At 74.6% G+C, this 55,409-nt stretch carries 50 protein-coding genes (2 of these 50 running past the window's edge); 21 read left to right on the top strand and 29 right to left on the bottom strand.

The genetic code is table 11. The features are described from left to right. Positions 1 to 567: the final stretch of an alpha/beta hydrolase family protein gene (locus ACFYU9_RS02690; protein ID WP_389341690.1), read on the top strand. It extends 636 nt beyond the left edge of the window; 567 of the gene's 1,203 nt are visible here — the last part of the coding sequence; the start codon falls outside the window, past its left edge; the stop codon is at positions 565 to 567. Positions 568 to 598: 31 nt separating this feature from the next. On the opposite strand, the gene ACFYU9_RS02685 is transcribed toward ACFYU9_RS02690, so the two are convergent. The 4 genes from ACFYU9_RS02685 to ACFYU9_RS02670 all read right to left on the bottom strand — a co-directional run bounded on the left by ACFYU9_RS02685 (position 599) and on the right by ACFYU9_RS02670 (position 5,416). After that, complete coding sequence (locus tag ACFYU9_RS02685; protein ID WP_389210227.1) at positions 599 to 1,894, bottom strand: sugar ABC transporter permease; 1,296 nt, start codon at positions 1,892 to 1,894, stop codon at positions 599 to 601. Beyond that, positions 1,891 to 2,691 (bottom strand): ATP-binding cassette domain-containing protein, encoded by an 801-nt coding sequence (locus tag ACFYU9_RS02680; RefSeq protein WP_389210225.1) that lies wholly within the window; start codon positions 2,689 to 2,691, stop codon positions 1,891 to 1,893. The genes ACFYU9_RS02685 and ACFYU9_RS02680 overlap by 4 nt, the downstream gene beginning before the upstream one ends. 42 nt (positions 2,692 to 2,733) lie before the next feature. Beyond that, positions 2,734 to 3,825 (bottom strand): substrate-binding domain-containing protein, encoded by a 1,092-nt coding sequence (locus ACFYU9_RS02675; protein ID WP_389210223.1) that lies wholly within the window; start codon positions 3,823 to 3,825, stop codon positions 2,734 to 2,736. 178 nt (positions 3,826 to 4,003) lie between these two features. Then, positions 4,004 to 5,416, bottom strand: coding sequence for an aminopeptidase P family protein (locus ACFYU9_RS02670; RefSeq protein WP_389210221.1), 1,413 nt, complete (start codon positions 5,414 to 5,416; stop codon positions 4,004 to 4,006). A 149-nt stretch (positions 5,417 to 5,565) separates the two neighbouring features. On the opposite strand from ACFYU9_RS02670, the gene ACFYU9_RS02665 reads away from it, so the two are divergent. From ACFYU9_RS02665 to ACFYU9_RS02645, 5 genes are all read left to right on the top strand, one after another. Beyond that, the gene (locus tag ACFYU9_RS02665; RefSeq protein ID WP_389341687.1) at positions 5,566 to 6,549 is read left to right on the top strand and encodes a LuxR family transcriptional regulator; all 984 of its coding nucleotides are present in this window, start codon (positions 5,566 to 5,568) and stop codon (positions 6,547 to 6,549) included. A 384-nt stretch (positions 6,550 to 6,933) separates the two neighbouring features. Further along, entirely contained in the window at positions 6,934 to 7,179 is a 246-nt protein-coding gene (locus ACFYU9_RS02660; RefSeq protein WP_389210217.1) for a hypothetical protein, read from the top strand. A gap of 297 nt (positions 7,180 to 7,476) precedes the next feature. Beyond that, positions 7,477 to 8,283, top strand: a complete 807-nt coding sequence (locus tag ACFYU9_RS02655; protein ID WP_389341684.1) for an HlyD family efflux transporter periplasmic adaptor subunit — start codon at positions 7,477 to 7,479, stop codon at positions 8,281 to 8,283. Next, positions 8,280 to 10,538, top strand: coding sequence for an NHLP family bacteriocin export ABC transporter peptidase/permease/ATPase subunit (locus ACFYU9_RS02650; protein WP_389210213.1), 2,259 nt, complete (start codon positions 8,280 to 8,282; stop codon positions 10,536 to 10,538). The genes ACFYU9_RS02655 and ACFYU9_RS02650 overlap by 4 nt, the downstream gene beginning before the upstream one ends. A gap of 1 nt (position 10,539) precedes the next feature. Further along, the gene (locus tag ACFYU9_RS02645) at positions 10,540 to 13,404 is read left to right on the top strand and encodes an NHLP bacteriocin export ABC transporter permease/ATPase subunit (RefSeq protein ID WP_389341681.1); all 2,865 of its coding nucleotides are present in this window, start codon (positions 10,540 to 10,542) and stop codon (positions 13,402 to 13,404) included. A gap of 60 nt (positions 13,405 to 13,464) precedes the next feature. Here the strand turns inward: ACFYU9_RS02645 and ACFYU9_RS02640 are convergent, their stop codons facing one another. The 3 genes from ACFYU9_RS02640 to ACFYU9_RS02630 form a co-directional block, all read right to left on the bottom strand. After that, a complete protein-coding gene (locus ACFYU9_RS02640) occupies positions 13,465 to 13,590 on the bottom strand; it encodes an ALQxL family class IV lanthipeptide (protein ID WP_388847272.1) in 126 nt (41 codons plus the stop codon). Between the two features lie 93 nt (positions 13,591 to 13,683). Further along, positions 13,684 to 16,611, bottom strand: coding sequence for a class IV lanthionine synthetase LanL (lanL, locus tag ACFYU9_RS02635; protein WP_389341678.1), 2,928 nt, complete (start codon positions 16,609 to 16,611; stop codon positions 13,684 to 13,686). A gap of 4 nt (positions 16,612 to 16,615) precedes the next feature. Next, positions 16,616 to 16,798, bottom strand: coding sequence for a hypothetical protein (locus tag ACFYU9_RS02630; protein ID WP_389210207.1), 183 nt, complete (start codon positions 16,796 to 16,798; stop codon positions 16,616 to 16,618). 249 nt (positions 16,799 to 17,047) lie between these two features. On the opposite strand from ACFYU9_RS02630, the gene ACFYU9_RS02625 reads away from it, so the two are divergent. Then, positions 17,048 to 18,130 (top strand): hypothetical protein, encoded by a 1,083-nt coding sequence (locus ACFYU9_RS02625; protein WP_389341671.1) that lies wholly within the window; start codon positions 17,048 to 17,050, stop codon positions 18,128 to 18,130. Between the two features lie 171 nt (positions 18,131 to 18,301). Here ACFYU9_RS02625 and ACFYU9_RS02620 read toward each other — a convergent pair whose 3' ends face one another. The 5 genes from ACFYU9_RS02620 to ACFYU9_RS02600 form a co-directional block, all read right to left on the bottom strand. Further along, a complete protein-coding gene (locus ACFYU9_RS02620) occupies positions 18,302 to 18,949 on the bottom strand; it encodes an alpha-ketoglutarate-dependent dioxygenase AlkB (RefSeq protein WP_389210203.1) in 648 nt (215 codons plus the stop codon). A gap of 49 nt (positions 18,950 to 18,998) precedes the next feature. Then, on the bottom strand, positions 18,999 to 19,868 hold the full coding sequence (locus tag ACFYU9_RS02615) for an SDR family oxidoreductase (protein ID WP_389341669.1): 870 nt from the start codon (positions 19,866 to 19,868) through the stop codon (positions 18,999 to 19,001). 77 nt (positions 19,869 to 19,945) lie between these two features. After that, on the bottom strand, positions 19,946 to 21,316 hold the full coding sequence (locus ACFYU9_RS02610; protein ID WP_389341666.1) for an aldehyde dehydrogenase family protein: 1,371 nt from the start codon (positions 21,314 to 21,316) through the stop codon (positions 19,946 to 19,948). Between the two features lie 107 nt (positions 21,317 to 21,423). Beyond that, positions 21,424 to 22,560 carry an LCP family protein gene (locus ACFYU9_RS02605; protein ID WP_389341663.1) on the bottom strand — a complete coding sequence of 379 codons (1,137 nt, stop codon included), beginning with the start codon at positions 22,558 to 22,560 and terminating at the stop codon, positions 21,424 to 21,426. A 138-nt stretch (positions 22,561 to 22,698) separates the two neighbouring features. Next, on the bottom strand, positions 22,699 to 23,361 hold the full coding sequence (locus tag ACFYU9_RS02600; protein ID WP_389341660.1) for a hypothetical protein: 663 nt from the start codon (positions 23,359 to 23,361) through the stop codon (positions 22,699 to 22,701). 621 nt (positions 23,362 to 23,982) lie between these two features. Between ACFYU9_RS02600 and ACFYU9_RS02595 the strand changes: the two genes are divergently transcribed. Then, positions 23,983 to 26,997, top strand: coding sequence for a BTAD domain-containing putative transcriptional regulator (locus tag ACFYU9_RS02595; RefSeq protein ID WP_389341657.1), 3,015 nt, complete (start codon positions 23,983 to 23,985; stop codon positions 26,995 to 26,997). Positions 26,998 to 27,211: 214 nt separating this feature from the next. Here the strand turns inward: ACFYU9_RS02595 and ACFYU9_RS02590 are convergent, their stop codons facing one another. Continuing rightward, on the bottom strand, positions 27,212 to 28,165 hold the full coding sequence (locus tag ACFYU9_RS02590) for a MerR family transcriptional regulator (protein ID WP_389341655.1): 954 nt from the start codon (positions 28,163 to 28,165) through the stop codon (positions 27,212 to 27,214). A 112-nt stretch (positions 28,166 to 28,277) separates the two neighbouring features. On the opposite strand from ACFYU9_RS02590, the gene ACFYU9_RS02585 reads away from it, so the two are divergent. Further along, positions 28,278 to 29,759: an alpha/beta hydrolase gene (locus ACFYU9_RS02585; protein ID WP_389341651.1), complete on the top strand. Its 1,482-nt coding sequence runs from the start codon at positions 28,278 to 28,280 to the stop codon at positions 29,757 to 29,759. 28 nt (positions 29,760 to 29,787) lie between these two features. Here the strand turns inward: ACFYU9_RS02585 and ACFYU9_RS02580 are convergent, their stop codons facing one another. The 3 genes from ACFYU9_RS02580 to ACFYU9_RS02570 are packed head-to-tail and all read right to left on the bottom strand — an operon-like array spanning position 29,788 to position 32,137. Then, on the bottom strand, positions 29,788 to 30,564 hold the full coding sequence (locus ACFYU9_RS02580; protein WP_389341648.1) for an SGNH/GDSL hydrolase family protein: 777 nt from the start codon (positions 30,562 to 30,564) through the stop codon (positions 29,788 to 29,790). Between the two features lie 2 nt (positions 30,565 to 30,566). Next, positions 30,567 to 31,310 carry a hypothetical protein gene (locus ACFYU9_RS02575; protein WP_389210185.1) on the bottom strand — a complete coding sequence of 248 codons (744 nt, stop codon included), beginning with the start codon at positions 31,308 to 31,310 and terminating at the stop codon, positions 30,567 to 30,569. Beyond that, the gene (locus ACFYU9_RS02570; RefSeq protein ID WP_389341645.1) at positions 31,307 to 32,137 is read right to left on the bottom strand and encodes an SDR family NAD(P)-dependent oxidoreductase; all 831 of its coding nucleotides are present in this window, start codon (positions 32,135 to 32,137) and stop codon (positions 31,307 to 31,309) included. Before ACFYU9_RS02570 ends, ACFYU9_RS02575 begins: the two co-directional genes overlap by 4 nt. A 69-nt stretch (positions 32,138 to 32,206) precedes the next feature. Between ACFYU9_RS02570 and ACFYU9_RS02565 the strand changes: the two genes are divergently transcribed. Then, positions 32,207 to 32,734, top strand: a complete 528-nt coding sequence (locus ACFYU9_RS02565) for a MarR family winged helix-turn-helix transcriptional regulator (protein ID WP_389341642.1) — start codon at positions 32,207 to 32,209, stop codon at positions 32,732 to 32,734. A 100-nt stretch (positions 32,735 to 32,834) separates the two neighbouring features. Here ACFYU9_RS02565 and ACFYU9_RS02560 read toward each other — a convergent pair whose 3' ends face one another. Next, complete coding sequence (locus tag ACFYU9_RS02560; RefSeq protein WP_389341639.1) at positions 32,835 to 33,503, bottom strand: Tat pathway signal sequence domain protein; 669 nt, start codon at positions 33,501 to 33,503, stop codon at positions 32,835 to 32,837. A gap of 460 nt (positions 33,504 to 33,963) precedes the next feature. Here ACFYU9_RS02560 and ACFYU9_RS02555 point away from each other — a divergent pair, with 460 nt between their 5' ends. From ACFYU9_RS02555 to ACFYU9_RS02545, 3 genes are all read left to right on the top strand, one after another. After that, positions 33,964 to 34,665: a TetR/AcrR family transcriptional regulator gene (locus ACFYU9_RS02555; protein WP_389341636.1), complete on the top strand. Its 702-nt coding sequence runs from the start codon at positions 33,964 to 33,966 to the stop codon at positions 34,663 to 34,665. A 204-nt stretch (positions 34,666 to 34,869) separates the two neighbouring features. Further along, positions 34,870 to 35,505: a DUF6230 family protein gene (locus ACFYU9_RS02550; protein ID WP_389210175.1), complete on the top strand. Its 636-nt coding sequence runs from the start codon at positions 34,870 to 34,872 to the stop codon at positions 35,503 to 35,505. 2 nt (positions 35,506 to 35,507) lie between these two features. Then, entirely contained in the window at positions 35,508 to 35,990 is a 483-nt protein-coding gene (locus ACFYU9_RS02545; RefSeq protein ID WP_389341633.1) for a DUF6114 domain-containing protein, read from the top strand. Positions 35,991 to 36,145: 155 nt separating this feature from the next. On the opposite strand, the gene ACFYU9_RS02540 is transcribed toward ACFYU9_RS02545, so the two are convergent. Next, positions 36,146 to 36,496, bottom strand: coding sequence for a winged helix-turn-helix transcriptional regulator (locus ACFYU9_RS02540; RefSeq protein WP_389210171.1), 351 nt, complete (start codon positions 36,494 to 36,496; stop codon positions 36,146 to 36,148). Between the two features lie 82 nt (positions 36,497 to 36,578). On the opposite strand from ACFYU9_RS02540, the gene ACFYU9_RS02535 reads away from it, so the two are divergent. After that, positions 36,579 to 37,490: an NAD(P)-dependent oxidoreductase gene (locus tag ACFYU9_RS02535; protein ID WP_389341629.1), complete on the top strand. Its 912-nt coding sequence runs from the start codon at positions 36,579 to 36,581 to the stop codon at positions 37,488 to 37,490. Positions 37,491 to 37,560: 70 nt separating this feature from the next. Here the strand turns inward: ACFYU9_RS02535 and ACFYU9_RS02530 are convergent, their stop codons facing one another. Beyond that, positions 37,561 to 38,730, bottom strand: a complete 1,170-nt coding sequence (locus ACFYU9_RS02530; protein WP_389210167.1) for an alpha-hydroxy-acid oxidizing protein — start codon at positions 38,728 to 38,730, stop codon at positions 37,561 to 37,563. A 109-nt stretch (positions 38,731 to 38,839) separates the two neighbouring features. Beyond that, a complete protein-coding gene (locus ACFYU9_RS02525) occupies positions 38,840 to 39,421 on the bottom strand; it encodes a Type-2Aa cytolytic delta-endotoxin (RefSeq protein WP_389210165.1) in 582 nt (193 codons plus the stop codon). Between the two features lie 459 nt (positions 39,422 to 39,880). Between ACFYU9_RS02525 and ACFYU9_RS02520 the strand changes: the two genes are divergently transcribed. The 7 genes from ACFYU9_RS02520 to ACFYU9_RS02490 all read left to right on the top strand — a co-directional run bounded on the left by ACFYU9_RS02520 (position 39,881) and on the right by ACFYU9_RS02490 (position 46,403). Next, positions 39,881 to 40,975: a molybdopterin-dependent oxidoreductase gene (locus ACFYU9_RS02520; RefSeq protein ID WP_389210163.1), complete on the top strand. Its 1,095-nt coding sequence runs from the start codon at positions 39,881 to 39,883 to the stop codon at positions 40,973 to 40,975. A gap of 42 nt (positions 40,976 to 41,017) precedes the next feature. Then, positions 41,018 to 42,388: a rhodanese-like domain-containing protein gene (locus tag ACFYU9_RS02515; protein WP_389210161.1), complete on the top strand. Its 1,371-nt coding sequence runs from the start codon at positions 41,018 to 41,020 to the stop codon at positions 42,386 to 42,388. Positions 42,389 to 42,508: 120 nt separating this feature from the next. Further along, positions 42,509 to 43,639, top strand: a complete 1,131-nt coding sequence (locus tag ACFYU9_RS02510) for a hypothetical protein (protein ID WP_389210159.1) — start codon at positions 42,509 to 42,511, stop codon at positions 43,637 to 43,639. A gap of 85 nt (positions 43,640 to 43,724) precedes the next feature. After that, positions 43,725 to 44,195: an NUDIX hydrolase gene (locus tag ACFYU9_RS02505; protein ID WP_389210157.1), complete on the top strand. Its 471-nt coding sequence runs from the start codon at positions 43,725 to 43,727 to the stop codon at positions 44,193 to 44,195. 122 nt (positions 44,196 to 44,317) lie between these two features. Continuing rightward, the gene (locus ACFYU9_RS02500) at positions 44,318 to 44,446 is read left to right on the top strand and encodes a hypothetical protein (protein ID WP_389210155.1); all 129 of its coding nucleotides are present in this window, start codon (positions 44,318 to 44,320) and stop codon (positions 44,444 to 44,446) included. Positions 44,447 to 44,616: 170 nt separating this feature from the next. Continuing rightward, positions 44,617 to 45,486, top strand: coding sequence for a DUF6585 family protein (locus tag ACFYU9_RS02495; RefSeq protein ID WP_389341626.1), 870 nt, complete (start codon positions 44,617 to 44,619; stop codon positions 45,484 to 45,486). 125 nt (positions 45,487 to 45,611) lie between these two features. After that, entirely contained in the window at positions 45,612 to 46,403 is a 792-nt protein-coding gene (locus ACFYU9_RS02490) for a VOC family protein (protein ID WP_389341624.1), read from the top strand. A 72-nt stretch (positions 46,404 to 46,475) separates the two neighbouring features. Here ACFYU9_RS02490 and ACFYU9_RS02485 read toward each other — a convergent pair whose 3' ends face one another. From ACFYU9_RS02485 to ACFYU9_RS02445, 9 genes are all read right to left on the bottom strand, one after another. Beyond that, the gene (locus ACFYU9_RS02485) at positions 46,476 to 48,020 is read right to left on the bottom strand and encodes a hypothetical protein (protein ID WP_389342951.1); all 1,545 of its coding nucleotides are present in this window, start codon (positions 48,018 to 48,020) and stop codon (positions 46,476 to 46,478) included. A gap of 209 nt (positions 48,021 to 48,229) precedes the next feature. Then, positions 48,230 to 48,424 (bottom strand): hypothetical protein, encoded by a 195-nt coding sequence (locus ACFYU9_RS02480; RefSeq protein ID WP_389210149.1) that lies wholly within the window; start codon positions 48,422 to 48,424, stop codon positions 48,230 to 48,232. Positions 48,425 to 48,549: 125 nt separating this feature from the next. Beyond that, the gene (locus ACFYU9_RS02475; RefSeq protein WP_389210147.1) at positions 48,550 to 49,200 is read right to left on the bottom strand and encodes a hypothetical protein; all 651 of its coding nucleotides are present in this window, start codon (positions 49,198 to 49,200) and stop codon (positions 48,550 to 48,552) included. Continuing rightward, complete coding sequence (locus tag ACFYU9_RS02470; protein ID WP_389210145.1) at positions 49,197 to 49,880, bottom strand: ABC transporter ATP-binding protein; 684 nt, start codon at positions 49,878 to 49,880, stop codon at positions 49,197 to 49,199. Before ACFYU9_RS02470 ends, ACFYU9_RS02475 begins: the two co-directional genes overlap by 4 nt. Continuing rightward, the gene (locus ACFYU9_RS02465) at positions 49,873 to 50,916 is read right to left on the bottom strand and encodes an ABC transporter ATP-binding protein (protein WP_389210143.1); all 1,044 of its coding nucleotides are present in this window, start codon (positions 50,914 to 50,916) and stop codon (positions 49,873 to 49,875) included. The genes ACFYU9_RS02470 and ACFYU9_RS02465 overlap by 8 nt, the downstream gene beginning before the upstream one ends. Beyond that, positions 50,913 to 51,812: an ABC transporter permease gene (locus ACFYU9_RS02460; RefSeq protein WP_389210141.1), complete on the bottom strand. Its 900-nt coding sequence runs from the start codon at positions 51,810 to 51,812 to the stop codon at positions 50,913 to 50,915. The genes ACFYU9_RS02465 and ACFYU9_RS02460 overlap by 4 nt, the downstream gene beginning before the upstream one ends. Further along, a complete protein-coding gene (locus ACFYU9_RS02455) occupies positions 51,805 to 52,770 on the bottom strand; it encodes an ABC transporter permease (protein WP_389210399.1) in 966 nt (321 codons plus the stop codon). The genes ACFYU9_RS02460 and ACFYU9_RS02455 overlap by 8 nt, the downstream gene beginning before the upstream one ends. A 23-nt stretch (positions 52,771 to 52,793) precedes the next feature. After that, the gene (locus ACFYU9_RS02450) at positions 52,794 to 54,416 is read right to left on the bottom strand and encodes an ABC transporter substrate-binding protein (protein WP_389341621.1); all 1,623 of its coding nucleotides are present in this window, start codon (positions 54,414 to 54,416) and stop codon (positions 52,794 to 52,796) included. Positions 54,417 to 54,498: 82 nt separating this feature from the next. Then, on the bottom strand, positions 54,499 to 55,409 hold the 3' portion of the coding sequence (locus ACFYU9_RS02445; protein ID WP_389341618.1) for an acyl-CoA dehydrogenase family protein. It continues 166 nt past the right edge of the window; 911 of the gene's 1,077 nt are visible here — the last part of the coding sequence; its start codon lies off the right edge, out of view — the gene reads right to left on this strand; the stop codon is at positions 54,499 to 54,501.

The raw sequence follows: 55,409 nt of genomic DNA, 5'->3' as shown, positions 1-55,409 counted from the left end.
ATCACGGCCGCCCGGACGGCGGACGTGCGCTTCCTGCTCGACCGGCTGACCGGGCCGCGGGCCGTCGCCACCTGGCCGTACGCGCGGACCATCGACCCGACCCGGATCGGCATGGCCGGCCACTCGGTCGGCGGCGCGGCCGCCGCGACCGCCATGGTCGCGGACCGGCGGATCGACGCCGGGGTGAACATGGACGGCTCGTTCTGGGACACCCTGCCGGCCGGCGGGCTGGGCGGGCGGCCGTTCATGTTCCTGGGCACCGACGACGAGATGCACCGGCCGGGCGGCATCGACACCAGCTGGGACGCCACCTGGAAGGCGCTCGGCGGCTGGAAGCGCTGGCTGACGGTGTCCGGTTCCAACCACTTCACCTTCACCGACGCCCCGGTGCTGCTGCGCGGGCTCGACGTGCCGGACAGGGGCGCGACCATCCCGGCCGACCGGGCGCTCGCGGTGACCCGCGCCTATCTCGCCGCGTTCTTCGACGAGCAGCTGCGCGGCCGGCCGCAGCCGCTGCTCACCGGTCCGAGCCCGCTCCACCCGGAGGTCCGCTTCAACAACCCGTGACCGACCGCGGTCGGACGCGCCCGAGTGCCGCTCAGGCGCGTCCGGCGGCCTTCTGGCTGCGCCGCGACAGGGAGTCGACGACGACCGCGGCGAGCAGCACCGAACCCGTGATCATGAACTGGACGGCGTTGCTCACGCCCATGATGTTCATGCCGGACTGGATGGAGCCGATCACCAGGGCGCCGAGCAGCGCGGACCACACCGAGCCCCGGCCGCCGAACAGGCTGGTGCCGCCGATGACGGCCGCGGCGATGACGTTCATCAGGAGGTTGCCGCCGCCGGAGGTCTGGCTGGCGGACTGGATCTGGCCGGCGAGGAACAGGCCGCCGACCGCGGCCATGGTGCCGGAGACGGCGAAGACGCTCATCCGGACGAACGCCACGCTGATGCCGGCCCTGCGGGCGCCCTCGATGTTGCCGCCGACCGCGAAGACCTGCCGGCCGTAACCGGTGCGGCGCAGCACGAAGTCGAGCACCACCAGCAGGATCAGGAAGATCAGCAGCGCCAGCGGCAGGCCCTGGTACTGGTTGAGGATGTACGCGGCGACGAAGGCGATGGCCCCGATGACGACCGTACGCAGCACGATCTCTCCGATCGGCCGGAACGGCACCCGGGCCGCCTGCCGCCGCCGGGCGTCGAGCAGCGAGGCGAGCAGGAAGAGCCCGACGCCCACACCGGCGGTGACGTAGGCGGCGGCCGGGCTGTGGAAGATGGTCGAGTAGAGCTTGGCGACGATGCTCCCGCTGGGGATGTTGACGGTGCCCGTGCTGCCGAGCACCTGGAGCATGAGTCCGTTCCAGAACAGGTTGCCGGCGAGGGTGACGACGAAGGCGGGCACGCCGATCTTCGCGAAGAAGAAGCCGTGGATGAGGCCGACGGCCGCGCCGCCCGCGACGGCGACGAGCAGCGCCAGCCACTGGTTCATGCCGTTGATCACGTCGAGGACGGCGAAGACGGCGGCGCACAGGCCGCTGACGGAGCCGACCGAGAGGTCGATCTCGCCGAGCAGCAGCACGAAGACGATGCCGACGGCGATCATTCCGGTGCCGACGATCTGCTGGCTGAGGTCGGAGAGGTTCTGCGCGGACAGGAAGGTGCTGTTGAGGCTGCCGAACACCGTCCAGATGATGATCAGGGCGACGACGACGGGCAGCGAGCCCAGTTCGCCGCTGCGCATCTTGCGCCGGAACTCGTTGAGATAGCCGCGGACGCCCTCCTCCCGGACGATCAGCCGGCTGTCGACCGCTGGTACGGCCTCGGGCGCGGGAACCTGGTTCATGGCGTCGCGCGGGCGGTCGGCGCCGCCCGTGTTCCGGTCGCGGCTCATGGCAGCTCCTCCCCGCGCGCCTCCCGCTCCTCGCGTATGCGGGCCTGGCGACGGGTCACGGCGCTCTCGGTGGCCCCGGTGATGGCGGAAATGATCTCCTCGGTGCTGGTGGAGCGTTTGTCGAAGAAGCCGTTGTTGCGGCCGAGCCGCAGGACCGCGATCCGGTCCGCGACGGCCATCACGTCCACCATGTTGTGGCTGATGAGAATGGTGCCCAGGCCGTGCTCACGGAGCCGTTCGACGAGGTCGAGCACCTCGGCGGTCTGCTCGACGCCGAGGGCGGCGGTGGGCTCGTCGAGGAGCACGACCTTGGGTTCGCCGATGAGGGAGCGGGCGATCGCCACCGTCTGCCGCTGGCCGCCGGACAGCGACGCCACGGGGATGCGGACGCTGGGGATGCGGATGGACAGGGTGTGCAGGAGTTCGCGGGAGCGCTGCTCCATGCGGACCTCGTCGAGCACGCCGAAGCGGCTCAGTTCCCGCCCGAGGAAGAGGTTGCCGACGACGTCCAGGTTGTCGCACAGCGCGAGGTCCTGGTAGACGGTGGCGATGCCGAGGTGCTGGGCGTCGTGCGGCCGGTTGATGGAGACGGGCCGGCCCTGCCATTCGATGACGCCCTCGTCGGGCGGGTTCACCCCGGCGATCGCCTTGATCGCGGTCGACTTGCCGGCGCCGTTGTCACCGACGAGCGCGACGACCTCTCCGGCGCTGACGTCCAGGTCGAAGCCCGACAGGGCCTGGACCGCGCCGAACCGCTTGGAGATCCCCCGCAGTGACAGCACAGGTGCTTCCGGCACAGCGACCGCCTCCGACCCCTGCCAGGCCCGTTTCCCGGGCTGTTACGTCAGACCGGCCTGCTTGCAGGCGGCGGCGTACGTCGGCGTGCAGATCTCGTCGACGGTGTACAGCCCGCCCTTGACGACGGTGTCCTTGATGTTGGTCTTGTCGACCACGATCGGCGTCAGCAGGTTGGCCGGGACCTTGTGGCCGCTGCCGTTGGTGACGGTGATCGGGACGAGGTCCTTGGGGAGGGGCTTGCCCTGGGCGAAGTTGACCGCCATGGTGGCGGCGATGTCGGCCTCGGGCTTGTACGGCTTCATGATCGTGATGGTCTGCGTGCCGATCAGGATCCGCTGGATGGCGTCGAGTTGGGCGTCCTGCCCGGTCAGCGGCACCTTCAGGCCCGCCGCCTGCAGAGCGGTGGAGATGCCCGCGGCCAGGCCGTCGTTGGCGGAGTAGACACCGACGATCTTGTCCTTGCCGAGCGCCGCGATGGCACCGGACATCTGCTGGTTGGCGTTGTTCGGGTCCCAGTTGGGAGTGTCGTACTCCTTGCCGATGGTCACCTTGCCGTCGAGGACGGAGTGCGCGCCGGCCTTGAACTCGGCCGCGTTCGGGTCGGTGGGCGACCCGTTGTGCATCACGATCACGCCGGACTTGGCCTTGTCACCGAGGGCTGCCAGGAGCGCCTTGCCCTGCAGCTCACCGACCTTGTGGTTGTCGTAGGAGACATAGGAGTTGACCGGGCCCTGGGCGAGGCGGTCGTAGGCGACGACCTTCACGCCGGCGGCGCTCGCCTTCTCCACGGACGACTGGATCGACTTGGAGTCGACGGCGTCCAGGATCAGCACCTGGTCGCCCTTGGCGAGCGCGGTGTTGACCTGCTGCTGCTGGGTGGTCGGGCTCTCCGCGGCGTTGTAGTAGTCGACCCTGGCGCCGGGTGCCAGCTGCTGGATCTTCTGCTCGATGTAGGGCCGGTCGAACTTCTCGTACCGGGTGGTCTTGCTCTCCGGGAGCAGCAGCCCGATCTTCACCTGCTCGGCCTTCGCCCGGCTCGCCGCCGGCTGGGCCGCGGCGATTCCGGACACCGTGCCGAGCGAGAGGACGGCCGTTCCCGCGAGGGCGATCGCGGCTCGCAATGTACGGGTCATGGCAGGCTCCTTCCGCGCGCCCTCGATTCCTCCACCGCGGGGCTGCGAAAACCGCCCGGCCGCGGGAGCGTCGGCGCACTCATGGCCTCTGTATCGACATTAGCCCCAACCCGTGGCGCCTTCCATTCGCGGCGCCGCGCCCGGCGGGAGCGCGACGCCGCGAGCACGGAGGCGGGGATCAGCCCGCGAAGCGGGCCATCCACGCCTCGACCTCGTCGGAGGTGCGGGGCAGGGCGGCCGACAGGTTCTCGTGGCCGTCCTCGGTGACGAGCAGGTCGTCCTCGATGCGGACGCCGATACCCCGCCACTCCTCGGGCACGGTCAGGTCGTCGGCCTGGAAGTACAGGCCGGGCTCGACGGTGAGCACCATGCCGGGCACGAGCGGCCCGTCCACGTACTCCTCGTTGCGCGCCTCGGCGCAGTCGTGGACGTCGAGGCCGAGCATGTGGCCGGTGCCGGCCATGGTGAAGCGGCGCTGCAGGCCGAGCTCGTAGGCGCGCTCGACGGGGCCCTCGATGAAGCCCCACTCGACGAGCTTCTCGGTGAGCACCCGCTGGGCGGCCTCGTGGAAGTCCCGGTAGGCGGCGCCCGGCTTCACGGCGGCCAGGCCGGCCTCCTGGGCCTCGTACACGGCGTCGTACGCCTGGCGCTGCACGGGCGTGAAGGTGCCGCTGATGGGGAGGGTGCGGGTGACGTCGGCGGTGTAGAGGGTGCGGGCCTCGACGCCGGCGTCGAGCAGGAGCAGCTCGCCGGGGCGGACCGGGCCGTCGTTGTCGGTCCAGTGCATGATCGTGGCGTGGTCGCCGGCGGCGCAGATCGTGCTGTAGCCGACGTGGTTGCCCTCCACGCGGGCGCGGCGGTTGAAGGTGCCCTCGATCCAGCGCTCGGAGGTGGCGACGGCGCGGGACAGCTCGGCGACGGCGTCGGTGAAGCCGCGCACGGTGGCGTCGACGGCCTTGCGCATCTCGCCGATCTCCCAGGCGTCCTTGACGAGCCTGAGCTCGCTCAGCGCCTCCTCGAGCTCGTCGTCGCGGTCCTCGTCGGTGGTGAGGGCGGCCTCCAGGGCCGGGTCGACGCCGCGGACGACGCGGGTGGGGACGCCGGTGACGGCGGCCAGGTCGGCGGCGGCGGTGCGGACGTCGCGGCAGGGCAGGCCGAGGACCCGCTCGGACTCGGCGAGGGAGCGGCGGCGGCCCATCCACAGCTCGGCGGTGTAGCCGAGCCAGAACTCGTCGGTGTCCCGGCCGTCGCGCGGCAGCTGGTAGCAGTACGCGTCGTGGCCGCCGTCCGCGCGGGGCTCCAGGACGAGCGCGCCGTCGCGGGCGAGGTCACCGGTCATGTGCACGTAGGCCGAGTGCGGGCGGAACGGGTAGGGGTCGTCGTTGGAGCGGGTCTTGAGGTTGCCCGAGGGGATGACCAGGCGCTCGCCCGGGAAGCGGGCGGAGAGCGCCTCGCGGCGGGCGGCCGCGTAGGGGGCCTGCTCGTCGGCGGTGAGGTCGTGCCGCTCGGTGTCCGCCCAGCCGGTCCGCATCAGCGCGGACAGCTCGGGGGAGATCGAGGTGTACAGACCGTTCTTCCGGCCCTTGGCCACGTCGTGCTCCTTCGTCCTCGTGGGAGGCGTGCTCGGGAATGGGTGTGCGGTGGTGTGACCGTAGACCGCGGCGCGCACGGGCGGGGCCAAGAAGTGCCAGTGGCACTGATCGGCCATCCGAGGATCCGGAATGCCGGGATAATGCGGGCATGATGCATACGAAACTCCGGGAGGCACTGCGGCTCCTGGGTGTCGGGGAGACCGCGGGCCGGGTCTATCTGACGCTGCTCGACCTGGCCCCCGCCCCGCTCGCCGCGGTCGGTTCCGCCGCCGGTCTGCACGGGGCGGAGCTGACCGCCGCGTACGCGGAGCTGGTCGACGCCGGGCTCGCCAGCGGCGCGGGCGGGGACGGCGAACTGGTGGCGCCGGTGCCGCCGGCGGCGGGCCTGGAGGTGCTCGCCCGGCACCGGGCGGCGGAGCTGGAGGAATCGCGGATCGCGGTCGGCGGCGCCTTCGAGTCGTTCCGCCGGCACCGGCTCGCCGCGTACAACGACGACCTGGTGGAGGTCGTCACCGGCGAGGCGATAGGGCCCCGGATGCGGCGCGCCTGGGCGAGCGCGCGGGAGCAGATCCGGCAGTTCGAGTCGCCGCCGTACGTCCCCGTGCCCGGGGCCACGGACGACGCGCTGGCCACGCTGGCGCGCGGGGTGCGGCAGCGGGTCGTGTACGCGCGGGAGGCCCTCGAACACCCCGGGCATCTGAAGGACGTCATCGAACCGTGCCTGGAGGCGGGCGAGCAGGTCCGGGTGCTGCCGTCGGTGCCGGTGAAGCTGCTGATCATCGACGAGGCGTTCGCGCTGGTGTCGCTGTCGATCCGGGAGGCGGACGTCGTCAACACGATGCTGGTGGTGCAGCCGTGCGGGCTGCTCTCCGCGCTCGTGGCGCTCTTCGAGCAGTCGTGGAGTGCCGCGCTGCCCCTGCACGGCCGGGCCGCGCGTCCGGGCGGTCTGGAGCCCACCGACCGGCGGCTGCTCCGGCTGCTCGCGGGCGGCGCGGCCGACGACGTCATCGCCCGCGAACTCGGCGTCAGCAGGCGGACGTTGTTCCGGCGGCTGCAGATCCTGATGGCCCGGCTCGGCGCGGCCAACCGCTTCCAGCTGGCGCTGCAGGCACAGCGGGCCGGCTGGCTGTGAACGGGAGTCCGGAGCGATGCGCGGCCGCAGCACCGGGCCGGGGCGCACGGGGGGGGTCCGGGACCTGTCGGGAACCTGCACATTGTGTACGTGACTTGAACCGCGCCTCCGCCACCGTCCCCCGGTCCGGCACACGGCCGGGCGCGGGTTGTCGGATTTCACCCCGGTTCGTCCGGCGGGCGAGCGGACCGGTGGAAATCTGTTACCCCTTTCTGCGGAGAAGCTGTCGCCGTTCCGTGAAACATGCCGCACCGCCGGTCGCCCGAGGTACACGAAGAACGCTGAATACGCGTCAAGGGAATTGGCTCGGGCAGCCGTTCGCATGCTTTGATCTGCGGCGCCGCGGTAATTCGGATTCCCCCCACTGATTGAAAGGTGCGCCTCATGCGTAACGACCTCGAGACCCGTGTGATCGACGACGCCGAGCTGGACGCCGTCTCCGGCGGTGTCATCAGCGTCAACGGCGGTCTCGTCGGCGCCGTGACCGGCGACGTCAACACCGTCCTCGGTGCCGTCGGCTCGCTGCAGACCGTCGCCAACGCCGAGGGCCTCGTGAACGGCGTCCCGGGCCTGGTCCAGGGCGTCACCGGTGTGCAGGTGCACGCCGGTCTCGGCATCGCCGGTCTCTGACCGGAAAGCGGCCGTGGGGGGCGGGGGGGGGGGGGCCCCCGGGGGGCCCCCCCCCCCCCCCCCCCCCCGGCGGCGGCGGGCGAACTACCTACCAAAGAGCCCCAAAGCGCAGCGANNACGGACGTGGGGGGGGGGGGGGGGGGGGGGGGGGGGGGGGGGGGGGGGGGGGGGGGGGGGGCCGGGGGGGGGGGGGCGGCGGGGGGGGGGCCGGGGCGGGGGGGGGGGGGCGGGGGGGGGGGGGGCCCGGGGCCCCCACGCCCCACGGACCGGCCGAGAATGCAGTCGAAGGAATAGTCCATGCAATTTCGCCAAAAGGCGCTTTCCAAGCTGCAGTCTCCCGAAGAACTCGATCTCCCGGTGCGTTTCGCCCGCCCGCAGGGCCGGCTCGTCCTGGCCGTCACCGTCCTCGTCATGGCGGCCGCCGCGTACTGGACGTTCACCGGCACGGTGACGTCGAAGCTGACCGCGCCCGGGATCCTCACCCACACCGAGGGCCGCTACCTCCTGCAGAGTCCCGTCGCCGGACAGGTGACCGAGGTCCTGGTCGCCGAGGGCGCCACGGTCCAGGAGGGCCAGCCCCTCGTCGTCGTCCGCACCGGACAGGGCGACGAGAAGGTGCGCGCGCTCGCCGCGGGACGGCTGACCGCGCTCTACGCCCGGACCGGCGCCGTGCTGCCCACCGGCGCCGACGTGGCGACCGTCGAGCGCACCGGCGGCCCGCACGATCCGCTCGTCGCCGTCCTCTACGTCCCCGGCGGCAGCGCCTCCGCGCTCCGCAAGGGCGCCCGCGTCGACCTCACCGTCACCTCCGTCGCCCGCGACACCTACGGCGTGCTGCGCGGCCGGGTCACCGAGGTGGGCCGCGCGCCGCAGACGAAGGCGCAGATCGGCGGCTTCCTCGGCGACGACGGGCTCGCCGCCGCGTTCACCCGCCAGGGCAACCCGGTCGCCGTGCTCGTCGCCCTGGACCGCTCCGCCGCCACGGCGTCCGGCTACGCCTGGTCCTCGGCCGAGGGCCCCCCGTACACCGTCGAGTCCGGCACGCCCGTCAGCGGCTCGGTCCACCTCTCCTCGCAACGCCCCGTCGACTGGCTGCTCCCGTGAACCCGCCTTCCCCTCCCTCCCGTTCCGCCGCTTCGCGCACAAGAGCCGCGAACCCCCGGCGCCGCCCCGCGCCCCGCCGCCGTCCGGTGGCCCGCGGCCGGCGGCCGCGCACGGTCCGCACGCCCACCGTGCTCCAGATGGAGGCGGTGGAGTGCGGCGCGGCGGCCCTCGCGATGGTCCTCGGGCACTACGGCAAATACGTGCCGCTGGAGGAGCTGCGGATCGCGTGCGGTGTCTCCCGGGACGGCTCGCGCGCGAGCAACCTGCTGAAGGCGGCGCGCAGTCACGGCCTGACGGCCAAGGGCATGCAGATGGACCTGGCGGCGCTCGCCGAGGTCGCCGCCCCGGCCGTGCTGTTCTGGGAGTTCAACCACTACGTCGTCTACGACGGGATGGGCCGGCGCCTCGGCCGCACCGGCGTGTACGTCAACGACCCGGCGAAGGGCCGCCGGTTCGTGCCCATGGAGGAGTTCGACGCCGCCTTCACCGGCATCGTCCTCGTCTTCGAACCCGGCCCCGGCTTCCGGCGCGGCGGCCGCAGACCCGGCGTGCTCGGCGCGCTGCCGGCCCGGCTGCGCGGCACCTCGGGCACCATGGCGGCGGCGGTGCTCTCCAGCGTGCTGCTCGTGGCCGTCGGCGCGTGGGTGCCGGCCCTGAGCCGCACGTACATCGACACCTTCCTCATCGGCGGCCAGTCGTCGCTGCTCGGCGTGCTGTTCGCGGCGATGACCACCGCGCTCGTCCTCAGCGCCGCGCTCACCGCACTGCAGCAGGCCAATCTGCTGCGCGGCCGGATCGTCTCCTCCACCCTGGGCAGCGCCCGCTTCCTGCGGCATCTGCTGCGGCTGCCCGTCGCCTTCTACGCCCAGCGCGGCCCGGCGGACCTGGTGCAACGGCTGCGCTCCAACGACGCGGTCGCCGAGACGCTGGCCCGTGACCTGTCGGCGGCGGGCGTGGACGCGGTCGTCGTGCTGCTGTACGCGGTGCTGCTGTGGACGTACGATCCGCAGCTCACCGTCGTCGGCGTCGGCGTCGCGCTGCTCAACGTCGTCGCGCTGCGGATCGCGGTGCGCGTCCGGGCCACCGGCACCCGCAAGCTGCGCGCCGAGAGCGCCCGGCTGACGAACACCTCGTACGGCGGGCTGCAGCTCATCGAGACCATCAAGGCGACCGGCGGCGAGGACGGCTTCTTCCGCCGCTGGTCGGGGCAGCACGCGGTCACCCTGGACGTGCAGCAGCGGCTGGGCGTGCCGAGCGCGTGGCTGGCGATCGTCGCGCCCACGCTCGCCGCCCTCAACAGCGCGCTGATCCTGATGATCGGCGGACTGCGGGCGGTCGAGGGCCATCTGACGGTGGGTCTGCTCGTCGCCTTCCAGGCGCTGGTGACCGGCTTCACCGCGCCGATCGCCCGGCTCGGCGGCGTCGCCGGCCGGATCCAGGACTTCGCCGCCGACGTGGCCCGGCTCAAGGACGTGGAGAACTTCCCCGTCGACCCGGTTCACGCCCGGCCCGAGCCGGCCGGCGGCACCCGCCGCCTCGCCGGCCACGTCGAGCTCGACCGGGTCACCTTCGGCTACAGCCCGCTGGACGCGCCGCTGCTCACCGACTTCTCGCTCACCGTGGGCCCCGGGCAGCAGGTCGCGCTCGTCGGCGGCTCCGGCAGCGGCAAGTCGACCGTGTCGCGGCTGATCGCGGGCCTGTACGCCCCCTGGGAGGGCACGGTCCGGGTCGACGGACGGCGCCTGGAGGACATTGCGCGCGCCGCGCTCGCCGCCTCCGTGGCCTTCGTCGACCAGGACGTCTTCCTCTTCGAGGGCAGCGTCCGCGACAACGTGGCGCTGTGGGACCCGTCCGTGCCCGACGAGGCCGTCGTCGCCGCGCTCGCGGACGCCGGCGTCCTCGACGACGTGTCCCGGCGGCCCGGCGGCATCCACAGCCGGGTCGAGCAGGACGGCCGCAACTTCTCCGGCGGCCAGCGCCAGCGCCTCGAACTCGCCCGGGCGCTGGTCCGCGACCCCGCCGTGCTGGTGCTCGACGAGGTGACCAGCGCGCTGGACGCGGTCACCGAGCGGGTCGTCATCGACAACCTGCGCCGCCGCGGCTGCGCCTGTGTGGTCATCGCCCACCGGCTCAGCACCGTGCGCGACAGCGACGAGATCCTCGTCCTCGACCGGGGCACGGTGGTGGAACGCGGCCGGCACGACCAGCTGGTGGCCGCGGGCGGCCCGTACGCCGAACTGGTCAAGGAGCACTGAGGTGACCACCCCGCACACCGCCCCGTACGACGCCGCCGAAGCCGCTGCGACGGGCGCCGCCGGAGCCGTCACGACGGGCGCGGGCGACCCGGTCGTCACCGCGCTCGGCGCCCTCGGCGCGCCCGTCGACTGCACCGGTCTGCGCAGCCTGTCCCTCGAGGGCCCGTCGGTGCTGTGGCTGGTGGTGCACGGCGCGCTCGACCTGTTCGCCGTGGACGCGGCGCACGCCGGCGCCTGGCACTTCCTCGGCCGGGCCGGCGCGGGCGCGCTGCTGCTCGGCCCGGCGGAGGGCCCGTACCACACGCTGGTCGGCCGGCCCACCCGCGAGTGCCTGCTGCGCCGGATCGAGCTGCGCGAGCTGTACCGGCAGCCGTACCAGGCACCGTACGAGACGGGCGCCCAGGTGCCGGGCCCGCTGGAGGCGGCCTTCGCGCTGGGCGTGGGGCGCGGACTGCGCGTGCTCTACGAGGCTCCGCTCGGCGGCGCCACGACCGGCGCGGCCCAGGCGGTCCAGGCGGCGGACGACGACATCGTGTGGATGCACGTCGCTCCCGGCGACGTCGGCTACGGCCCCGCGTACGACCTGCTCGTCGACGCGGTGCTGTGGCAGGGCATGGTCGAGCAGCAGTACCGGCTCCTGTACGCCCTCGACGACTGGATCGAGGAGCGCGAGCGCGCCCAGGAGGACCGCACGGCGGCCGGTCTCGCGGCGGGCCGGGCGGCCGGCAGCGAGGCCGACGAGGCGCTGCTCGCCGCCATCGGCCGCCCCGGCGGCGGCCGGGCCCGGCGCGGCGCGGGTACGGACGCGACGCTCGCCGTGTGCCGGCTCGTCGCGGCGGACGCCCGTATCGTCCTCGCCGAATCCGCCGAGACGGTCGAGGCCGCCGGCCAGGACGACGCCGACCCCGTCGAGCGGATCGCGCTCGCCTCCCGGGTGCGCACCCGCACGGTCGGGCTGCGCGGCCGCTGGTGGCGGGAGGACTGCGGCCCCCTGGTGGGCCGGCGGGAGCGCGACGGAGCGCCGGTGGCGCTGCTGTGGCGGCGCGGCGGCTACGTGGCGGTCGCGCCGGGCGGCGGGCACCGGGAGCGGATCGACAAGGACAACGAGGACTCCTTCGAGCGGCAGGCCGTGATGTTCTACCGGCCGCTGCCCGAAGGCCCGATCGGGCTGCCCCGGCTGCTGCGCTTCAGCACCCGCGGCACCCGCCGGGAACTGCGGGCGCTGCTCCTGGGCGGCCTCGTCTCGATGGTGCTCGGCGCGGCGGTGCCCGCGGCGACCGGCCGGGTCCTCGGCGAATACGTGCCGGCCGCGGAGACCGACCTGATCGTGCGGACGGCGGTGGCGCTCGTCGCCGCGGCCGTCGTCGCCGCCGTGTTCGGGCTGCTGCAGAACGTCGCGCTGCTGCGCCTGGAGGGCCGCATCGAGGCCACCTTGCAGCCCGCCGTCTGGGACCGGCTGCTCCGGCTCCCGGCGACGTTCTTCACCGGCCGCTCGACCGGCGAACTCGCCAACGCGGCCCTCGGCATCGGCGCCATCCGGCGCATGCTGTCCGGTGTGGCCCCGGTCTGTCTGCAGGCCGCCACCGTCGGCACGATGAACGTCGTCGTGCTGTTCGTCCTCAGCCCGTCCCTCGCCCTCGTCGCACTCGCCCTGCTGTTCGCCGTCGGCGCGGTCTTCCTCGGCTTCGGGCTGTGGCAGCTGCGCTACCAGCGGCGGCTCGTCGAGCTGAACAGCCGGCTCGACAACCAGGCGTTCCAGACCCTGCGCGGCCTGCCCAAGCTGCGCGTCGCCGCGGCCGAGAGCTTCGCCTACGCCGCCTGGGCCAAGGAGTTCGCCCGCACCCGGGTGCTCCAGCAGCGGGTCGGCCGGATCCAGAACACCCTCACCGTGCTCGGCGCGGTCTGTCTGCCGCTGTGCACCCTGGTGATGTTCGCGCTGCTCGCGGGCCCGGCCCGCGGTGTCATGTCCGCCGCCGAGTTCCTCACCTTCTCCACGGCCCTGACCATGCTGCTCTCCGCCGTCACCCAGGTGACCGGCGCGCTGCTCTCCGTCGCCGCCGTCCTGCCCGTCTTCGAGCAGGCCGCGCCGATCCTGCGGGCCGCGCCCGAGGTACGCGGCGGCGCCGCGCGCCCCGGCACGCTCAGCGGCGCCGTCGAGGCCCGCCAGCTGTCGTACCGCTACAGCGACGACGGTCCGCTGGTCCTCGACGGCGTCGACGTGCGCGTCCGGGCCGGCGAGTTCGTCGCGATCGTCGGCGCCAGCGGCTGCGGCAAGTCCACCCTGCTGCGGCTGCTCATCGGCTTCGACCGTCCCACCGAGGGCAGCGTGCTGTACGACGGCCAGGACCTGGCCGCCCTCGACCGGGCCGCCGTGCGCCGCCAGTGCGGCGTGGTCCTCCAGCACGCCCGCCCGCTGACCGGCTCGATCCTCGACTGCCTGCGCGGCACCGAGGCGTTCACCCTGGAGGAGGCGTGGGCGGCGCTGGCGATGGCGGGTCTCGCCGAGGACGTCCAGGCCATGCCGATGGGCCTGCACACCATGCTCTCGGACGGCGGCGGCACGCTCTCCGGAGGCCAGCGCCAGCGCCTGATGATCGCCCAGGCCCTCATCCGCAGGCCGCGGATCCTCTTCCTCGACGAGGCGACGAGCGCGCTCGACAACGAGGCGCAGCGCGTCGTCATCGAGTCGACGCGGGCGCTCCACGCGACCAGGATCGTCATCGCGCACCGGCTGTCCACGGTGATGGGCGCCGACCGGGTGATCGCGATGGCGGAGGGCCGGGTGGTGCAGCAGGGCACGCCCGCCGAACTGCTCGCGGATCCGGCGGGGCTGTTCCACGAGCTGGTGCGGCGGCAGCTGCGCTGACAGCGCCGAAGGGCGCCGGGGAGTCTCCCCGGCGCCCTCGGCGTGCGCTGTGACGCCAGGTCAGCAGCCGCTGGTCAGCCAGCGGCAGGCGGTGATCAGCGCGGCGGCGTGCTCCTCACCGCGGGCGTCCTCGGTGCGGGCCTCCTCGGGCAGCACCTGCAGGGCGTCGATGTCGAACTCCATCATGGCGAACTCCTCAACTGTGATACGGGTTGCCGGGCCCCGGAAGGGGCCTGGCTCCGCCGGCCGGCGGCCGGCGGAAACTCGGTGGGCCGCCGGTCAGTCCTCGGGCAGCCAGGCACGCGGGCCGCCGCAGCGCAGGCGGAGCAGCAGCGAGAGGCTGCCGGCCAGGCCGGTGGCGTACTCGGCGAGCACGGTCCTGCGGTTCTCGTCCGGCACGAGCAGCCGGCCGTCGCGCACCACCGCGTGCGCGGCCAGATGCCCGACCAGCAGCTCCGCGGCGGCGCGGTGTCCGGCGTCGAGCAGGAACTCGGCGTTCCCGGACAGCCCGTGGCAGGTCGCGGGCGAGTCGGTCGCCCGGCCCGCCAGGACCGCGCGGGCGGCTCCGTCCACCAGCTCGCGCAGAGCCGGGTCGGTGCTCCCGCCGGCCCGCCAGAGCCGCACCAGGAACGTGCCGACACCGGACGAGCCACTGCACCAGTGCCGTGCCAGCTCCGGCGAGTCCGACAGATGCCGTGCCCGGTCCACCGGCCACAGCGTCCCGGCCGCTCCGCTGCGCGCGGCCGTGGCGAGCGTGTCGCCCGCCTCGGCGGCGGCCGCCCCGAAGGCGTCCTCGCCGGTGGCCTCCGCCGCGAGCAGCAGGAAGGTGCCGACTCCGGCCACGCCGTGCGCGAAGCCGTAGTGCCACGCCCCGGCCAGCGCGGAGTCGAAGTCCTCCGGCACCGGCCAGAACAGCCCCTCGGGCGTCTGCCGGCCCGCCTTGAGCAGCCCGGCGGCAGCCTCGCCGGCCCGGTCCAGGAACCGCTGGTCCCCGGTCGCCTGCCAGAACCGCAGCTGCGTCAGACCGGAACCGGCCGCGCCGTGGCACACGTCGGGATTGGGCCAGCGCACGGGCAGCGCGAGCGCCGACTCGGCCGCGCGCTCCGCCAGTTCGGCGTCGCCGAGCGCCCGTGCCGCGTCGAGCAGCGCCCAGGCGGTGCCCGCCCGCCCGAAGTGCAGTCCCGGCAGCCGGCCGGGGATGTCCCGCTGCCGGTCCGCGGTCCAGCGCGCGGCGGTCCGCAGCCCCTCGCGCAACGGGGCCCGCTCGATCCCGAGCTCGTCGGCGTGGCGCAGCGCGCGGGCCAGGACGGCGACTCCACCGGCCGATCCGTGCTGCAGCGCCACCGGGTCGCAGGTCTCGCCGAAGGAGTCGGAGGCCCAGAGCCGCTCGGGGTCGCCGGGCCGCATGGTGGCGAGGAGGTGGGCGATCCCGTCGCGCAGGAGACGGTCACGGAGGGCGGCGGGGTCGGGGACGCCCGGCGCCCGGGGCGGCGTGCCGGCGGCCCGGCCCCGCGCGGACGCCGATGCCGGAGCCGTACGGGAGGCGGTGCCGGGCGGCGTAGCGGCCGGCAGGCCGGACGGGGTGACGGGCCCCGGGCCCGGAGCCGTACGAGGGACCGTCCCGGCGGGCGCGCCGGCCTGCCCGGCACCGCCCGGCTTCGCGGCGTGCTGCTCGGCGTGCCCGGACTCCGGCTCCCTCGCCCCCAGCCCCCGCACGAACTCCCGGGCCCGCTCCAGGTCCCAGCGCTCCGTGGCCTCGTCCCGCATCAGCCCGCGTACCAGCGGCGCGTAGCGCGCCACCAGCGGCAGGTCGCGTGCCAGCAGCTCGACGAGTTCGGCCAGGCGCTGCTCGTCGGGACGTGCGCCGGCCGGCGGGAGGTCGGGGGCGAACAACGGGTCCGCGCCGGTCAGGGTGTGGAGGACGGTGGCGCCCAGTGCGTAGAGGTCGGCGGTCGGCGGGAGGGCGGGGGCCACCTGGTCCAGGTCGCGGAGCTCGGGCGCGGTGTAGCCCGGGGTGGCGCCCAGGATCCAGCGTTCGCCTTCGCGCGCGGCCATTTCGAGGTCGATGAGGAGGAGGCGGCCGTCAGGGGTGACCATGACGTTGTTGGGGCCGAAGTCGTGCAGGGTGACGCCGAGTTCGTGGGCGGTGGCGACGAGTTCGACGAGCTGCCAGACCAGGGAGGCGGCGGTGCGTGCGTCGGGGCAGGCGGCGCCGTCGCGGGCGAGGCGGTCGGCGACCGTGCGGCGCAGGGTGGTGCCGGGGACGGACTCGGCGGCGAGGAAGACGCTGCCCTGCTGCTCGAAGACCTCGACGAGGCCGGGGACGCGGTCGGGGGCGGCGGCGCCGAAGCGGCCGAGCAGCGCCGCCTCGCGGCGCAGCAGGTCGCGGACGTCGAGTCCTTCGAGGCCGGCGCCGACGTGCGGGCGGGCCTGTTTGACGACGACGGGGGCGCCGGTGCGGGTGTCCTCGGCGCGGTAGACGCCGCCCTTGTTGGAGTGCTGGATGGCGCCGCGGACGACGTAACGGTCCGCCAGGAGCACGGGTTTGGCGGTGCCGGTGCTGCGGGCGGGGGCGGGCGCGCGGTCGGGGAAGGGGTCGCCGGCCCAGGCCGGCGGGGAATACCAGGCGTTGCGCTGGTCGGTGACCCGGCGGCCGTCGGGGTCGGTGAGGCGGGCGGCGAAGCCGCCGTCGGGGGTGAGTTCGCGGACGCCGGCGAACACCCCGTACCGGTAGGAGACCTGGCTGTCGGGCCGGTAGCGCCGGTCGGAGAGGACGGCGGGCCCGGGCAGGCCGACGGTGACGCGGTGCAGTTCCTCGGCGAGCCACCGGAAGCGGTCGTCGTCGGCCGGGTAGACGGTGAGGAACTTGCCGCCTCCGCCGCGTGCGGAGCGCCCGGACACGAGCGCGGCGACGCGGGCGGGGCTGCCGGCGAACTTGAAGGCGGTGCCGTGGTCGATGAGCACCTCGGCGCAGCGGGCGAGCACGAGCGGCGCGGAGAGCGGGGTCGCGGAGACGTGGAGCTTCCAGCCCTGCGGGCGGCGGACGGCCGTCCCGGGGACGACATGGCACCAGAACTCGCCCTGGTCGACGCTCCATTCGCCCGCCCCGGCGGCCTCCGCGCGGCGGGCGAGCGCGGCGCGGACGAGGTCGGGCAGGAGGTCGAGGTCGGCGGGCCGCTCGGCGCGGGCGCGGCGGGGGTAGGTCACGGGACTACAGCTCCGGCCGCGTGTAGTCGTCGCCCCAGCTGGTGTCGAGGAGGCCGGCGGCGAGCGCCTGCCCCGTGCCCGTCGTGTCCGTCGTGGCGTCCCGGGGGCCGGCGGTGTGCCCGGCGGCGAGGCCGGCGCCCGCGACGAGGGCGGCGGCGACGAGGAGACGGCGGACGGCTGCGGACATGAGCGGGCTCCAGGGTTCGGGAGACGTGGGACGGGGGCGGAACCCGCGTTCGGCGGGATCGCTCCGGATGACCGGCGGGAGAGCGGCGAAGCACGGGCGGAAGGCCGGTGAAGACCGTTCCGCCGGGTTTCGGCCCGTCGGTCAACCTCAGTTCACCCTGGCGCGCCCGCTTGGTCCAGCGCCATGACCTGGCAATACCCTGCATGGCACGGAAGTAGCAGGGCCGCGAAGCGGGGGGAATCCGCACAGATGACACATATCGGGACCGATCTCGACGAAATCCCGCGACTGGACGCGCACGCCGTCGCCGTCTTCGAGTACGTACTGGCCCGGGGCAGCCTGATCCGCTGGCCGCCGGACGTCGTTCCGCTGCTCGGCCTGAGCCAGGAGGAGGTGGAGGCCGCGTCCCGCAGGCTGCTGCGGCTGCGGCTGCTGCGCCCGGCGCCGGGGCGGCCCGAGGAGCTGATCCCGGTCAGCCCGGACGCCGCGGCGGCGGAGGTGGTGGGGCCGCTGGAGGCGCGCCTGGCGCGCGCGGCGACGCGCGCCCGGTCCGTACGCGACGAACTGCAGTCGCTGATGCCGCAGTACCGGGCCGCGCGCAGCGCGCAGGACCGCCGGCAGGGCTTCGACGTGCTGCCCGACATGGCCTCGGCGTCGGCGATGCTGACGGAGGAGGCGGAGCGCTGCCACGAGGAGGTGTTCAGCATCCAGCCGGGCGGCGGCCGGGCGCCGGGCCGGCTCGGCGCGGCCCTCGACCGGGACCTGGCGATGCTGCGCCGCGGGGTGCGGATGCGCACGCTCTACCAGCACTCGGCGCGCTCCAGCCTGTCCACGCAAGGGTACGTGGAGCGGCTGACGGAGGCCGGCGCCGAGTACCGTACGGCCGCCGAACTGCCCGACCGGGCCGTGGTGTTCGACCGCGCCGTGGCCTTCCTGCCGCGCCGCGTCGACGGCGGTACGGGCGAGGGCGCCGTCCTGGTCAGGGACCCGGACGTCGTGGCGTACCTGTGCCGGGTCTTCGACCAGGCGTGGTCCGGCGCGGCCCCGTTCCACGGCACCAGCGAGGCGGCCTACAAGGACGTCGGCCCGAGCCTGCGCCGCGCCCTGGTGGGCCTGCTCGCCGAGGGCGCCAAGGACGAGGTGATCGCCCGCCGCATGGGCATGTCGCTGCGCACCATCCGCCGCCACATCGCGGAGCTGCTCGAGGAGCTGGGCGCCGAGAGCCGCTTCCAGGGCGGCGCGCTGGCCGAGCGCGCGGGCCTGACGGCGCCGCCGGCGGACCCGGCGGCGGGACCCGCGCCGGGACCCGCGGCGGCGCCGGACCCCGCGTGACGCAGGGCACGGGAGGATCGCCCGCCCGCCGCTCCCCGGCCCGGCGACCCGGCCCTTCTCGTCCCGCGCGCCGATGTCGCGGACGCCGTCGACGCGCCGGGCCGCCTCCCACGGGTCCGGCGCGGAGCAGCCGCCCGCCGGGGGCTCGAAGAGGAGCGCCCGGAGGGCGGCTCAGTGCACGCCGCGCGGGCGGAACTGGACGCTGATGCGGGGGCCGACCGCGCGGGCGGTCTTGGGGACGGCGTGTTCCCAGGTGCGCTGGCAGGAGCCGCCCATGACGAGGAGGTCGCCGTGGCCGGAGGGGACGCGCAGGGCGACGGGGCCGCCGCCGCGCGGGCGGAAGGCGAGGTCGCGGGGGTCGCCGAGGGCGATGATCGCGACCATGGTGTCCTCGGTGGCGGAGCGGCCGGTGCGGTCGCCGTGCCAGGCGACGCTGTCGCGGCCGTCCCGGTAGAGGCAGAGGCCGGCGGTGGCGAAGGGTTCGCCGAGCTCGTGGGCGTAGTGCGCGCCGAGGGCGTCGCGGGCCTCGGTCAGGGCGGGGTGCGGGAGCGGGGCGCCCTCGCGGTAGTTCGCGAGGAGGCGGGGGACGGCGACCACGCTGTCGTACATCCGGCGCTCCTCGGCGTACCAGGGCACGCCGGCCGCCAGCTCCTCGAAGAGCGCGTCGGCGCCGTGCAGCCAGCCGGGCAGGTGGTCGACCCAGGCGCCGTCGCCGAGCTCGGTGCGCCGGATGCCGTCCAGGGGGCCGGGGCCGATGTCGGCACCCTGGTCGAAGAGGGAGCCCTGGAGCCCGGGGATGTCACCACGTACCGCTGTCATGGTGACAGCGTACCGCCGATCGAACACCTGAGCGATTCGCGAGACGGGTCTACGTGGCCCGGACGAGGTGCCGGTAGCACTGCGGGTTCGCGGCGAGGAAGTCGGCGAACGCCTGTGGCGGGTGCCCGGTGAGCGTGCGGACGTCGTCGGACACGTCGTCCATCTCGCCGACGGCCACCGCCTCGTACGAGGTCACCCAGCCCTCGACCTCCCAGTCGGGCGCGTGGTAGAGGGCCCGCGAGGCGTACGCCTGGTCGCGGGTCTCCGGCTCGTAGACGACCTCGCGCCCGCTGGCCTCGCTCAGCGCGGCGGCGATCTCGGCGAAGCTCAGCGCCTCGGGGCCGGTCATGTCGTACGTGGCGCCGTCGTGCCCTTCGCCGAGCAGCACCGCCGTCACGGAGTCGGCGATGTCGTCGTGGGTGACGGCGCCGACCCGGCCGTCCCCGCCGGGACCGCGCAGGACGCCCTGCGGGGAGGTCATCGCGGCGAGGTCGGACTGGTAGGTGCTGTCGCGGAGGAAGGTGAAGGGCACGCCGGTGGAGCGGATGTGCTGCTCGGTGTGCCAGTGGTCGCGGGCGTAGGTGAAGGTCGCGTGGGGTGCGGCGTTGAGGTAGGAGAGGTAGACGACCCGCCCCACCCCGGCCGCGAGGGCCGCGTCCACCGCGGCGGCGTGGGTCCGTACCCGGCCGGGCGCCTCGTGGGCGGAGACCATGAAGAGGGTGTGCGCGCCGTCGAGCGCGGAGCGCATCGCGGCGCCGTCGTCGTAGGACGCCGTGCGGGTGTCGCCGGTCGGCAGCGCGGCCAGCTTCCCCTGGTCACGGCCGAGCGCCCGGACGGCCGCGCCCGCCTCCACGAGCTGCCGCACCACCCGGCGCCCGATCCGTCCGGTCGCCCCGGTGACCGCGATGAGCTCCGTCATGTCCCGCCCGCCCTTCCGCCGCGCCGGTCCGTGTCCCTCCTCATTCGACCCCGGGCGCGGGCGGCGCGCACCCGCTCCTACGGCCGGGCGGCGCAGGGCGCCAGGGTGTACGTACGGGTGGCGGTGTAGAAGTCGAGCGCGGCCCGGCCCTGTTCGCGGGGGCCGAAGCTGGACGCCTTGGCTCCGCCGAAGGGGAGGTGGAAGTCGACTCCGGTGGTCGGGGCGTTGATCCGGATCATGCCGGTGTCCAGGCGGTCGAGGCCGTGCAGCGCGGCGGACAGGTCGGCGGTGTGGACGGAGGTGACGAGGCCGTAGCGGGCCGCGTTGGTGATCCGCACGGCGTGGTCGAGGTCGCGGGCGCCGAGCAGGGCGGCGACGGGGCCGAAGACCTCCTCGCGCAGCAGCCGGTGTCCGGGGCCGGCCTTCTCGACGAGGGTGGGGGCCGCGTACCAGCCGGTCCTGGCCGGCAGCGTGCCGCCGGCCAGGACGGACAGGCCCTGCCAGGCGGCGGCCGTCTCGTCGCGGGCCGCGCGGGTGATGAGCGGGCCGCAGACGGTGGCCACATCGGCGGGGTCGCCGACCGGGACGGCGCGCAGCGCCTCGGCGAGGGCCTCGCGCAGCGGGTCGAGGGCGGCGCCGACGGCGACGACCCGGCTGGTGGCGGTGCACTTCTGGCCGGCGTATCCGGCGACGGAGGCCGCGATGTGGGCGGCGGCCTGCGCGATGTCGGCGTCGGGCAGCACGATCGCCGCGTTGAGGCCGCCCATCTCGGCCTGGACGGGGATGCCGCGGGCCGTGGCGGAACGGACGACAGCGCGGCCGACCTGGGACGAGCCGGTGAAGGAGACGACGTCGGCGGCGGAGACGAGCGCGCCGCCTTCGGTGGCGCCCCCCGGCACGACGCTGAGGACGGCGTCGGGCAGGGCCCGTCGGACGAGTTCGGCGAGGCGCACGGCGCAGGCGGTGGCCTCGGGCGCGGGCTTGAGCACGACGGTGTTGCCCGCGGCGAGCGCGGGCGCCGCCTTCCAGCTCGGGATGGCGAAGGGGAAGTTCCACGGGGTGATCAGCCCGGCGACGCCGTGCGGCCGGCGCCGGGTGAGCAGCAGCCCGGGGCCGGCGGCGGTGTCGTGGACGGCGCCGGTGGGCTCGTACGGGGCCTGGGCGTAGTAGCGCCAGATGGCGGCGGTCCGGGCGACCTCCGCGCGGGCCTCGGCGAGCGGCTTGCCGACCTCCCGTACGGCGAGAGCGGCGAGTTCGTCCGCGGCGGCCTCGACGGCGGAGGCCACCGCGCCGAGGGCGGCGGAGCGGGCGGCGGCCCCGCCGTCCGCCCAGCCGGGCTGGGCGGCACGGGCCCGCTCGACGGAGTCGGCGACGGCGAAGGCGCCGGGCTCGGGCAGGTCGACGAGCACGTCGGCGGGGTCGGCCGGGTTGCGCGAGATGACGGTCATGGCCCGTACCCTAGCGCAGTAAAATTTCACAGTGCCATGTCACGTATCAGTTCAGCGGCCGACCGCCGCGGGCCAGGGGTGTCTTGTGGATCAGGGCCGGACAGGCGCTAGTTGGTCGCCGGGCGCAGCCGGTCGATCGGATGCGTCTCCACGTACGCCGCCAGCGCGTCGTCCTTGAACGCCTGCCACAGCGCCGCGCAGCGCGCCCGGTCGAGGTGGACCACCGACTGGCCCCGCTCCGTGCCGGTCCCCTTCACCGGCGCGTTCATGAACGTCATGCCGCCGGCCCGCACCTCCCGCATGTTCCAGACCAGTTCGCGCATGTCGCCGTCGCCGAAGCGCTCGTCGACCGAGACGGTCTCGGTGAAGATGTCCAGGGTCTTCTTCAGCTGGAGCGGGTCCTTGAGGGAGGCGGAGCTCATCACCTTCTCCAGGACCGTGCGCAGGTAGTTCTGCTGACGGTGGGTGCGGTCGAAGTCGCCGTTGGGCAGGTTCTTGCGCTCGCCGACGTACGCCAGGGCCTCGGCGCCGTCCATGTGCCGGCGCTCGCCGTCCGCGAGGAGGATGTCGACGCCGCCGACGGCGTCCGTGAGCTTGCGGAAGCCGTTCCAGTCGATGACGGCGAAGTGGTCCACGCGCACGCCGGTGAGGCGCTGCACCGTGTCGATGAGCAGCGGCGGACCGCCCCAGGAGAAGGCCGCGTTGAGCTTGGCCCGGCCGCGGCCGGGGATGTCGGTCCAGGAGTCGCGCGGCAGGGAGACCACGTACGCGGCGGAGTGGTCGTCCGGGATGTGCACCAGCATCATCGCGTCGCTGCGCTGGTCACCGTACTTCCACAGCCGCCCCTTGGCGTCACTGCCGGTCGTGGGGACCTCGGAGCGCGAGTCGAGGCCCATGAGGAGGAAGTTCTGGCCGCCCTTGGAAGCGGGCGGGACGGGCGCGCCGGTCGGGAAGGTCTGCGGGATCCGCTGCACCCGGCCGGTGTAGTGCTCGTACACCCAGTAGCCGGCGCCCGCGGTGAGCAGCACCGCGCCGACGAGCAGACAGAGCGCGGTCAGCAGGACGGTCCGCGCCCTGGGGCGCCGCCGCCGCCGTGCCGTGTCGCCGCCCTTGCCGGCGCCGCCACCCGGCTCCGGGCGGCCTTCACCCTGCTCCGGTCCGCCGTCGACCCGCTCCGGTCCGCTGCCGTCGTCCTCCGCACGGCTGCCGCCTTCCGCGACCGCGCTCTCGTTCCGTTCGCCCATCGGTTACCGGCTCCCCCTCCACTGCCCCACGCGCCCCGACTCGCCCCGCCGAGCGCGCACTTCAGGCCAACAGAATGCCGAAAAGCGGCGCGGCGCGGGGCGAGTCGGGGAAGCGGAGCAATGGGGTCCGGGAGGGTGTCAGCCCGTGACGGTGATCTGCTGGGCCGGGTCCGTCGTGTCGGTGATCTGGTACGTGGCGCTGAACGTGGCCGACTGGTTGCCCGTCGGACAGAGGAAGCCGCCGGTGCCGGTGGCCGGGACCGGCGCGCCGGCGATGGCCAGGCTGGACGGGGCGCCGTTGGTCCAGCCGCCGTTGACGGCGGTGGGGCCGGTCGGCGAGGCGGTGAGGGTGCACGCGGCGAGGCCGCTGGTCTTCAGGACGACACCGCCCTTGGGAATGGTGATCGCGCCGCCGGCCGGGGCGCCGTTCTGGGCGGAGAGCGACCAGGCGCCGTTGGTGGCGTTGGTGGTGACGGTGACGCTGACGCCGACGATGCTGGTGCTGCAGCCGCTGAAGGTGGGCGGGTTGATGGGCGCGGAGACGGGCCCGGCGTCGTTGTGGTTGGCGGGGGCGGCCGGGACCTTGTTGTTGGCGCCGGTGGTCGGCACGGACGCGGAGACCGTGCAGGTCATCGTGGTGGACCCGGCGACGAAGGTGGCCTTGCCGGAGAGCTTGGCGGCGAAGGAGTGACCGGCCGGGAGCACCGTGGTGGAAGCGGCCTGGACGCCCGCGCTGGTGCCGGCGAAGGCGAGGGCAGCGGCGGCGGCGAGGCCGGTGGCGGTGACGAGCAGCTTGGACATGGGGATCTCCTCGGGATCTGAGCGGAGTGAGGGGTGCGAGGAGGTGCGGATGCGTGTGATGTGGGGGGTGCACGCGAAGCGACTTGAGAGTAGAACCGGCCAGTAGGGGTGTCCAGGCAGGTTTTCCGCCACTACTGACGGATCGTCAAAAAGCTTTGCCCGGTACGGGACTTGACGTGCGAGGCGGGCGAGCGCGGGCGTGCGCGGCGGGCCGGCGTACGACTGCCGCCCCCGGAGCGGAGCCTCGTTCCGGGGGCGGCGGGGAGCGGCGATGTCGGCGCACGACGCTCGCGAAACCGGATCCAAGGGCCCCCACGGCCCTCGTTCGGAACGACCCGGCGGATCCGATCCTGCCGTGTCCCGGACCCCGATTCCATGGTCATCCGGCCTCTCCCACACGATCCAGCGACGAGGGCGCTCCGGCTTGACGTTCGTCGTGGCGTGCGTCGTGGCGTGCGTCACGGCCGCCCCGCCGGCCGTGCAACGGTCCGGCAAAGGATCCGGCCGTGACCCCGCGCGTTCCGGTCGCATCCGGACATCACAGGGGCTCCGGTACAGGTCGGGGCCGGTGCGGCGGGGATACTGGAGGCTCCACACGAACAGAATGTCAAGGAGGGCCGGGTGGAGTTCCGCCTGCTCGGGACGGTGTCCATCGCGGCCGAGGCGGGTGAACTGCCGCTCGGCCCCGCCAAGCGGAGAAGCGTGCTCGCGGTGCTGCTGCTGCGCGCCAACGCCGTGGTCCCCGTCGACCGGCTCATCGACGCCGTCTGGGAGGAGGACCCGCCGGCGCGCGCCCGCACCGTCGTGCAGGGCCATGTGTCCCGGCTGCGGGCGCTCTTCGAACAGGGCGGCGCCGAGGACTACGGGGTCGAGCTGGCCACCCATACCCAGGCCTACGAGCTGCGGATGCCCGACCAGCTCCTCGACACGTACCGCTTCGACGAGCTGGTCCAGCTGGCGGGCCACCAGAAGCACCCGGCGGACGCCGTCATGATGCTGCGCGAGGCCCTGGCGCTGTGGCGCGGCCCCGCGCTCACCGGCACCGTCGCCAGCGAGCAGCTGCTCGTCGCCGCGCAGGCCCTGGAGGAGACCCGGCTCGACACCGTCGAGCAGCTCGCGGCGGCGTACGGGCGGCTCGGCGAACACGTGAAGGCCGCCGCCCTGCTGCGCGCCGAGTCCGCCGCCAACCCGCTGCGCGAGTCCCTGGCCGCCGCGCTGATGCTCTCCCTCTACCGTGCCGGCCACCAGTCGGACGCCCTCGACTGCTACCACCGCACCCGCACCATGCTCGCCGACGAGCTCGGCGTCGACCCGGGGCCCGCGCTGCGCGCCGCGTACGAGGCGGTGCTGCGCGGCCTGCCGCACAGCACGCCCGCCCCCGGCCCCGGTCCGGCCGGCCTCGCGCCGGGCGGTCCCGGCGGCCCCCGGCCCACCGGGCCGTACGGCTCCGAGCCGCCGCGCGCCCACCACGAAGGTCACGCCGGTCACCCCGGCCACGCCGGTCACCTGGACCCTTCCGGCCATTCCCGCTTCTCCGCCCACTCCGGACACCTGTCCGCGTTCGGATCCGGAGCCGCCGGCCACCCGTCCGCCCATCCCTCGGCTCCCGTCGCCTTCCTCCCGGGCACGCCATCCCCGGCCCCCGGTCACGGTCACGGCCACGGCCACGCCTCCGACGCCTCCACGGCCCCGCCCGGGACGCCCGCGGACGGCGCGGCCCGCCCCGCCCCGGCCGCCCTGTCCCTCCCCGCGCCCGACCTCCTCCCCCGCACGCCCCGCGGCTTCCTCGGCCGCGAGCGGGAACTGGCCGCGCTCGACACGGCCGTCGACGCGGCCCGGGTCGCCCTCGTCACCGGTCCCGCCGGAGTCGGCAAGACGGCCTTCGCGCTCCACTGGGCACACCTGCGGGCCGACCGCTACCCCGACGGCGTGCTCTACGCGGACCTGCGCGGCTTCGGCCCGGCCGACGGGGACGGGGTGGACGCGGCCGACGTGCTGCGCGAGTTCCTGACCGCGCTCGGAGTGCCGCCGCGGCAGCTGCCGGAGTCGGCGACGGCGGCCGAAGCGCTCTACCGGACGCTGACCGAGGAGCGGGCGCTGCTCGTCGTCCTCGACAACGTGCGCGCGACCGAGAGCGCCAGGCCGCTGCTGCCGGCCGGCCCGCGCTGCGCCGCCGTGGTCACCTCACGGCTGCGGCTCGGCGGGCTCGTGGTGAGCGAACTGGCGCGGCCGGTCCCGCTCGGCGTCCTGGGCCTGGACGAGTCGGCGGCGCTGCTCGCCGCCGCGGTCGGCGCGGACCGGATCGGGGCCGAACCGGACGCGGCCCGGCGGCTCGCCGAGCTGTGCGACGGCCTGCCGCTCGCACTGCGCGTCACCGCCGCCCAGCTGGCCGCCCGGCCGCACTGGCGGCTCACCGACCTGGCCGCCGAACTCGCCGACGAGCAGCGCCGACTGGCCCTGCTCTCGGTGGACGAGTCCGCGGGCGCCGACGGGCAGGGCGTGGCGGCCGCGCTGCGGGTCACCGTGCAGGGGCTGCCCGAGGAGGCGGCGCGGCTGTTCGCGCGGATCGGGGACGTACCCGGCCCGGACCTCGACCGGCACGCCGCCGCCGCGCTGCTCGACCGGACGCCGGCGGTCGCCGCCGAGGCGCTGGACCGGCTCTGCGACGCGCACCTGCTCACCGAGTACGCGCCGGGCCGGCACACCCTGCACGACCTGGTGCGGCTCTACGCCCGCAGCCTGGAGGCCGACGCCGAGGCGCTGCCACGGCTGCTCGACCACTACACGCTCACCGCGATGGCCGCGACGCGGGCCGCCGAACCGGACGACCAGCCCTGCTGCACCGTGCCGGACGGCACCCGGCTGTCCCGCACCACGGTGCACTTCGCCGGCCGGGACGCCGCGCTGCTCTGGTACGCGGCCGAGCGCGACAACCTCGCCGCGGCCGTCACCGCCGCCCGCGCGGCCGGGCTGCACGACCGGGCCTGGCGGCTCGCCGTGCTCCCGTGGCCGTACATCCTGTGGAACAGCCACGACGGCTGGGCGCCGCTCCTGGAGGACGGCGTGGACTCGGCCGCGCGGCTCGACGACCCGGACGCCGAGTCCCGGGCCCGGGCGCTGCTCGGCTGGGTGCTCACCCAGGAGAACCGGCTGCCCGAGGCCCTGGTCCACCTGCGCCTCGCCCCCGAGCTCGCGGCCCGCGCGGGCGAACGTTCCAGCGAGGCCACGGCGCTGGTGAACCTGGCCGTCGCGCTCGACCACGACGGCGTCGGCGAGGAATCCCTCGCCCACACCGCCCGCGCGGCCGAACTCGTCCGGGACAGCGGTGACGTGATGACCGAGCTGCTCGCCCTCGAGCACCGCTCCCGTCAGCTCCTCGCCGTCGGCGACCCGGCCGGCGCGCTCGCCTGCGCCGGGCGCGGACTCGCCCTGGACGGCGACACGGTCAACGGTCTCGTGGGGGTCCGGCAGAGCATGCTCAAGGCGACGGCCGGTTCGGCCCTGCTCGAACTGGGCCGTACGGAGGAGGCCGAGGCGACGCTGGTACGGGCGCGCGAACTGGCGCTGTCGCACGGCTACCAGGAGAGCGTGCGCCGGGTGGACGCGGAGCTGGCCCGGATCCGCGAGGGCCGCTGAGCGCTTGACCCGGATGCGCTGCTGGTAGTGCGTGGTCCGTGGGGGACGTTCCGGTCCCCGCGTTCGGGACTGCATGATTTACGGCGCGGACTCGTCCCCCGAGACGTGAACGCCCTTGTTCCGCGCCACAAATCACGCTTTACGTCCCGAACGCGGGGCCCTGCACGTCCCCCACTCCCCGCCGTCGTCAACCATCTGCCGTGGCAGGGACGGTTCACGGGCCCCACACCGGGACCGTCGGTGCGGGCCGCCCCTGGCCGCCCTCCTTGAGGCCCGTCTTCAGCGCGCCGCACAGCCAGCCGTGCACCGCCCCCATCGTGGGGCCCGCCCGGTCGCCCGCCACCTCGCCCGCGAGCTGCCAGTAGCGGCCGATCACCGGATCGAAGCCGCTGATCATCAGTCCGGCCAGCCGCCGTCGGAAGGCGCGGGTGTCGCGGGCGCCGAGCGCGCCGGCGTACGCGGCGACGAATCCGTCGAGCGCCGCGCCCGGGGACGGCGGGGCGCCGCCCGACATCTCCCGGGTGCCCAGCTCGTACGCCTCGGCGAGCCCTTCGTACAGGACGGTCGGCCGGTGCGGGAGGTCCGCCAGGTGCAGGGCGGGCGCGGGGGCCCGTGAGACCAGTTCGTGGAGCCGCGCGAAGGCCAGCACCTGCGCCGGGTCCGGGTCCTCGGGCAGCGGCGGTACGGCCGCGTCGACGACCGCCGCGGCGAGTCGCGACGGGAAGCGTACGGGCAGGGTGCGCCGCCAGAAGCGGGCGAGCACCGTCGTGTCGGGCGGCGCGGACACGGCGGCGAGCAGCCGCAGCCGCTCGGCCCGCTCCGCCGCGGTGCAGTCCTGGAGCAGCCGCAACGACGCCTCCCGCCAGCGCAGTTCGGCGATCCGTCCGCCGACCTCGGCCAACTGGCCTGCGACCACGTCCTCCAGCGCGTCCTGCTCGTCGAGCACCCGCCCCACGGCCGCCACCGGCAGGTCGAGGCCGCGCAGGGTGCGGATGACCCGCAGTCGCTCCAACGCCCCCTGCCCGTACCGCCGGTGGCCGCCGCCACTGCGGCCGGACTCGGGCAGCAGTCCGCGATCGGAGTAGAAGCGCACGGTCTTGACGGTGACGCCCGCACGCTCGGCGAGCTCCCCGATGCTCCACATCCCGCTGTCGTCGTCGGTGCGCATGGAACGCAACGCTACCCGCAGGTCCGGCGCGCCGGTCGGTTGAACCTCCCCCTGCGGGAGTTCCTACGGTTCCGGCGGCCGAGGCGATGAACTGCGAGGTGAGGAGAGCGTCATGACCGCTTTCGTGTTGGTGTCCGGGCCGTTCACCGGGGGGTGGGTGTGGCAGGAGGTCGTCGAGCGCCTGCGGGCCGCCGGGTGCGCGGCGTACGGGGCGAGCCTGGCCGGGACGGAAGGTTCCGGCGGGGGGCGGGAGGTGGATCTGGAGGCGCACATCGGCGACGTGGTGCGGGTGATCGACCGGATCGGCGCGGACGAGGAGGTGGTGCTCGTCGGGCACGACTACGGGATCCATCCGGTGCTCGGGGCCGCGGACCGGCGGCCGGAGCGCGTGGCGCGGGTGGTGTATCTGGACGCCGGGATGCCGGGCGACGGGGACGCGGCGCTCGCGGCCGTGCCGGACGCGGCCGCCGTCGTGGCGTCCGCGGTGGACGGTCTCGTGCCGGCTCCGCGCGGGGAGGGCTGGCTGCGGTGGGGCAGCACGGCGGGGCTGGGCGAGGCGGAGCTGGCGCGGCTCGACCGGCTGGCGGTGCCGCAGCCGCTGCGGACGCTGACCCAGCCGCTGCGGCTGACCGGCGACCCGTACGCCCGGCCGACGACGGGCGTGCTGTGCACCGCGAACGGTTCGGGGATCGCCATGGTCGAGCTGCTCGTGGCGACGGGCCCGGCACGGTACGGGGTGCTCGCCGACCCGCGCGTGGGCTTCTTCGAGCTGGACACCGGCCACTGGCCGATGCTGTCCGCGCCGGGCCCGCTCGCCGATGTGCTGCTGCGTGCGGCGGCCGACGAGGGCTACCGGCTGTCGGTGGCGGAGAGCGGGCGTCCCGGGCACCTCGGGGAGTTCCCGCTCGACGTGCCGGAGCGGCCGCGCGAGCGCCGGGGCCGGGTGGATCTGCATCTTCCGGAGGCGTCCGGGCCGCGCCCGGCGGTGCTGTTCGTGCACGGCGGGCCGGTCCCGGAGGAACAGCGGCCGACTCCGCGCGACACCCCGGTCTTCACCGGGTACGGGCGGTACGCGGCGTCGCTGGGCGTGGTCGGCGCCACGGTGGACCACCGGCTGCACGGCCTGACGGACTTTCCACGGGCGGCGGCGGACGTGGCCGGTGCGGTGGAGCTGCTGCGCGCCGATCCGCGGGTGGACGGGGAGCGGATCGCGCTGTGGTTCTTCTCGGGCGGCGGGCTGCTGTCGGCCGACTGGCTCGCCGGACCGCCGTCCTGGCTGCGCTGTGTGGCGATGACGTATCCGGTGCTCGCGCCGCCGCCGGACTGGCGGGCGGTGGATGCCCGGTTCCGGCCGGCACGGCTCGTGGGGGCGGCGAGCCCGCCGGTGGTGCTGACCCGGGTGGGCCGGGAGAACGCGGTGTTCGCGGCGACGGTCGAGGAGTTCGTGACGGCCGCCGGGAAGGCGGGGGCGGAGCTGGAGATCGTCGACGTGCCGGACGCGGGGCACGGCTTCGAGATGCTCGACCCCACGGACGGGACCCGGGCGGCCGTGGCACGGGCCATGCGTTCGGTGGTCGCCCGGCTGGAGGCCTGACGCTCCGCCACCCGCCCCCGCCGTCCCGCTACGTCGCCGCGAGGGCCCGGACCACCGCCGCGGCTATCTCCCGCTGGCCGTCGAGCGTGAGATGGACGCCGTCGTCGAGATGGCGGCCGGTGGCGGCGGGGCGGGTGTCGACCACCGGGTCCGGGCAGCTCAGCAGGAAGTTGGCGATGGCGTCGACGTCCTTGTCCGCCCAGCTCAGCCCCGCCCTGCGGAACGGTTCGAAGGCGGCGATCCGCGCCTCGTCGACCGGGGTCGGGGTGAGCCAGAGCCAGCGGGCGGAGGTGAGTTCGCGCAGCGCGAGCAGGTTGCGGCACGTCTCCGCGGCGCTGACCAGGGTGGTCTGGCCGCCGCCGGGACGCTGGACGTCGTTGGTGCCGAGCAGGCACAGCACCCGGTCGGGGCGCAGGCGGGCGAGGGCGGGCGCCTGGGTGAGGGCCTGGGTGGTGGTGCAGCCGGAGACGGAGAGGTCGACGACGGTCACGCCGTCGGGCAGCAGATGCCGCAGGATCTCCAGCCAGGACAGCCGGTCGGCGGTGGTGGACTCGCCGAGGACGGCGATCCGCTGCCCGGGCGCGAACGGCAGCCGCGCGACCGCCTCCGCGAGGCCGGGCCGTTCGCGCAGTTCCGCGGCCGCCGCCCGCGTCTCCGCTTCGAGGCCGGCGAGCCGCTGCCCGTACTGCTCCGGTGTCAGGCCGAAGAGCCCGGCGATCCGGTCCTGGTCGAGACCGGGCAGGTACGGCAGGTTGCGCTCGGGCCGCTGGAAGCGGACGAGCTTGTCGGTGAGGTGGTCGTTCATCGTCACTCCTGGGTGCCGGCACGGGCGCCGGTACGGGTACGGGGGCGGGAGCGCGGCAGCAGGAATCCGGCGGCGACCAGCCAGATCAGGCCGGGGAAGCGGGCGAGCGGCAGCAGCACCGCGGCCCCTTCCACGAGCAGGGCGAGCACCGTGAGCTGGGCGACGAACGCCACGGCGAGGCCGGCGTACGCGAACCGGCGCGGCAGCAGTCCGGCGAGCAGGCCGGGCACGGCGAGCCCGGCGACGAGCAGCCCCAGCGGGGCGACGTGGCCGGGGCCGCCGGTGAGGAAGGCCAGGTACTGGACGGTGCGGACGAGGCCGGGGTCGGCGAGCACCTCGGCGCGGGTGAGCAGCAGGCTCGCGAGGGCGGAGCCGATGAGCAGACCGGCCGCGAGCAGTCCGCCGCCGAGGGCGATGAACGTGCCGGGCGCGCGGACGCCGAGCCGCTGGAGGCGGGCGGTGACGGTGGCGGTGTAGACGGTGAGCGGGAGGGCGGCGGCGAACTGGAGCGTGGCCCCGATCCGCACGGCGCCGGCGTGGTCGCGGAACCAGGTGACGATCGGCCCGGTTTCCCCGTACGGCGAGGGGAACGGGCTGCCGCCGGCGAGCACGGCGGTCAGGACGACCCCGGCCACGAACAGCCCGGCGAAGACGGCGGCGACCACGCCGGGCGGCGGACCGCCCTGTGCCGCGGAGGCCGTCTCGCGCGGCTCGCGGGCGTCGGGCACGGCGGTCACGGTGCTCACGCGATCACCCGCCCGCCGGTGAGGTCGAGCGTGGCGCCGGTGATCCAGGAGGCGGCGTCCGAGGCGAGGTAGACGACGGCCTCGGCGACGTCCTCCGGGCGTCCGATCCGGCCGAGCGGGAAGTCGGCGGCGAGCGCGGCGAGTTGCTCGTCCGTCATGAACCGCCGCATGCGGTCGTTGAGGACGGCCGAAGGGGCGAGGCAGTTGACGCGCACGCCATGCCGGCCGACCTCGTTCGCGAGGTGCCGGGCGAGCATGACGACGCCCGCCTTGGCGACGGCGTAGGCGGCGTTGGCCCCGCTCGGCACCCGGCCGGCGGTGGACGACATCAGCACGATCGTGCCGGAGCCGCGCTCCACCATGCCGGGCAGGACGGCGGAGACGGTCAGGAAGACCGAGGTCAGGTCGGAGTCGAGGACCGCCCGCCAGCGGTCGATGCCGAGGTCCGCGGTGGGCACGGGGGCGCCCTGGCCGCCGGCGAACGGGGCCAGGATCCCGACCGGGCCCAGCTCGCGCTCGACGAGCGCGTGCAGCCGCTCGACGGCGGCGGGGTCGGTGACGTCGGCGGGGGCCGCGAGGGCGTGGCCGCCGGCGTCCGTGATGGCGGCGACGACCGAGTCGACGGCCTTGGTGTCGCGGCCGGTGACGGCGACCTTCGCGCCGTGCGCGGCGAGGGCGCGGCAGGTGGCGGCGCCGATGCCGCGCGAGCCGCCGGTGACGAGGGCGACCTTGCCGGCGAGCCCGGTGCCGGCGCCGGCACCGGGAGGAGACGTGGACGAGGGAGACGCGGATGAGGGAGATGCGGATGAGGGAGATGCGGATGTCATGAACACAATCCATTCTCTTCAGAGAACGATTCATCTCAGTGAATCGTTCTGGCCGCGTACGATAGCCCCGTGAGTACGACGAGGCAACCCACCGACGATTCCGGCGCGTCGGCCCCGCGCCCCGGGGGCACGGCCTTCCTGCTGGCCCAGATCGGGGCCCATGCGGCGGGCCGGTTCGCCGAGCGCGTCGGCGCCCTCGGCCTCACCCCGCCCGATGTGGGCCTGCTGCGGATGATCGCCACGCGGCCCGGCCTCAGCCAGAAGGCGCTCGCCACGGACCTGGGCGTGGTGCCGAGCCGGGTCGTCACGCTCATCGACCACCTGGACGGCAAGGGTCTGGTGGAGCGCCGGCGCAGCACCGAGGACCGGCGCAACCACGCGCTGCACCTCTCCCCCGACGGCCGGCGGGTCCTGGAGGAGATCGGCGAGGTGGCGGCGGAGCACGAGGCCGACATCTGTGCGGGCCTGGACGCGGCCGAACGCGACGTACTGGCCGGGCTGCTCCGGCGGGTGGCGGAGCGGCAGGGGCTCACGCCCGGCGTGCACCCCGGGTACCGGGGCCTCGCGAAGGGCATGCCGAAGGGGCGGCCCCGGTAGCCCTCGGCTCCGGAGCCGCCCCCCGTTCCAGGACGGCCGTTCAGGACGGCCGTTCAGGACGGCGTGTCAGCCCACGTGGTGCGTCAGCCCACGCGGTGCGTCAGTTGACGAACACCACCGGGCTGCCCGCCTGGCTGGTGTCCTGCACCGGCCCGTACTTCGCCGTGAAGTATCCGCTGCCCGGGCAGGTGCTCGGGCCGCTGAACTTGGCGAAGAGCTGGTCCGTGAAGGTCAGCGAGTTGTCGGTGTTGGACGGGGTGGCCGTCAGACTGCCGGCCCGGTAGACGCAGGTCGTGACGCCCAGGATCGTGTTGATCTTGAGGGTGGTCTGGATCGGGCCCGCGGCGCCCGCCGTGACCGTGAGCGAACCGCCGGACGTCACGGAGGCGCTGAACGGCAGGTTGTTCACGGTGATGCTCTGCACGCCGGTCGCGCCCGTGATGTTGGTGGTGCAGCTGCTGAGCGTGTGGGCGGTGACCGTCTCGGTGGCGGTGCCGGGCGCGGCGGGGTTGGTGTTCGCCGTGGCCGTGAAGGCCGAGGCGGAACAGGTGATGCCGGTGCTGCCGCCGGCGGTGGTGGCGATCTTCGCCTTGGTTCCCGAGGCCAGGGAGGCGGAGAGGACGTCACCGGAGGCGACCGCGGCACCGCCGGCGCTGCCGGTGGTGAGCACGTTGCCGGCCGCGGCGGTCGCGGAGGCGGACGCGGTCACCGCGAGCACGGTGGCGGCGACGGCGGCGCCGAGGGCGGCGGAGAGAGCACGCTTGTCCATGGGGGTTCCTTTCGCACGATGGCGGAGGGTGGAAGAACTCGATGGCGTGCAGGGGTGCGTGGGTGCGGGCACGCGTGGGGACACGCGGGCACGCGAGGAAGCACGGGGACGCGCCGCGCTGGGGGATCACGCACCGGACACGGGGCACGGCCGCGCGGACGGGCAGAGGCGTGCGAAGGAGCACGCCGTGCGTGCGTACGTGAGCGGTGACGTGGTGACGCGGCGGCGCCACTGAGGCGACGGTCACCACCGGGACGATCCGGCGCCACGGATCGTCGTCGGCAGCGGTGTCGCGATACGGGGTGGAGCGTAATACTCGGTGTGCGGGACGCGGCGGCGGCGCATCCCGTCCCACGGGGGTGCGGCTCCGCCGGGTCCGCCCGGACACCGAGAGGAAAACCCACGAGGGTTGTAATCCCGCCGTGTCCGTGACGTCAACAACCGCGGAGGGATGTGGCCGATGACGAGCGCTCGCGGCACCGAGGAGCGACTGGTCCTGCCGGGGGCCCGCACGGGCCGCGAGCCGGAGCGCTCGCTGCGCCCCGGCCCGCGCCGGCTGACGCCCGAGGAGGTGGCCTCGCGGCAGCGCGAGCGGCTGCTCGACGGCGTGGCCCGCACGGTCGCGGCGAACGGCTACGCGGGAGCGCGGATCAGCGACATCTGCCGGGCCGCCGGAGTGACCCGTCCGGTGTTCTACGAGCTGTTCAACGGCAAGGAGGACGCGGTGCTCGCCGCGTTCCGCGGCGGGACGCGCACGGTGGTGCGCGCCATGCAGCGGGCGTACGACGAGACCGGCGGCGCGGCGGACTGGCCGACCGCGGTCCGGGCCGGGCTGCGGGCGCTGCTCACGCTCCTCGCCGAGACGCCGGTCTTCGCGACGATGGCGGTGGAGATCGAGTGCCTGGGGCCGACAGGGCGCCGCGCCCGGGCCGAATTTCTGGCCGGATTTCGCCCGTTCTTCGCGGACGCCCCGCCGGGGCCGCCGGGGGTGGCGCGCACCGAGCTGGTGGACACGGTGGTGGGCGCGGTGTACGCGGCAGTGCACCGGGCGGTCGACGAGGACCGGTTCGCGGCCGCCGGCGACGGGCCCGGCACCGGCGCGGATCCACTCCTGGACGTGCTGGTGCACGTGGTCGTGGCGCCGTTCTCGGCCCGCGCGTGACGCCGCTCCCGGTTCGCGACTGATCGTCAACAAGCTTTTGTTACTGGGTAGTTGACGCGGTTTCTCACTACGCGTACGGTCCGAATCGGTTCCCTGCGGCACGGCTGCCTCCGCACGAGTCCGGGAAGACCCAGGTGGATGGGGGGAACCGTCCGCGCCAGGACACGCCGCGTTCTGTTTCCTCATCGATGTCAGGAGCAACGCATGGCCCTGTCCGAAAGCACCACAGGACCCGACTCCCCCGACAGACGGGGCGGGGTCCGCTACCGCCGCGCCGCCCTGATGGGCGTCCCCGCGTTCCTCGCCGCGAGCACGCTCGTGGTGCTCACCGCCCAGGGCGCGATCGCCGCCCAGTTCGCCATCTCCGGCATGCCCTTCGTCGTCGCCGCCGACTCCCTGACGGGCGAGGGCTTCGGTCAGTTCGGCGCGCTGGACAACATGGCCGAGGGCAGCCCCAACGCGGGCGACACCGGCGGCCAGGTGCTGACCATCGTGACCGCGATCCGCCACGCGAAGCTGACCAACCTGTGCCAGAGCGTGGAACTGGGCGGCACCTACCTGCACATCACCGCCGGCAACAAGGGCACCCCGGTCGAGGCGTCCGGCCTGACCACCGACTCGACCGACATCACCGGCAAGATGGCGGACTTCGACAACATCGAGATCGGCGGCGACGCCAGCAAGTTCGAGAAGCCCCCGGTCAAGGGCCCGCTGGGCTCCTTCGGCCAGCAGGCCGACACGGTGCGGCTCAACGACCTGCGGCAGGTCAACTACGCCACCACGGCGGCCCGTTTCACCCTGCCCGACCTGCACATGAACTTCAGCTCGGAGGGCTGCTGACGATGGCGGCGGGCACGGACGAGGCCCTGGCGGACGCCCCGGGGACGCCGGAGGCCGCGCCACCGGACGGCCGCCGGCACCCCTGGCGGGCGTTCCGGCGCTGGCGGCACCGGCGGCCCTTCGGGGCGGGCCTCGCCCTGACGCTCGGCGGCGCGGAGATCCTGCTCACCCAGCGGGCGAGCGTCTCGGTGATCCTCGCGGCCGGCGCGGACAGTCTCGCCGGCTACGTCCTGCCGATCATCATGCTGGTGTGCGGGCTGCTCATCGTGTTCAACCCCCGCCAGCGGCTGTTCTACTCGGTGATCGGCGTGCTCGCCTCGCTCGCCAGCTGGGTGACGTCGAACCTGGGCGGGTTCCTCGTCGGCATGCTCCTCGGCCTGGTCGGCAGCTCGCTGGCCTTCGGCTGGCTGCCCGACCGGCCGCGGCGGCGCCGCCGGTGGCTGCGCCGCGGCGACCGCGGCGAGGCGAAGACGGCAGCGGAGTAGCCAGGGCGACGAGTACCCACAAAAAAGTGGGTACTTGTCGCCCCGCCGCGCCCGGGAGAGGCTGGTCACGACCGAGGGAACGGAACGAAACAGACCGGCCCGGACCGGACCGGATCTGACCAGATCGAGAGGGAAGCGAAGGAACAGAAGCAACGTCAGGACACGGCGCGCTCCGCGGCGAGCCGGTCCAGCCTGCGGTGGCCCCATGCGGAGACCGGGGCCAGCGCCTCGGAGAGCTCGCGGCCCTCGCCGGTCAGCGAGTAGACGGTCTTCGGCGGCTTCACGTCGTGCACCTCGCGGTGCACCAGACCGTCCGTCTCCATCTCCCGCAGCGCCTGGGTCAGCACCTTCTCGCTGATCTCCGGGATCTTCCGGCGCAGTTCGCCGGGCCGGTGCGGGCCGGCCTCCAGGAGCCACAGCAGCAGGGTCTTCCACTTGCCGTCGATCACCGCGACGGCGGCGGTCACACCGCACACATCGGTGTCCCCGGCCCGCTGACGTGTCATCCGTCCCGTCCTCCGCTTCCCCGGCCGCTGCCTTCGGCCGTTCCGTTTCCCGCCCCTGCCCCATGTACAAGGGAGTTCAGCCATGTCTTCTTCCCCCCTGCCCGCATCCGCGACCGCGACGTCCGGCTCCGACGTCACCGTGCTCGGGCTCGGCCCGATGGGCCGGGCGCTGGCCGGCGCGTTCGTCGCCGCCGGCGTGCGCACGACCGTGTGGAACCGTACTCCGGGCCGGGACCGCGAGCTGGTCGAGCGCGGCGCGACCGGGGCGGCGAGCGCCGCCGAGGCGGTCGCCGCGAGTCCGCTGACCGTGGTCTGCCTGGTCAACTACGACGCCTCGGACGCGGTACTGCGCCAGGGCGACGTCACGGCGGCGCTCGAGGGCCGCACCGTGGTCAGCCTGAGCGCCGACGTCCCCGAGCGGGCCCGGGACACCGGGCGCTGGGCCGAGGAGCACGGCATCGGCTATCTCGACGGCGCCATCATGACCCCGACGCCCACCATCGGCACCCCGCACGCGGTGTTCCTGCACAGCGGGCCCGAGGAGCTGTACCGCGCGCACCGCCCGGTGCTCGACGTCCTCGGCGGCACCCACAGCTTCCTCGGCGAGGACATCGGCCGGGCCGCCGCGTTCGACATCGCGCTGCTCGACATCTTCTGGACGTCGATGGCCGGCTATGTGCACGCCCTCGCGGTGGCGGGCGCGGAGGGCGTCACACCGCGCGAACTGGCCCCGTTCGCCCAGGGCATCGGCGCGATCCTGCCGCCGCTGTTCGAGGAGTGGGCCGGGGACGTGCAGGACGGCGGCTTCACCGGCGAGGGCAACCCGCTGACCTCGGCCCTCTCCACGATGACGCACATCGTGCACACGTCCGAGGCGCACGGCATCGACGCGGGTGTGATGCGCGCGGCCGTGGGCCTGGCCCGCCGCACGGTCGCCCTCGGGCACGGCGCGGACGGCTTCTCCCGGATCGCCGAGGTCCTCGGCCGCCGCTGAGTCGCGAGGCCGCCGCCGAGTCCAGGGGTGGTCCCCGGGGCCCGTCCGGCCGTGATCCGCCGGACGCCCTTCAGGAACGCACCCGCCGCAGCGCTCCCTCCGCCCGCAGGTCGGCGAGGGTCGGGTAGCCGTCGACGGCCATCGTCAGGTCGGCCTCGGCGAGCAGGGAGCGCAGGACGTGGACGATGCCGTCGGTGCCGTCGAGGGCGAGGCCGTAGACGTAGGGGCGGCCGACGGCGACGGCGGTGGCGCCGAGGGCGAGGGCCTTGACGACGTCGGTGCCGCTGCGGACGCCGGAGTCGAAGACGACGGGCAGTCCGTCGGCGGCGACCACGTCCGGCAGGGCGTCGAGGGCGGGCAGGCCGCCGTTGGCCTGCCGGCCGCCGTGGTTGGAGCAGTAGACGCCGTCGGCGCCGCCGTCGCGGGCGCGCCGGACGTCCTCGGGGTGGCAGATGCCCTTGAGGAGGATCGGCAGATCGGTGAGCGAGCGCAGCCAGGGCAGGTCGTCCCAGGTGAGCGGGTTGCCGAAGACGCCGGTCCACTCCAGGACGGCGGCCCGCGGGTCCTCCTCGGGCGCCTTGGCGAGGCGGGCCCGGAAGACGGGGTCGGAGGTGTAGTTGGCGAGGCAGTGGCCGCGCAGCTGCGGGAAGTTGGCGCCCGCGAGGTCGCGGGGGCGCCAGCCGGTGACCCAGGTGTCGAGGGTGACGACGATGCCGCGGAAGCCGGCCGCTTCGGCGCGGTGCACCAGGCTTTCGGCGAGGGCGCGGTCGGTCGGCGTGTAGAGCTGGAAGAGGCCCGGGGTGTCGCCGAACTCGGCGGCCACGTCCTCCAGCGGGTCGACGCTCAGCGTGGACGCGATCATCGGGACGCCGGTACGGGCCGCGGCGCGGGCGGTGGCGAGGTCGCCGTGCCCGTCCTGGGCGCACAGTCCGACGACGCCTATGGGCGCCATGAGCAGCGGGGTGGGCAGCGGGATGCCGCACAGGTCGACGGTGAGGTCGCGGGCCGCCGCGCCGACCATCATCCGGGGCACCAGGCCCCAGTGCCGGAACGCCTCGGCGTTGGCGCGCTGGGTGTGTTCGTCGCCCGCGCCGCCGGCGACGTAGGACCGGACGGACGGCGGGAGGGCGGCCTCGGCGCGCTGTTCGAGGCCGGCGAAGTCCACGGGCAGCTTCGGCAGGGTGCCGAAGAGGCCGTTCAGGTAGATCTCGTTCTGGTAGTCGCCGAACCGCTGGTTCATCGTGTCCCTCGTCTTCCACGGATCATCGCGAGGGGGCGACGCTACCGCCGGGTACGGGCGGTTGGCCATGGCCCGGGACGGCGGGCCGTGTCACGCGGGCCGTACCGGGTCAGGCGGCGACGGCCGCGAGTTCCTGGCGGACCACGATCGCGTTGAGCCGGAGGGCGAAGGGCACGGTGTCGGTCATGCCGAGGGCGCCGACCCGGGCCTTGTCGAGGCCGATGGTGACGTCGACGCAGAACGCGACGGCGTAGAGATGGCCGCCGGTCTCCTCGCCTTGGAGGGCGAAGAACAGGTCCTGGTAGTAGCGGGTGCGGTCCGGGCTCTCCTCGTAGTACGAGAGGCCGGGCCGGCCCTCTTGGGCGGCCAGGCCCGTGAAGGCGTCGACGAGTTCGCGCTCGATGGTGTCCCAGAAGCTCGCCTCGGCGGCCTCGGGCGGCAGGGCCTGGCGGACCGCCTCCTTGAGGGAGAGCACCATCACCAGGACGGGAGCCTGCTCCTGGAGTCCCCAGCCGCGCACCATCCGCACGACGGTGCTGTCCGGGAGCGCCGCGGCGGCGGCGTGGATGTGCTCGAAGTCGTAGTTGACGGTGGCGGGCGCGATGGCTTCCTGGAACGCGCGGGCCAGGCCCTCCGCCTGGGCGAGATGGGCGGGGCCCACTTCGACGACCGTCTTGAAACTGCCGGCCAAGACTCCTCCTTAAACGGTTTGTTGAAAGGAGGCGTCAGTATGCCGCAGCGCGGATCGGAGGAAGATCACCGGGCCCGGAGAAACGGGCCCTGCCGTGCCGGCCCCCAGTCCTGCCGAACAGGCCCGCGGTCGTGCCCGTGCAGGCTCGCGAAAGAAGTCCGGGCCCCGCGAAAGGGGCCCGGACGAAGACAGTCCCCGGCCATCCTCGTTCGGTGCGCGGTCGTCGGTCGTCACCGACGGCTCCGTCACCGACAGGATCTGCCGGGGGCCTGGCCAGAGCCGAGAATCGGGTCACGCGGGCCTTCGGACGTCTCCGTCAGGCGGGTGCGGCTCTTTCTGGTTTTCCGGTGTAAGAACAAGACTCCTCCCTATTCGCGGCAAGTCAATACCTTCGCCATGATTGGTACGTATCGCTTGATTGGTACGTATCGCTCGCGAACGAAACGGCATGCAGGAACCATGTGCGCCTCCGTCCTCCCCCGAGGGCCGGGAGCCACCGCCTGGTCCCCCGAGACGGTGACCTCCGACCCGTACAACGCCCAGACGCCGTCGGCCGCGCTGACCGCACCCGTCACCCCCGCCGACGCGCTCTTCGTGCGCGACCACTTCTCCGTCCCGGCCGTCCGGCCCGCCGACTGGCGGCTGCGCTTCGAGGGTGCCGTGCGCACCCCGTACGCCCTCCGCTACGAGGAACTGGCCGCCCTCCCCCACACCGAGCTGGACGTGGTCGTCGAGTGCGCGGGCAACGGGCGCTCCCAGATGGTCCCGAGGCCGCCCGGACTGCCCTGGGGCCAGCGGGCCGTCGGCTGCGTCCGCTTCGCGGGCGTGCCGCTGCGGCTGCTCGCCGAGCGGGCCGGCATCGCCCCGGCGGCGGTCGAGTGCGTGTTCACCGGCGCCGACTCCGGGACCGTGCGCGGCCGCCGCGCGCCCTTCGCCCGCAGCCTCCCGCTCGCCGCCGCCCTCCACCCCCACACCCTCCTCGCCACCCGCCTCGACGGCGCGCCCCTCACCCCCGAGCACGGCGCCCCGGTGCGGCTCGTGGTGCCCGGGCACTTCGCGGTGGCGGACGTGAAATGGCTGACGGAGGTACGGGCCGTCACCGAGCCGTTCGCGGGCGTGTTCCAGGCCGAGGAGTACGTGTACGTGGACGCCGAGGGCCGGTCGGAGGGGCGGGTCGGGGCGCTCCGGGTCAAGTCGCTGATCACCGAGCCCGAGCCCGACGAGGACCTGCGGCGCGGCCGGGAGACCGTGGTGCGCGGGCACGCCTGGGCGGGCGGCGGGGTGCCGGTGCGCCGGGTCGAGGTGCGCGCGGTGCACGAGGACGAGCCGGCCGAGGCACCGGACGGCTGGCACGACGCCGAACTCGCGGCGCCCACGGGGCCGTACGCCTGGGCCGACTGGTCGTCGCGCTGGACCCTGCGCTCCCCCGGCCGCTACCGCCTGCTCGCCCGGGCGACCGACGCGCACGGCGAGATCCAGCCGCCGCACGCGCCGTGGAACGCACTCGGCTACGGCTGCAATCCGGTGGCCGCCGTCGAGGTGGTCGTGGTGTGACACGGCGCGACACGTGTCGCGCGCGCCGCGGGAGGTGAGGACATGCACGAGATCGAGGTCATGACCACGGCGTCGCTCGGCGACACCAGCTATCTCCTCGTCAGCGGCGACGAGGCCGCCCTCGTCGACCCGCAGCGGGACAGCTGGGCGCTGATGGAGCGCTGCGAGCGGCGCGGGGTGCGCATCCGGTACGCGCTGGAGACCCATGTGCACAACGACTACGTCTCCGGGGCCCTGGAGGTGCGCGCGGCGACCGGGGCCACCGTCGCCGGGCCGGCCCGGGCCCCGTACGCCTTCGAGCATCTGCCGCTGGCCGAGGACGACGAGATCACCGTCGGGGACGTCACCGTGCGGGCCATGGAGACGCCAGGCCACACCGCCGAGCACACCGCGTACCTCGTCCTGGACGATCCGGCCGGGCCGCCGGACGCCGTTTTCACCGGCGGCAGTCTGCTCGTCGGCAGCGCGGGCCGCACCGATCTGTCGGGCCCCGCGCGCACCGAGGAGCTGGCCCGCGCCCAGTACCGCTCGCTGCACCGGCTCGCGGGGCTGCCGGACGGCACCCGGGTGCTGCCGACGCACGGCGCGGGCAGTTCCTGCGCGTCCGCGCCGGTGGCCGGCGACCGGGGGCGCACGACGACGGTCGGCGCCGAGCGGCGCGGCAACCCGGCGCTCACGCCGCGCGACGAGGCCGCCTTCCTGGCGGCGCGCGCCACCGGACTGCCGCCGTATCCCGCGTACTACCGGCACATGGGCCGTCTCAACCGCTCCGGCCCCGCCGTCCTCGGCGGCCCGCCCGAGCCGCGCCGGCTGTCGCCCGCGATGGTCGCCGGGCTGGCCGGCGAGGGCGCGCAGATCGTGGACGGGCGGGGGCGCGCGGAGTTCGCGGCCGGGCACGTGCCGGGGGCGCTCGGCGAGGAGCTGGACGAACGTTTCGCGAGCCTGGTCGCGGAGGTCGTCCCGTTCGGCACCCGGCTGGTCCTCGTCCTGCCCGAGCCGGCGGCCGACGCCGCCGAGGAGGCGCTGGTGCAGCTGCTGCGGATCGGGTACGAGAACGTCGCCGGCTTCCTCGCGGGCGGCACGGACGCGTGGGCGGCGGCCGGGCGGCCGGTGCGGTCCTTCCCGACGGCGGACGCGGCGGAGCTGGCGCGGCGGCTGCGGCACGGCGAGGTGCGGGCGCTCGACGTGCGTCCGGAGCGCCCGGAGGGCGGCGTGCCCGGCACGCTCGCGATCCCGCTGGCCGAACTGCCCGCACGGGTCGGGGCGTTGCCTCGCGACCGGGAGATCTGGGCGTTCTGCGGCAGCGGGCGGCGGGCGACGGGCGCGGCGAGCCTGCTCGACCGGGCGGGCATCCCGGTGCGCGCGGTGACCCGCGGCGGCGCGGCGGACCTGGCGGGTCGTACGGGGCGCTGACCCCCAGGTCAGCCGTTCGGATGACCTGGGAGGGGCGGGAGCGGCCGGAACATGGGAGGCGGGGCGGCCCCGCCGTCCGCGATCCCGTCCGCCGTCCGCCGTCCGTCTGGAGCCCCGCCGATGCACCGACCCCGCGCCCTCGCCGTCCTGGCCGCCTCCGTCGCGCTGCTCGCGGGCTGCGCCCAGGGCGGCGGGGAGAGCGCGCGGGGCGCCGAGCGCGCGGGGGCCGCCCCGTCCGCGAGCCGGCCGGAGTCGGTCCCCGAACCCGCCGGCACCACTCCGGAGAGCACGCTCCTGGTGGCCGACTTCGGCGCGGACACGGTGAGCTTCGTCGACCCGGCGCACGGCGCGTTCGCCTCCGTGCGCGTCGGCACCGCGCCGTACGGGCTCGCGGTGGGCGCCGACGGCCGGGCCTGGGTCGCCACGGCCGAGGGCGTGGCCGTCGTGGACACCAGGGCCCGCACGCGCCTCGCGCTCGTGCCGTACCGCACCGCGACCGGTCCGGTGACCACCGGCGAGTACCGGGGCGGCGGCATGGGCATCGCGCTCTCCCCGGACGGCCGCCGGGTCTACGTCGGCGTGAACGTGCCCGGCGGCAACGGCACCCTGGAGGTCGTCGACACGGCCGCGCTGCGGGTCGTGGACCGGGTGCAGGTCGGCCGCCGCCCCTTCGACGTGGACGTCTCGCGCGACGGCCTGGAGGTGTACGCGACGAACCACGACTCCTTCGACGTCACCGTCGTCGACTCCGGCAGCCTGCGCACCCGGCGGATCGAGGTCGCCCCGTACGGCACGGCAGGCGGGCTCGGCTCCTGGCTGAAGCCGCACTACACTGCCGTGCGGCCGTCGGACGGGCGGCTCCTGCTGCCCTTCGAGGGCGAGCGGCTCGCGGTCGTCGACCCGCGCACCGGGCGCACCGAGATCCTGCCGATGACCGCCGACACCCACCAGCACGGCGTCACCATCACCCCCGACGGCACCCTCTTCGCCGTCGGCACCGGCCCGATCGACCCGGCCGTCGACCGCGGGCCCTCGCTCACCGTCCGCAAGCCCGACGGCAGCGAGCGCGTCTACCCGCTGGACGGCCCGCACGAGGACGTCGCCGTCTCTCCGGACGGCCGCACGGCCTACGTCACGGGCGGTTTCACCCGCGACGGCTACTGGGACGGCCTGACCGTCGTGAACCTGGCCGACGGCACCACGCACCGGCTGGCAGCGGGGTCGCGTCCGCTGGGCATCGCGGTGCTGTAGCCGCCCTGCACGGCCGGCGCGGCGTTGTCAGTGGCGTGGTGTTGGCTGGGGTCCGAGACCGCCCCCGTACGAGGAGACGCCCGCCATGTCCATCCCCGACCGCAACGCCCAGCCGCCCGCCGCCCAGGCGTCCCTCGGGGCGGGCGTCATCGTGACCGACGCGAGCGGGCGGGTGCTGCTCGGGCTGCACCACTCCGGCGTCTGGGAGCTGCCCGGCGGCAAGGTCGACCCGGGCGAGTCCATCGAGCAGGCGGCGGCCCGCGAGCTCGCCGAGGAGACCGCGCTGGTCGCCGACCCGTCCGACGTCTCGGTCATCGGACTGATCCTCGACACCGAGAGCTCCGCCGCGCTCACCCGGATGACGGCGGCGACGGTCGTCCGGATCCACACCGGCACGCCCACCGTCGCCGAACCCGACAAGATCGCCCGCTGGGAGTGGTTCTCCCCCGACCGCCTCCCGGCGCCGCTCTTCGTCCCGTCGGCCCAGACCCTCCGCTTCTGGCGCCCCGAACTCGACCTGCCGAAGGGCCCGTTCCACCGCTACCGGGTGGCCTGACCGCCACATTCCGCCCCGCCCATCCGGAGCTGTCGCTTCCGACTGGCCGAAACCCCTACCCTCCTGCCTGTTGATCATCGAGTCGGGCCCCGGAGCCGGGGTCCGGAAAGGGGGAGGGACCAGTGAAGAAGCGCATCGGCGCGCTGCTGGCCACCGCGTTCGCCATCACGGCGTTCGGAATCGTGGGCACGGCCTTCGCGGGCGGCGGCGACACCGCCGTCCTGGCGGGCGCGGTCGGCAACTGCCCGTAACGGGCACCCCGACCGGGGTCCCGGGCCCGGCCCTGGACCCCGGTCTCCTCACCGCTGCCACGCACACCGGCGCCCGGGCTCCGGGAAACGCCCGCGCTTCCGGCGGGTCGTGCCGGAGGGGATGGCAGGCGCGGGGGGCCGCTGCCATCATGCGGACGGGGGGATGCGCCATGGGTGAGTTCGACCGGGTGACCGTACCGCCGCCGGACGAGGCCGCGACCCACGCGGCGCGCGGGGCCGGCCTCGGCGTCTATCTGCGGGCCTTCCGGGCCCGGCACGGCGAGCGTCCGGCGGGGGCCGGCGACCGGCGGCCCGTACTCCGGCCGCTCGCGGTGCTGCTGCTGGCCGGCGGGGCCCTCGCGCTTCCGGCGATCGCCACGCGCCTGGCCGGTCCGGGCCTGGGCATCCCGCTGCTCCTGCTGCCGTTCGGGGTGTTCGGCCGGCTGCTGTGGCACTCGCTGCGCACGCCCGCGACGGCTTTACCGCCCGGCGAGTACGTGTACCTGTACGAACGGGGTCTGGTCTGTCCACGGCGGGACGGCGGCGCCCGGGCCGTGCCCTGGGGGTCGGTCACGGCGATGCACCAGGACGTGACCCGTACGTACGTCAACGGCGGCTACACCGGCACCCACTACGCCTACCGGCTGCTCACCGACGAGGCGCGCGAGGTGACCGTCACCGGGTTCGTGAACGAGGAGTCGGTGCCCCGGCCGGCCGACTCGCAGATCCGGGAGCTGGCCCAGATCGTCGTGGACGAGACGGTCCGGCGCGCGCTGGAGCCGGCGGTGACGGCGCTCGAGGCGGGCGGCCGGGTCACGTTCGGTGACGTGGCGCTCGACGGCCGGGGCATCGTGCTGCCGTCGGGCACGGCGCCGTGGGAGCGGGTGCGGCACTGCGCGTGGCGCGGGGACGGGCTCGTGGTGGTGCGGACGTCCGGCGCGGGCCGCTGGGCGCGCGAGGCGAAGCACATCCCCGACTTCCCCGTGTTCTGGGCACTGGTCAAGGAGCTGTTCCCGGACGCCCGGGAGTACCGCCGCTGACACTCCGGCGGCCGCTGTCACTCCGGCGGCCGCTGTCACTCCGTGTCACCGAGCGGGGTGGGCCGGACGTGGTTAGCGTGGCCGGTAGCGACGGGAAAGTCATCGATCGGAAGCGAGTCATCGTCATGGCCTCACGACCTGAAGGCACGCCCTGCTGGACCGACGCCATGTTCACCGATGTCGAGGGCGCGAAGGAGTTCTACGGCGACGTCCTGGGCTGGACCTTCGGCGAAGCGGCCTCGGAGTACGGGAACTACACGCAGGCGTACAAGGACGGCAAGGCGGTCGCCGCGGTGGTGCCGCCGATGCCCGGCCAGGAGGGCGAGGCGAAGTCGGCCTGGTGTCTGTACTTCGCGTCGCCGGACGTCGCCGCCACCGCCGAGAAGATCAAGGGCGCGGGCGGCACGCTGCTCATGGAGCCCATGCAGGTGGGCACGTTCGGCTCGATGTGTCTGGCGCAGGATCCGACGGGCTGTGTGTTCGGCGTCTGGCAGGCGGGCGACCACGAGGGCTTCGAGCTGCAGGGCGAGTCGGGCGGCTTCGCGTGGGCGGAGGTGTTCACGCGGGAGCCGGCGAAGGCCGACGCGTTCTACACGTCCGTCTTCGGCTTCAACTCCCAGAAGATCAAGGGCATGGACTACAAGGTCTTCGACCTCGGCGGTGAACCGCTGATCGGCCGGATGGTGATGACCGAGGAGGACTTCCCGCCGGAGATCCCCTCGTACATCCAGGTCTACTTCGGGGTCGACAACTGCGACCTGGCGTGCGAGACGGCCGAGCGGGCCGGCGGGCGCAAGGTGTTCGGGCCGATGGACAGCCCGTTCGGGCGCTTCGCGGCGCTGCTCGACCCGCAGGGTGCGGCGTTCGCGGTGATCGACGCGCGGACGAGGGTCGGCGACATGCCCGAGATGGAGTGACCGGCCGCTGGACGCGGATGCCCGGGACCACGGGGGTTCCGGGCATCCGCGCGTCGTGGGCCGGGGGCCTCGTCAGTCGCCGTCGCGGACGGCGACGATGCCGTTGAACACGCCGATGTACGCCGTGCCGTCGGGACCGATCGTGACGGGCGCCCAGTTGTTGTCATAGGCGGGGCCGGTGCCGGTGAGCCGGGACCAGGCGCGGGCGCCGGTGCGGAAGTCGACGGCCGTCAGGTACCAGGCATCGATGCCGAGCCTGTCGGGCCGCTTCTCGTAGAAGTAGAGAAGCCCGTTGGCGGTGGACAGCTTGGGCACGGTGGAGGGCGAGCGGACGTCGCTCTGCCACACGGTGTCGCAGCCGCTGCCGTCGGGGCGGACGTCGACGCGGGTGACGCCGCCGACGACGCTGCGGCCGAGGGTGAGCGAGGTGATGTTCTCGTAGCCGTAGTTGTTCTCGACGACGAGGCTGTCGCCCCAGCTGATCAGCGAGTTGTCGGTGGTGGAGGCGCCGCTGCCGAAGACCGGGACCTTGCAGACGAGCCGGTCGGCGTCGGCGACGTCGGTGCCGCGCCGGTAGACCAGCACGTTCATGCGGTCGTCGGCGTTGTCGGTGATGGCGACGTACTTCGCGCCGCCGCGGCCGAAGAGGTCGGGGGTGGTGCCGGAGCCCTGGTTCACGGAGCCCGGCTTGGTGCCGGTGCCGCGGTCGTAGGTCTGCCGCCACTGGATCCGCGGGGTGCCGTCGGCGTCGGCGCGGAAGCTGTAGAGCGCGTGGTCGGAGACGATGGAGACGCCGTCCTCGGCGACCGAGAAGGAGTTCTGGATCTCCTCGCCGTCGAGCCGGATCGCCCGCAGCGCGCCGGTGGCGGGGTCGACGGTGCCGACCCGGCCGAGGCGGGTGACCCACCAGACGCGGCCCTGCCAGTCGGGCATCACGGAGGTCACCGGGTCGCAGACGCCGCCGGGGAAGAGGTTGGTCCAGCTGACGCAGTCGTGCGGCACGAGGGAGGTCAGGTCCCAGTCGTCCTCGACCGCGAACTCCCAGGCGCCGTCGGCCTTCTGGCGGTGCGCGATGCGCAGCACGTGCTGCCGGGAGTCGGCGAGGACGACCCGGTCGCGGTCGTCGAGGTAGAAGTAGGCGCCGCCCGAGGTGTCCTTGAAGATCTTCTCGAAGTCGAGCCGGGTGACGGCCTCGACGGTGGAGGAGCGCTGCGGCAGCTTGTACTCGGCGAGGGTCGCCAGGGTGCGCGGGTCGAGCAGCTTGAGCAGGAAGCCGCTGAAGGTGCCGCAGACGGTGATCAGGCGGCCTTCGGCGTCGAAGGTGGCGGTGGCGCACTCGCCGCCGAGCGCGGCGATCTTCTCGCTGGTGACGCGAGGGTCGCGGCCGAGCGGTCCCGGGAAGGGGTAGGTGCCGCTGCCGGCGGCGTCGGCGTGCATGCCGCTGCGGCCGTTGGGCGCGAGGTACGGGTGCTGGGGCGGCGCGTCGCCGGGCACGGGCCGCGCGGTGGCGGGGGCGCCCTCGTACCTCGGCACCAGCCGGTGCCCGGGGGCGAGCGGTATCTCGCCCGCCTCGGCGACCGGGCCGGGGCCGGCGAGCACGAACAGGGTCGCGGCCACGGCGGCGACCAGCGCGCGTGCGCGGGCCGTCCGCCTGGATGGTCGGGTGGTCAATGCGGCTCCTCGGGTCCGTTCGATGGTCGCGCCGGCGGCCGACGCTAGGCCCGAGTGCCTGAGAAGTACATGGCGACGCCCCCTGTTTCACGGCCAGTTCACGTCGCGAGACGGTGGCGGGGGCGGGCCGGTTCAGGGCCGTTTTCAGGACCGGTTCACGGCCGGAAGCTGGAGACCACGTTCGCGGTGGCGGCGACCCCGTTCTGGATCGTCGGGGCCATGTTGGTGCTCGCCAGGAAGAAGCCGAGCAGCGCGCAGACCAGGGCGTGGGAGAACTTCAGGCCGCCGTTGCGGAGAAAGATCACGGCCAGGATCAGCAGTAGCAGCACCACGGAGATCGAAATGGCCATCGCGCTCACCCTCCTTGCGCCGCACCGGGATTGCGGCGTTCGGCGGACAGTGTGACGGAAGGGACGATCCGGACGGCGGCATGGCGGGGCGGCCATCCGGGTGAAGTTCCGGACCCGGCCGTTCCTCATGCCCGGCCCAGGACGTCCGCGATGCTCGGCATGCGGACGGCCTCCAGCTCCTCGTCGGCGAGCAGCGCGGCGACGAGCGCGGCGCTGCCGAAGACCTCGGTGGCGCTCAGATCCCAGTCGGTCAGCACGAACCAGGAGCCGTCGGCTGCCCACCAGTTGGCCGGGAACTGCCCCCATCCGCCGTCGCCCCGGCCCGAGCACCGGTCGTGGTGCGCGGGGGCGTCGCCGAGCCGCCCGCGCCGGGCCGGGACGGGCTCGCCGGCGTCCTCGATGGCCGCCTGTGCGGCGTGGCACTCCGTGTCCCTGCCGTCGGCGCTGTGCCGGGCGAGGACGGCCACGAGCCGGACGAGACAGTCACGGTCGATCTCCCCGGCCGACGGGCCCTCGTGGGCGTCGCGGCCGTCGATGCCCTGGAAGACCCGGTACGAGGGGGTGTGCGGCCAGTCCTCCAGGTGCCGGCCCGCACCGGCCAGGACCGTGCGCCAGCGCAGCCGCCGCGTTCCGTCGTGGATGGTGTGCAGCACCCAGCACCGGTCCTCGTAACCACCGGCGGGCTCATGGCCGAGAACCGACTCCTCCGCCTCCAGGGCGGGGCGCATGCCGCCGAGGGGATGGTCGTCGGGCAGGGGCGTCCAGGGGCAGGTCATGCCGCATTGTCTCCCCGCGCCCCCTCGCCCAGGCACGCGCGCCACTCCACCGTGCGGTCGCACCAGCGCTCCAGGAGCACCCGGTCGTGGCCGACGGCGAGCAGCCCGGCGCCGGTCTCGGCCCGGTAGGTCTCGACGGCGGCGACCAGGGCGGCCGTGGTGGAGGCGTCGAGCATCGCGGTCATCTCGTCGCAGACCAGCAGGCGGGGCCCGAGGACCAGGGCGCGGGCCAGGCAGGCGCGCTGGAGCTGGCCGTCGCTGACCTCGTGGGGGCGGCGGGTGAGCAGGTCGTCGGTGAGGCCGACGGCGGGGACGAGGGCGGCGAGGCGGGCCGGGATCGCGGCGCGGCGGCCGGTCGCGCGCAGCGGTTCGGCGATCAGTTCGGCGAGCCGCAGCCGCGGGTCGGCGGAGAGCCGGGGCTGCTGGAAGACCACCCCGACGGTGGTGCGCAGTTCGCGCGGTGCGCGGTGCCGCCAGGCCCTTACCTCCGTGCCGTCGAGCACCACCCGGCCGGCGTCGGGCCGGTGCAGCAGCGCGGCGACCCGGGCCAGCGTGGACTTGCCGCAGCCGCTGGGGCCGAGCAGTCCGACGGACTCGCCGGGTCCGACGGTGAGGTGCGCGTCGCGGAACACCGGGGTGCGGCGGGCGTATCCGGCGGTCACGGCCCGCAGTTCAAGCACGGTCGGCTCCTTCCGTGTCCTCGTCACGGTGGTGGGGGTGGTGGCAGGCGACGCCGGCCCGCGGGTCGGGGCGGACGGCGCACGCCTCGGTCGCACGGGCGCAGCGCGGGGCGAACGCGCAGCCCTCCGGCAGCTTCGACAGCTCCGGCGGCAGGCCGGGGATCGGGGTGAACTCCCGCTCGGGCAGGGCGTTCAGCAGGCCGCGGGCGTACGGGTGCCGGGGGCCGGGCCGCCCGAAGAAGCGGACCGCGGGGGCGGTCTCGACGATCCGCCCGGCGTACATCACGGCCACCCGGTCGGCCACCCGCCGGGCCGCCGCCAGGTCGTGCGTGATGAGCAGCAGCGCCTTGCCCGTGTCGACGTGCCGGCGCAGTTCGTCCGCGGTCCTCTCGACCAGCTCCCGGTCGAGGCCGGTGGTCGGCTCGTCGGCGAGCAGCACCGGCGCGTCGCCGATGAGCGCGAGCGCGGTCGCGGCGCGCTGGGCGAGGCCGCCGGACAGTTCGTGCGGATACCGGTCGAGGTGTCCGCCGGGGAACGCGGCCCGTTCCGCGGCCGCCTCGCCCGCCGCCCGCCGCTCGCGGCGGGGCGTGCCGGTCAGCGCCCGCACGGTCTCCTCCAGGTGTGCCCGCACGGTGCGCACGGGCGTGAGATGCGCGGCGGGACTCTGCGGTACGAGTGCGACGCGGCGCCCGCGTACATGGCGGGCGAGGGTGCGTTCGTCGGCGGACAGCAGGTCGAGGGACTCCCGCCCGCCCCTCTCCTCCTCCCCCGCCAGCCATGCCGTGCCCTCCGTCTCCGCGTTGCCCGGCAGCAGGCCGAGCAGTGCCGACGCCAGCACGGACTTGCCGCAGCCGCTCTCGCCGACCAGGGCCAGGCACTCGCCCGGCGCCAGGTCGAAGGCGGCGTCCGTCACGGCGGCGACGGTGCGGCCGCCGCGCAGGCGGAAGCGGACGGTGAGGTCGCGGACGCCGAGGACGGCGGCGGAGGCGCGGGCGGCGGTGACGGAGTCGAGCGCGCGCAGGATCTGGTGGTTCACAGCATCAGCTCCGAGCGGCGGCGGGGGTTGAGGCGGTCGCGCCAGGCGCCGGCGAGGCCGGCGAGGGCGAGGGTGGGGAGGATCAGGAGGAGGCCGGGGAAGAGGGTGGGCCACCAGGCGCCGGTGAGCAGGGAGGAGCGGGCGGTCTGGACGAGGTTGCCGAGGCTGGCCTGGTGGCTGGGCAGGCCCAGGCCGAGGAAGGACAGGGCGGACTCGTGCCACATGGCGTGCGGGACCATCAGAACGGCGGCGAGGCCGGCCTGCGGCAGCACGGCGGGCAGCAGGTGCCGCACGGCGATCCGCCATCGGGACGCGCCGCCGGAGATCGCGGCGTCGACGAAGGGCCGGGAGCGCAGCGAGAGCACCTCGGAGCGGACGATCCGGGCGGTGGAGAGCCAGTGGGTGAGGGCCACGGAGGCGATCACGGGCCAGACGCCGGGCCGGAACATGGCGACGACGAAGATGCCGAGCAGCAGGTGCGGCACGGATGAGAAGCCGTCGACGATCCGCATGACGAGCCGGTCGGTGCGGCCGCCGAGCGCACCGGCGGCCGCGCCGACCGCCGTGCCGGCGACGGTGGCGGCGAGGGCGGCGACCAGGCCGACGAGCAGGGAGACGCGCAGTCCGTGGACGCAGCGGAGCAGCAGGTCGCGGCCGAGGTCGTCGGTGCCGAAGGGGTGCTGCCACGACGGCGGCAGGAGTCTGCGTCCGAGGTCGACGGCCTGTTCGTCGAGCGGGACGAGCGGGGGCACGAGGAGGACGGCGAGGGCGAGGGCGCCGATGGTCAGGGCGGAGGTCCACAGCCGGAGGGAGCGCGTGCGGTCGGCGGTGCCGGGCCGGGACCTCCTACGTCCGCCCGGGCGGGTGCGGCGGGCGGTGTGTGCGGTGTCAGCCATCGAAGCCCGTCCTCGGGTCGGCGAGCCCGTACAGCAGGTCGGACAGCAGGTTGCCGAGCAGTACGGCGGCGGTCGCGAGCACGGTGAGCGCGGCGAGCAGCGGGAAGTCGACGGAGAGGGCGGCCTGGACGGTGGCGGCGGCGATGCCGGGCCAGCTGAAGACGGTCTCCACGAGGAGCGCTCCGGTGATGAGTTCGGGCACCCGGGAGCCGATGAGGGTGAGCACGGGCAGCAGGCCGGAGCGCAGGGCGTGGCCGGTGAGGACGGTGCGTTCGGCGAGTCCGCGGGCGCGGGCGCCGCGCACCGGGTCCTCCTCCAGGGCGTCGCCGACGCCCTGTCTCACGTACAGGAAGAACCAGGGCAGTTGGGAGGCGCCGAGGACGAGCGCGGGCAGCACGAGGTGCGTGGCGACCTGTCCGGCGGTGACGGTGTCGCTCGCGGTGTCGGTGAGTCCGCCGGCCGGCAGCGCGCCGAGCCGGAGGGAGAGGAACCAGATGGCGAGCAGGCCGAGCCAGAAGGCGGGGGCGGCTTCGAGGGTGTACGCGGCGGAGCTGACGGCGCGGTCGATCAGGCCGCCGCGGCGCCGGCCGGCGAGGACGCCGAGGGCGGTGCCGAGGGCGACGGCGAGGAGGAAGGCGGTGGCGGCGAGCAGGACGGACCAGCCGAGGCGTTCGGCGATGACGTCGGCGACGGGCCGGCGCATGACGGCGGAGTCGCCGAGGTCACCGCGTACGGCGTGGGTGATCCACTCCCACCAGCGGGTGAACCAGGGCCGGTCGGCACCGAGGTTGGCGCGCAGCTGGTCGAGTTCGGCCTGCGAGGCGGTGAGTCCGGCGGTGCCGGCGTAGGCCTTGACGGGGTCGAAGGGCGAGGCGGCGGCGACGGCGAAGACCGCGAGGGTGACGGCGAGGAGGACGGGGACGGCGGCGAGGGCGCGCCGGCCCGTCATCCGCGCCATGGCCCGGACGGGGACGGGACGGGTCACTTCTTCGGCTGCCAGTCCTCGACGTTCCACCAGGGGCCGGAGCCGAGGCCGTGCTCGTGCGGCTCGACCTGGGTGGTGAGTCCGCCGGTGGCGGTGGTCCAGCGGTCGGCGGCGACGTAGACGTGGTCGACGTGGGTGAGGAAGGTGTAGCCGGGGTTCTTGACCAGTTCGCGCTGGATGGTGTCGTAGGCGGCGCGCCGCTGGGCGGGGTCGTCGGTGCGGCGGCCGTCCTCCAGGGCGCGGTCGACGACCGGACTGGCGTACCGGGCCATGTTGTTGAAGCCGTCGCCGGCCAGGGTGGACTTGAGCAGCGGGTACTGGTCGAAGTCGGGGTCGCCGGGCGAGCCGCCGCCGGCGAGGACGGCGTCGGTCTTCATGCGGGGTTCGATGACCTCCCAGGTGCCGGACCGGGTGGTGAGGGCGATGCCGGCCTTCTTGGCGTCGGAGGCGTAGGCCAGGGCGTGGTCCTGGCGGAGCTTGTCGCCGGAGAGGTACCAGAGCGGGAAGGCGGCGCGGACGCCGTTCTTCACGCGGACGCCGTCGGGGCCGGGCTTCCAGCCCGCCTCGTCGAGGATCTTCCGGGCGCCGGCGAGGTCGTGGCGCCGTTCGGTGCCCTTGGCGAACCAGGGGCTGTCGGTGGGGACGGGGCCGTAGGCGGGCTTGCCGGCGCCGTTGAGCAGCCGGTCGACCATGGCCTGCCGGTCGACGGCGAGGTCGAGGGCGCGGCGGATCGCGGGGTCGCCGGCGACGGGGTCGAGGCTGGGCAGGGTGACGGTGCGGTAGTCGTAGGTCGTCGCCGTGTACGTCTTCCTGCCCTTGTCGCCGTCGAAGCCGGCGGCGAGGGCGGGCGGCAGGATGGCGGCGTCGAGGTCGCCGGCGCGCAGCCGGGTGGCGCGGACGTCGTCGTCCTTGATGACGGCCATGGTGAACCGCTTCACGGCCGGGGCGCCGCCCCAGTAGTGCTCGTTGGCGGTGAAGGTGAGCTTCTCGCCCCGGGACCAGCCGGTGAGGACGTACGGGCCGGTGCCGACGGGCTCGGTGGTGAACGGGCCGGTGTTGACGTCCTGCCGGCCGGCGACGTGTTCGGGGGCGATGGCGAGGACGGTGCGCTCGGCGAAGGGCGCGTAGGGGTACTTGAGGGTGAAGACGACGGTGTCGTCGCCGACGGCCCTGACGCCCCCGAGGGCGTCGAGTTCGGTGCGGGAGGCGTTGTTGGTCTTCGGGTCGAGGATCGTCGTGTACGTGAAGACGACGTCCTTCGCGGTGAACGGGCGGCCGTCGCTGAACCGCACGCCCTTGCGGAGCTTGTAGGTGTACGTGCGGCCGTCGGCGCTGACGGCCGGCAGCGCGGCGGCGAGGGCGGGCCGGAGCTTCATGCCGGCGTCGAAGGCGAGGAGCCCGTCGAAGATCTTGGAGTTGCCGTCCTTGCCGTAGCCGAGGAGCGGGCTGAGGGTGTCCGGCTCACTGGCGATGCCGACGACCACGGAGTCCTCGGGGCCGGCGCCCGCGGCGCCGCCGGGGTTCGAGCAGGCGGCCGCGGTGAGGGCCACGGCCCCGGTGAGCATCGCGGCGGTCGCGCGGCGGATCGTACGGGCGGCCAAGGCGTCCACACCCCTCATGACATCACTGTTGAAGATCGACTGTTATTGCAAACAGATCGCAATTAAACAGTATGTGAGGGGTGTGGACTGAGTCGGGTCCTTACCTGGGTGCCGGGAGGTCCATCAGGGCCGCGACGGTGTCCTGGTGCCGCCCGGCCGAACCCAGCGCCGTCTGGTCGGACTTGGCCCGCTTGAGCGCCAGGTGCGCGGGGTGCTCCCAGGTCATCCCGATGCCGCCGTGGAGCTGGACGCACTCCTCGGCCGCGTGCACCGCGACCTTGGAGCAGTACGCCTGGGCGACGGCCACGGTCAGCGCCGCGTCGGCGGCGCCGGTCGCGAGCGCGTCGGCCGCGGCACGGGCGGCGGCCCGGGCGCCGACGAGTTCCAGCCAGAGCTGGGCCATCCGGTGCTTGAGGGCCTGGAAGGAGCCGATCGGCCGGTTGAACTGGTGACGCTCCCTGGTGTGCCGGACGGTCTCCTCCAGACACCACTCGGCGAGCCCGAGCTGCTCGGAGGCGAGCAGTCCGGCGCCGGCGAGCAGCCCGCGCCGCACGGCCGCCCGGGCGGCGTCCGCGTCGGCGAGCCGGGTGCCCTCGGCGCCGTTCGCGTCGACGACGGCGAGCGGCCGGGTGAGGTCCAGCGGGACCCGCGGGGTGATCCGGGCGTCCGCCGCCGCGACGGCGTACAGGCCGTCGGCGCGCGGCACGAGGAGCACGTCGGCGGCGACCGCGTCCGCGACGGCGGGCACGGGCCCGTCGGCCACCGGGTCGGTGCCCGGCGCGGTGGAGAGCGGCACGGCGAGGACGGCGACCGCGCCTCCGCCCGCGAGCGCGCCGAGGAGTTCGGCCACCGCCCCGGTCCCGTCGCCCAGCGCGAGCAGGGTCTCGGTGGCCACGACGGCGCTGGTGAGGTACGGGACCGGGGTCACGGCCCGGCCCAGCTCCTCCAGGACCACGGCGGCCTCGCGATGGCTCGCGCCCTGGCCGCCCAGCTTCTCGGGGACGAGCAGCC

The sequence above is a fragment of the Streptomyces sp. NPDC004327 genome (genome assembly GCF_042873935.1).
Lineage (GTDB): Bacteria > Actinomycetota > Actinomycetes > Streptomycetales > Streptomycetaceae > Streptomyces.
Note: the sequence above shows the minus strand (reverse complement) of the source record. Positions and strands in the feature narration are given on the sequence as shown.

Bases quoted from the DNA above. Each gene is read 5' to 3' on its own strand.
- ACFYU9_RS02685 (WP_389210227.1), bottom strand. From the start codon at position 1,894: ATGAGCCGCGACCGGAACACGGGCGGCGCCGACCGCCCGCGCGACGCC.
- ACFYU9_RS02675 (WP_389210223.1), bottom strand. From the start codon at position 3,825: ATGACCCGTACATTGCGAGCCGCGATCGCCCTCGCGGGAACGGCCGTC.
- ACFYU9_RS02665 (WP_389341687.1), top strand. From the start codon at position 5,566: ATGATGCATACGAAACTCCGGGAGGCACTGCGGCTCCTGGGTGTCGGG.
- ACFYU9_RS02660 (WP_389210217.1), top strand. From the start codon at position 6,934: ATGCGTAACGACCTCGAGACCCGTGTGATCGACGACGCCGAGCTGGAC.
- ACFYU9_RS02655 (WP_389341684.1), top strand. From the start codon at position 7,477: ATGCAATTTCGCCAAAAGGCGCTTTCCAAGCTGCAGTCTCCCGAAGAA.
- ACFYU9_RS02640 (WP_388847272.1), bottom strand. From the start codon at position 13,590: ATGATGGAGTTCGACATCGACGCCCTGCAGGTGCTGCCCGAGGAGGCC.
- ACFYU9_RS02630 (WP_389210207.1), bottom strand. From the start codon at position 16,798: ATGTCCGCAGCCGTCCGCCGTCTCCTCGTCGCCGCCGCCCTCGTCGCG.
- ACFYU9_RS02625 (WP_389341671.1), top strand. From the start codon at position 17,048: ATGACACATATCGGGACCGATCTCGACGAAATCCCGCGACTGGACGCG.
- ACFYU9_RS02620 (WP_389210203.1), bottom strand. From the start codon at position 18,949: ATGACAGCGGTACGTGGTGACATCCCCGGGCTCCAGGGCTCCCTCTTC.
- ACFYU9_RS02615 (WP_389341669.1), bottom strand. From the start codon at position 19,868: ATGACGGAGCTCATCGCGGTCACCGGGGCGACCGGACGGATCGGGCGC.
- ACFYU9_RS02610 (WP_389341666.1), bottom strand. From the start codon at position 21,316: ATGACCGTCATCTCGCGCAACCCGGCCGACCCCGCCGACGTGCTCGTC.
- ACFYU9_RS02605 (WP_389341663.1), bottom strand. From the start codon at position 22,560: ATGGGCGAACGGAACGAGAGCGCGGTCGCGGAAGGCGGCAGCCGTGCG.
- ACFYU9_RS02600 (WP_389341660.1), bottom strand. From the start codon at position 23,361: ATGTCCAAGCTGCTCGTCACCGCCACCGGCCTCGCCGCCGCCGCTGCC.
- ACFYU9_RS02590 (WP_389341655.1), bottom strand. From the start codon at position 28,165: ATGCGCACCGACGACGACAGCGGGATGTGGAGCATCGGGGAGCTCGCC.
- ACFYU9_RS02585 (WP_389341651.1), top strand. From the start codon at position 28,278: ATGACCGCTTTCGTGTTGGTGTCCGGGCCGTTCACCGGGGGGTGGGTG.
- ACFYU9_RS02580 (WP_389341648.1), bottom strand. From the start codon at position 30,564: ATGAACGACCACCTCACCGACAAGCTCGTCCGCTTCCAGCGGCCCGAG.
- ACFYU9_RS02570 (WP_389341645.1), bottom strand. From the start codon at position 32,137: ATGACATCCGCATCTCCCTCATCCGCATCTCCCTCATCCGCGTCTCCC.
- ACFYU9_RS02560 (WP_389341639.1), bottom strand. From the start codon at position 33,503: ATGGACAAGCGTGCTCTCTCCGCCGCCCTCGGCGCCGCCGTCGCCGCC.
- ACFYU9_RS02555 (WP_389341636.1), top strand. From the start codon at position 33,964: ATGACGAGCGCTCGCGGCACCGAGGAGCGACTGGTCCTGCCGGGGGCC.
- ACFYU9_RS02550 (WP_389210175.1), top strand. From the start codon at position 34,870: ATGGCCCTGTCCGAAAGCACCACAGGACCCGACTCCCCCGACAGACGG.
- ACFYU9_RS02545 (WP_389341633.1), top strand. From the start codon at position 35,508: ATGGCGGCGGGCACGGACGAGGCCCTGGCGGACGCCCCGGGGACGCCG.
- ACFYU9_RS02540 (WP_389210171.1), bottom strand. From the start codon at position 36,496: ATGACACGTCAGCGGGCCGGGGACACCGATGTGTGCGGTGTGACCGCC.
- ACFYU9_RS02535 (WP_389341629.1), top strand. From the start codon at position 36,579: ATGTCTTCTTCCCCCCTGCCCGCATCCGCGACCGCGACGTCCGGCTCC.
- ACFYU9_RS02530 (WP_389210167.1), bottom strand. From the start codon at position 38,730: ATGAACCAGCGGTTCGGCGACTACCAGAACGAGATCTACCTGAACGGC.
- ACFYU9_RS02520 (WP_389210163.1), top strand. From the start codon at position 39,881: ATGTGCGCCTCCGTCCTCCCCCGAGGGCCGGGAGCCACCGCCTGGTCC.
- ACFYU9_RS02515 (WP_389210161.1), top strand. From the start codon at position 41,018: ATGCACGAGATCGAGGTCATGACCACGGCGTCGCTCGGCGACACCAGC.
- ACFYU9_RS02510 (WP_389210159.1), top strand. From the start codon at position 42,509: ATGCACCGACCCCGCGCCCTCGCCGTCCTGGCCGCCTCCGTCGCGCTG.
- ACFYU9_RS02505 (WP_389210157.1), top strand. From the start codon at position 43,725: ATGTCCATCCCCGACCGCAACGCCCAGCCGCCCGCCGCCCAGGCGTCC.
- ACFYU9_RS02495 (WP_389341626.1), top strand. From the start codon at position 44,617: ATGGGTGAGTTCGACCGGGTGACCGTACCGCCGCCGGACGAGGCCGCG.
- ACFYU9_RS02490 (WP_389341624.1), top strand. From the start codon at position 45,612: ATGGCCTCACGACCTGAAGGCACGCCCTGCTGGACCGACGCCATGTTC.
- ACFYU9_RS02480 (WP_389210149.1), bottom strand. From the start codon at position 48,424: ATGGCCATTTCGATCTCCGTGGTGCTGCTACTGCTGATCCTGGCCGTG.
- ACFYU9_RS02475 (WP_389210147.1), bottom strand. From the start codon at position 49,200: ATGACCTGCCCCTGGACGCCCCTGCCCGACGACCATCCCCTCGGCGGC.
- ACFYU9_RS02460 (WP_389210141.1), bottom strand. From the start codon at position 51,812: ATGGCTGACACCGCACACACCGCCCGCCGCACCCGCCCGGGCGGACGT.
- ACFYU9_RS02455 (WP_389210399.1), bottom strand. From the start codon at position 52,770: ATGGCGCGGATGACGGGCCGGCGCGCCCTCGCCGCCGTCCCCGTCCTC.
- ACFYU9_RS02450 (WP_389341621.1), bottom strand. From the start codon at position 54,416: ATGAGGGGTGTGGACGCCTTGGCCGCCCGTACGATCCGCCGCGCGACC.